We start from the raw sequence: 57,671 nt of genomic DNA, 5'->3' as shown, positions 1-57,671 counted from the left end.
CATATGCTTCGTCTACCAACCTCTCTTATCACTCAGAATCGTTAGTGTCCAAAATAGTCGTTATCAAGTTCATCTGAGGCACTTGCAGGCTCAGAATGGTGGTCCTGACCTTGTGCATCTCTCATTCAAGCGCCTTGATCATGGCATCTTCACCCCTTATCGAGACAAAATGCGCCTCAAGGATGAACTCGTCAGATCAGAATGCGAAGGCGTGGAATTGTTCCCTGTTTGATCCAGGGAACTTGATGCCGCTAAACACTACTGTTTGTGGGTGATTGATGAGACTGGTTTCCGTTTCTCATTTGGTTTTAACGAACGGTTGGTCACAGAAACAAGCATCAGAGGATCTGTTCAGCATCCCTGGCCCTCAGGAGAGCTGCCCGCCGATTGCCTTTCTGCGGAGCAGATGCAAGCACGGCTTACCATATACCTTTCTCAAAGGACGGATTTGTGAATATGAGAAGGTTCCCTTCTCTCACATCTGGTGCAGTCCCTTGATCCCCCTTTCTAGAGGCTGTTGCGAACTTTTGACGAAGAAGGCTCTGGTGCTGGGATCGGGACGCTGCCTCTTCTTGGAAGGTGGCGCAACAACCATGCTCCAGCTTGTCGGCACCAGGACGATGAGCACAGGCGTTGTGATCGCAACCTAGCAGTTGGCAGAAGAAAACCACTAAAGGAGCCGCTCCTTGCAAAGCGTTCCTTGATGCGGCTTCACCTCTCTCCTCTGAGAAGATGCGTGCGATCTGCTCCTTTTTCTGTTCGGAAATTTCCTATGAGGCAATGCGGTTTTGCCAAGCATCTTATGCTCACGAAGCTTCTCAGTCGGCAAAGACCGCCAGGTGCACTTGGTGCAGACGGGCAGGATCAGAAATGGTCGTGATCGCGGTGATCTTGCCTCCACTGATAGAAAGTTCGATAATGCCGCGCAGCCACCCGAATGGGGCCACAACGACGCCCACTGAGCCATTGACCAGCGCCGGTTGAGTTGCTTGGGCACGTCCCACAAACTGTTTGGCTACTGTCGCCGCACCACGAAGCTCTCCTGCTGTTCCCGCAGGCACGGACAGAGGATCGCGCCGGAGTACTACCTCAGGGGCGAGCACGGTGAGTAGCGCGTCGAGGTTGCCTTCGCGTGCAGCGGTGAGGAAAGCTTCGGCCACAGCTCGGTTGATGGCTAGATCAGCATCTGGTAGGGAGGCTTTGGCACGCACCCGGCGACGGGCACGACTAGCGAGCTGTCTGGTTGCAGCTACCTCGCGCTCCACAATCGGCGCAATCTCGTCGAAGGGCACGTCGAAGATGTCGTGCAAGACAAAGGCGAGGCGTTCGGCTGGAACAAGGGTATCGAGTACCACCAACAGCGCTAGGCCCACCGAAGTGGCCATCTCCATCTCTTGTCCCGGATCAACCACATGTTCACTGTCTGTCAAGGTATGTGGCACCAACGTTTCCAGGGACTCCTCGCGGCGCGCACGACGCGCGCGCAGCATATCCAGGCATACCCGCGCAATAACGGTCATCAACCATGCTCCCAGATTTGCAATGCTGCTTTTCTTCTCGTAACCGCTGAGGCGCAGCCAGGACTCCTGGACGGCATCTTCTACCTCGTCGAGGCGACCTAACAACCGGTAGGCTACTGCTCTGAGATGGGGGCGCTCAGCTTCGAAGCGCTGTGCTAATAAACTCTCTTCATTCATTGGTCACATTCCTTTAATTTGTTTCGTCGAGGTAATGACGAACAAAACCCGATCAAGGTGACAAGGTGATGTCGTCTTGATGAACCGCTGACTGGTCAACTCAGAGGCGCTCTGAGAGATGCTACGCGCCAGTGGATACATACAACAAACCATAAACACAAGTGAAAGGAACCATTTCCAATGAAAGTCGCCATTACTCATACCAAAATAAAGCCTGGCCAGCGCGCCGCCGTCGATGCGGCAGGCAAGCGCGTGCTGGAGGCGCTGGAACGAGAACGCCCACAAGGGTTTCTCTACGCTGTCTGCCCGCTTCCCGACGGGGAGACCTTTGTCACGCTTACGGCTACGGACGATGGAGTAGACAATCCGTTGCTGGCCTTTCCTGAATATCGAGAGTTCGCTGCGAACTTCAAGTCCTGGATTGCCGGACCTCCGACCTCCGAACATCTGACGGCGGACAAATCCTATCGATCTTTCTAATAGAAAGCGCGAAGCCGGTGACGTATGGATGGCAGTTTTCGACGGCGGTCAGTCTGCCGGAGAAGCCAAGCGGCTGGACGTACGTATTGGATTAGCATCGAATCGAAACGGCGACCACGGCCATCAAGGTTGCAGCTTACCAATTGGAAGAGCTTGCTCCTCAGATGCCCGCTGAAATGATTGCGCTGTTGGACCGAGGATATGACTCGGCCTGGTTGTGGAGCCAACCCTCGCAGTTGCCCATCGCGGGTCGATAAAAGCAACGGTTGCTTTTATCGACCCGCGATGGGCAACTACAGGCAAGCGCGGAGCTCCTCACAAACGAAGAGCAAAATTGTAGCCCAACGATGAGAGGTCGTAGTTTGCCCCCCATGGCGAGGGAGAAACTCGCGACGACACTGGTAAGCGGGTCTTGGTTTCGCTTCTGGCGCGATCTGAGTCTCAAAGATACCGTATGGTTGAACGGGTGCGTCCTGTGGGTCGAACGTCCTCACGCCGCTGATACCAAGCGTGATCCCAAGATCAGTTGGCTCGTCTAGATTAGCAAGCAGGAGGCGATTTTGTGCAGGTTGCCCTGTTTAACAATCAGGAATCAATCGAATTGGCATCACTGATTGCTATGGATGTCCTTTTTGGATCATGCTTATTCGTCGTAGTCTATAGGGCCCATACTGGGCATCCTTTGAAGAGCAAATTCATGAACGGAAAGAGAAAATCAATGAAATACCTTCTTTTGTTTTGTGCTAATGCCCAGCAACTAGCGGAATGGCAGGAGCTATCTGATGAAGCTCGTGCCCACAAGCGCGCACAGGCTAGTGAGTGGCTACATGATCATCGCTCTCAGATCCGAAAGAGCTATGGACTCCATCTCCCCCATACTATCACCAGCGTCCACGTTGGCTCAGGTGGTCAACCGCTGGTGACCGATGGCCCCTTCCTTGAAGGAACGGAAGTGATTGGAGGCATCGCTGAGATAGAGGTGGCAGACCTTGATGAGGCGTTGCATCTTGCCAAGGCATGGTCGGTTCAGGCACCAGGCTACAATGTGGTCGAGATCTGGCCGTTGGTAGAGGATCCACGCGTCCATGTCTGATATGCCAATCACCCAGCTTCCTCCAGCCTTCAATGGGGAAATTCAGGATACGCTCAGCGTGGTCTTCCGCGAAGAGGCAGGTAAAGTCCTGGGCACCCTTCTGCGTATTTTGGGGAACTTCGAGGTTGCCGAGGAGATCGTTCAGGATGCCTTGCTGGTTGCGCTGGAGCGGTGGCCCATTGAGGGAATTCCAACCCAACCGGGTGCCTGGTTGCTGACGGTTGCCCGTCGTCGCGCTATCGACCAACTCCGCCGTGATGCCCGCTATCGCGAGAAATTGGCAGCATTGGAGCACCCGGTGGTGCAAGAGCCAGACGATCGGCTCCGGCTGCTGTTCACCTGCTGTCATCCGGCGCTTTCACACGAGACCCAGGTAATCTTGATGCTGCGAGCAGTTTGTGGCTTTACAACCGCCGAAATTGCTCACGCTTTCCTGTCCTCGGAAGTGGCGGTGGCGCGGCGTTTGGTGCGGGCCAAGCAGAAGATTGTCCAGGCCGGTATCCCATATCATACTCCACGTGATGAGGATCTGGATGAACGGTTGAGTGAAGTGCTGGCAGCGCTCTACCTGATGTTTAATGAAGGCTATCTTACCAGCCGTGGAAACGACTCTGCTCGCCGTGATTTGGCGGAAGATGCAGCCTGGCTGGCAGCCTTGCTGACACGGCTCTATCCCCGGGAACCTGAACCTCTGGGGTTACTGGCACTGATGCGTTTGCATCTGGCGCGGGCAGACGCACGCTTTGATACCAGGGGGAAATTGATCCTACTTGCTGATCAGGATCGCTCACGCTGGGATCGAGGGATGATAGATGAGGCGGGAGCTATGATTGCACAAGCAGCGGCGTTGGGTCGTCTCGGTCCTTACCAGATCCAGGCGGCACTTGTGGCATGCCATGCGGAAGCCTTGTCGTGGGAGGCGACCGATTGGAGGCAGATTCTCTTGCTCTATGATCTGTTGATGCAGATGGCACCCTCGCCAGTCATTCGACTCAATCGAGCTGTGGCTTTGCGCTATGTGGCAGGAACAGAAGTGGCACTGGCCGAAGTAGAAACACTTACATCTGAACTGGAAGGCTATCATCTTTTTCATGCCATTCGGGGAAGCTTCTTATTGGAACTGGGGCAACGAGAGCAATCTCAGGCGGCTGAGTTGCGTGCCCTGGCGCTCACAGGAAACCGGGCAGAGCAATTTCTCCTGCACCAGCGTCTTCAGCAGAGAGACGGTATAGAGGAATTACAATCCCTCTAAATCTCATATACTTATTGTGCCAGTGAGAGATTGCCACGTGACATGGCGCACCTCGTCCGAGCCAGTGCCTAAGATGGGTGTCCGATTAAGAGAGGGGCTTCCCGTAATACATTCTGAGCTGCATTGTGATCACGATCTTGTGGGAATTGATTATAGGGACAGGTTGGGTATCGGTCGAGCTCCTCTACGCCACCGATGATGAACTCCAAATTATGCCATCCCCAGACATCTGTGACCCTGACGGTATCCATACCGTCAGGGTCACAGATGATTTCAATCATCCACAACTGGCACAATACTTACGGAAACCAGACTGTGGGAAACCAGACATCAGGAAACCAAACTGATGGAATATTCATTTTTTTCCCTTTCTCGTAATGAGAGACATTGTCGTGAAAATCACCACCTGTGACCTTCTAATATATACGTCGAACAGGCATGATCCGAAAAGGACATTCTTCAATCCGAATATTGCCGCAATGTGGCATATGAGACAACGCGATAGCATGCGAAGAGGAGATTTGTCTGATGAACGTTTTTGCTGTTTATCATCATACTCGATCTTATATGATACATTTGTTCGCATGAAGCAGATCATCACGGCCAAGCTCAAACTACTGACCGATCTCATTACAGAGAAGGAGGACTTTGCAGGATCGAGACACGTACAGCATCAACGTCCTGCTCGTCCTGGATGTTTTGCAGGCACCAGGTCGCCCCAGCATCAGTTATCGACTGCAGTACTTCCCGTGATTGCACGCCTTGGACAGCATTAAAAACTGGTCCGTTTGCCACAATGTCGAATGGTGCTGGGTTTGTACGGTGCTCATCCATCCAGCGTTTGAGCTTGCCAATATCCGCAGAGGTGAGTTGCCTTGGGATTCCAGATGCTGTGAGGGTGACAGGATAGACTCCATCGTATCTGGCGGCCCGCTCCATAGGCCCTTTTCTTGGCCAGATCCCGGCAACCCAGATCGGAATCCTGGGAGCTTGGACCGGTTTGGGGACAAATGTAATCTTTTGGACGTGATAGTACTCGCCACTATAGCTGAATGGCTGTCCACTCCATAGGCCCTCTAGAATAGCTAAACTTTCATCAAGCATTCCAGCTCGCTTCTTTATATCCAACTCTTCTCCAAAGGCATCAAATCCTCGATCAAAGACAGCACCGATGCCAACACCCAAGATAAAGCGCCCCTGGGAGAGATGATCCAATGTTACGGTTTCCCGAGCCATTTTCCAGGGCCGACGACGTGGGACAGCGGCCACTAACAGGCCAAGTTTGATCCGTTTGGTTCGCATGGCAATTGCAGCCAAGGCAATCCACGGATCACAGATCAGACCCGCTTCGGTACCTGAGTAGCTACCAAAGTGCAGGGTATCTGGAAGAAAGAACCCCTCCCATCCCGCCCCTTCCGCAGCGTGTGCCAGTTCAGCAAGCACTCGCGCATCGCTGTATTTCCCGATATTTGGAAGCACAAGACCATAGTGCATTGAAGGCTCCTTTACTTGACTGAATCTCCTAGAGGCTACTCTATTTCGTCGTTTGGGCCAGCAACGAAACTGTCAAGCGTTATCCATGCGCTGACAATGAGTTTTCTCCCTATTTTTCCTCTTGTGTAGCAACGATTCACTTGCAAATTGCAAGTGTGATTAGTCTACCACCGGAAATCAAAAAAACTTCTCGTATCTTGCTCTTTGTTTGGTATGAGATTCCTTTCATGCCAAACAAAGAACTACTTCATGGAGGGAACAAGAATAAATTTCACATAAACATCTGAGCTACCTCATATGGCACAAGAGAACAATACCAGCCTGTGGAGCCTCTTCTGCTGACATTTTCTTCCTCTTTAAGAATGTCCTTTTCAGATCATATCTGTTCGTCGAATGGATAAAGGCCAAAGCATAGGCATCCTTTAAAATGCACTTGCTCGAACGAAAGGAAAGAATCGATGAACTCTCTTTTTTGTTGGGCACTGATGTCCTGGTTCTGGCTAGAGAGAAGACACTCGTGCTTATGAGCACTCTCGTTAAAAAAGAAGGACGGAATATATGACACTCAAATATGGTCTCTTCCTCCCCCAAGGGTTTACCCATGAATTGGCTGGTTTCCAGGACCCGGTGCAAGCGTATGAAACCCTGATTTATCTGGCACAGACGGCTGATCAGTCTGGCTTTGACTCGATCTGGATCTCAGATCATTTTCTCACCGTTCCTCCCTCACAGAATATGGTCTTTGAGTGCTGGACCATGGCAGCGGCTCTGGCTCGCGATACCAAACGGATACGAATTGGTCAGATGGTCACCGGAAATAGTTACCGTAACCCCACCTTACAGGCCAAGATGGCCTCTACTCTTGATGTGATTTCCAATGGACGATTGACCTTTGGCATTGGGGCTGGCTGGTATGAGCCCGATTATCATGCCTATGGTTACCCATTTCTTGATGGCCCAGAGCGCCTTCGTCAATTGCAAGAAGCCTTGCAGGTCATTTTGGCTCTGTGGACCCAGGAGGAAGCTACCTTTGAAGGCAAGTATTACCAGATTCGGGGAGCTATCAATCAACCCAAAGGAGTGCAACAGCCCCATATCCCGATGATGATTGCCGGAGGCGGTGAGCAGGTGACGCTCAAGCTCGTGGCACGTTACGGCGATGCGTGTAATGTGAGTGGGGACCTTGACACCCTCAAGCGCAAGTTCGCTATCCTCAAGCAACACTGCGAATCTGTTGGACGTGACTACCAGAGCATTCATCGAACCGCACTTACACTCTGTATCATAGGAGAAACTGATGAGAAGGCCAGAGCACAGATCCCTGAATGGGCCGGGGCTGTGTATCCTGGTGATGTTGGGTCCTATGGGCTCATCGGGACGCCGGAGACAATTCGTCAGCGCCTGGCAGACTACGAGGAGGCAGGGGTACAGGGACTGGTAATCAGTTTCCTGGATACTACCCACCTGGATGCCATTCGCCAGTTTGCTCAAACCTTCATCAGCTAAAGGAGAGAGAAGGTTGAGTATAGCTGGTGTATGGGATACTCAACAGTATTATATGCCTGGCATGAAGTCGTCAACCGCAAGAGATAACACCATGATGGTAGAGCGAGCAAGGAGACAAGCAAAGAATGCTCTAGCTGGCTGGGAGCTGATGAAAGAGAAGGTAATTGCCTTCGTTTGAGCGTACACTGCATACAGTTTATCGAAGAACCATGGCTGTTTGAATCTTGTGACGATCTTAATTGGAGCGGAAATGAGAAAGCTTGTTGTTTCAGAATGGCTTGCACTCGATGGAGTCTTTGATTCCACAACGATGGATCAGTGGTTTTATCCGTTTGATAGTAAACAAAGGGCGGCATATATTCAAGAGGGAGTCCTGACGTCAGATATCTTTCTCTTTGGGCGTGTGACCTATGAGATGCTGGCGCCGTTTTGGTCGCAGGCAAAGAACAATGAAATGGGCATTGTAGAGAAGATGAACAGCATGGCGAAATATGTGGTATCTTCCAAGCCACTGAACATTCCCTGGGAAAATACCACACGGCTACAGGGAGACCTGGTGGAAGAGGTGTACAAACTCAAGCAGCAGCCAGGGCAGGATATTCGTATCGCAGGAAGCTCGATGCTGGTCAACTCGCTGCTCCCAAGTGATCTGATAGACGAGTATCGCTTGCTGGTGCATCCGATCCTCATGGGAAGTGGAAAGCGATTTTTCAGGGAAGAGAAGGAGAGCAGTCGACTCCACCTGGTTCACACCGAGACATTTAGCAAGGGCGTCGTGCTGCTTTGCTACCAACCTGAGAAGTAGAGGAAGAAATCCATCGAACGCACCAAAGAGAAGCCCCCAGAAAAAGGGAAAGGCTTCTCTTTGGTAGAAGCAAGGAGAAATTCGCCTCTCAGAAGCGAAGCAAACAGCTCTCCTTTTTGACAAACGCTTCTTTCTCAAGGGCGAAAGGAGCGGTAACCAGCCCTGCTGCTCACGAAAGCGAGGTATCTCCCAAGGATTCCAGCAAGATCCGGAGTCCATTCGCAAGCTGTTCGCCTGTAAGCGGGTCGAGGGGCTGTAGGATATGCTCCATGTTGGCGACATGCAAACCGAAAATCGCGTCCAAAACATCGCGTCCCTGTGGGGTGAGCTTGATGCGGACAGAGCGGCGATCACCTTGATCTCGTACTCGCTCGACCAAACCTTTGACCTCCATGCGGTCAATCCGATTGGTGATGGCTCCGGAGGTTACCAACGCTGCCTTGAGTAGAGAAGAAGCCGTCAATTCGTATGGGGCGCCTGCCCGGCGCAGTGTGGTGAGCACATCGAACTCAAATGGCTCCAGATCATGCTCAGCGAGAAACTTCTTTTGCTCTTTTTCCAGTACGCGAGCAATCCTCGCGATCCGACCCAGAACCTGCATCGGCCAGAGGTCAATATCAGGGCGTACGTGTTTCCATTGAACAATCACCTCATCAATCGCGTCAGACATTGAGCCCTCCTACAGCACTCATTTATTTTAACATTAAGATAGTTGACATTGAGATAATGATCTGTTATTCTCTTAATGTTGAGAGAATAACAGAACCTATGTTGCGTGTCAAACAAAGAAAGGCAAACTAACATGACATTCATTATCCCGCGTTTTGATGAAGCCTTAGTCGTGCGGGAAGCTGACGTAGAGGTCCTTGGCCTGACCCCATTGACTACCCGTCTGCTCGCCGATAGTGACAAGACGGGTGGAGCGCTCAGTATCATGCGTACAACGATGGGAGCAGGTATTGAGGGAGCCAGACCGCACACGCATCACCGGTCAGCGGAACTCTTCTACGTGCTGGATGGGCAGCTTCAACTGCTGGCCGGGGATGAGGTCGTCACTGCCAACAAAGGAGATCTGGTGGTGGTCCCCCCGATATGGCCCACGCGTTTGCGACTCCTCCTCATGACAGTGCAGATTTTCTGATCGTCCAAGCCCCGGGGCTTCCTCGTTTCGAATACTTCCGGCTCGTCGAACGCCTGAAAAATGGAGAGGCAACGATTTCAGAACTTTTAGCCTCTCAGGAACTCTACGACAACCACTTTCTGGATAGTCCTGCTTGGCGAGTTGCCCGGGAGTCTGCTCATCATCATGAGTAGATGATGGAGGTATTTATGAATCTGGTCCTGTGGATTGTACAGGGGCTCTTGGCTGCGTCCTGTATCATTTCTGGTGTGCTGAAAGCTTTTCCACCTCAAACAACCGTTTACCGACTCTTTCCTTGGGCTAGTCACGTCCCTGCCGCCTTGGTGCGCGTGATTGGTGCCAGTGAACTGTTGGCAGGGATTGGGCTGGTTCTGCCCTCGGCATTTTTGATTCTCCCGTGGTTGACGACCGCAGCCGCAGCAGGACTTGTGCTGCTCATGCTCAGTGCTGCCCTCTTTCACGCTTGGCGCCGAGAATTTTCGTCCATCGGTATCACGATTGTCCTACTAGTACTTGCCATGTTCATTGTGATTGGTCGGTGGGCATGGGCGTAAAACGTTCCAGTGCGTAGATGGTATCCTCCTATTCTTACCTTGGAGAAACCAGATGCACCTTTTCTTGATCCGCGTGAAAACTTTAGTGGCTAAGATGAAGAAGGGCATGTGGGGCCGCACATCATTACGGGGGCGGGAGGATCTCGCACCAACCCATTCTACAAAGAATCAGATTTGGCACGGAGGTTCGGGCTTTCATTCGTATGTTTTGTTCTCAATGTATTGCCCATTTTCAATGAGAGGATATTAAGTGCTGTTGAGTGACCAGTCTTTTATCGAAAAGGCTGACATTAGCATCTAAATCGGGAAAAGAATGGCTTTATATCAGCATAATATTGTTGAGATTCAAACAAGGCTCCAAGATGTCATTGGCAAAAAAAGCCTGGGATGTCGAGCGTGGAATGAGATCATTTGTCACAATGAATTTTGGCTCTCCCCTACCATCTCGATGCCGAGATGGTAGACCTTCTCATGGTGAATGGCATCTATTGGATATGTGGTGGGCAAATGGCGTTTAGAAAACGACAAGCGCGTTCTCGTCGCATCAAATGACGAGAAATCCAAATTCGAGAGAGAGATCAGTTGTCTTGAAGGGCTTGTGCTTCACTCATTGGAGGTGATGACACCGGCTCTTGATACCGTTCTCACCTTTGAACAGAAGTATACACTACGTATTTTTAGCATCTCTTTTGAAGAGACAGAGGACAATGGGATGGACAGTTGGAGGTTGTATACTCCAGATGAGGGGAACGTGATTGTTATTCATGCAGATGAGATATCTGCTGGTCTTTAGACCAAGTGGAGTACCACTGATGACAAGCGTTTCATAAGACGAAAATCCGCCTAGGCCCACGTCTATAGAATAGGAGCATGACTGGTAAAATGCTATTTGAAAGTGAGGAGGCTACAAGTGTACAGCAGAGCAATGCTTTCGGCTCTTGAGCCCGAACCTCCCGCGTCTAGTGATACAACCCTGCTGGAGAGTCACATGGACAGCTGGAGTGGAATATGTGTGGCTGTGCACCGCACACCACCTCAGTTCACAGACGTAGAAATAGTTAGTGCCTATGATCTGTTATGCTTGCATCTGGATTGCGCGACCTCTGTCTCTTATCACTCTGCGGGGCAGACTTCTACAGTCTATTCTCAGCCAGGCACTCTCTGTCTCCATGCAAAGCAGGAGAGCAGGCAGGTGCGCTGGGAGGCTGGCATTGTTACCACTATGCATCTCTACCTCTCTCCCGCGCTACTTACGCGCACTATCGTCGAGAATTCAGCGCTTGATCCGGCGCGCGTAGAACTCGTGGGGCGCCTCAATTTTCAGGACTCTCTGCTTCAGCATCTGCTCCTCGCGCTACGAGACGAGTTCCTGGCGGATGATCTCTTTGGGCAAGCTTATCAGGAAACCCTTAGCGCGACTCTGGCTCATCATCTCTTACGCCACTATGCCACACGGCCACTACACATGCCGACGACGCCAGGGAATTTATCGTGGCAACAGGTAAGCCGGGTGCGTGACTATATCTATGACCATATCGCCGAGGGGGTCTCATTGACAGGAATGGCAGCTACTCTAGGCTTTAGTATCTCCTACTTCACTCGCCTCTTTAAAGAAGCTACAGGCATCTCTCCCTACCAGTATGTCATTCAGTGTCGGCTGGAGCGTGCTCAACATCTGCTCCAGGACCCGCGCCTCACCGTCGCTGAGGTCGCTCAGCAGGTTGGTTTTACCGACCAGAGTCACCTGCATCGCCACTTGAAGCGCAGCCTGGGCTTGACACCGAGCGATATTCGTCGTGTCGAGCGAGAAGGGAAGAATATCCAAAAGATGTAGCGGAATATACAAGGCAACCCATTTCCAGAAACACATAATAGAGTAGGGAATGGTATGAGAGTGTAACACACGCTTTTCTCGTGCCGCCAGGCGAATAGTTTCCAGCGTAAAAGGAGATTGGTATGAAACCTGGTTCGTTACTCATTATTGGAGCCTGGTTGCTGCTTCTTGGAGGTGTCGTTGACCTTATCAATAATGCCGTTGGAAGCATTTTTGCTGTGTCATCCGGTGACGGCATGCCATCGTCCGCACAGATGTTTGTTGGGATGTTCACTGCGGTATTGATATTCTTAGGGCTTCCCGTCCTGGTTGCTTTGCAGAGGAAAAGGGCAAGAGTGTTAAGCCTGGTTGGAGTTGGCTTTCTCATGCTTACCTTGCTCGCAGGCCTCGTTCTACTGGTTCAAGTGCTTTCATTGGTGTCCACTCAACCTGTAACACCCAATGATGCGTCCTCAAGTCCACCTATAGGTATTCTCGTATGTGCGATTATCCTTACGATTGCGGGAACAATCGGTGGAATAGTAGAGGGCATCGCCGTGCTGCGGGCGCGTGTCCTTGTGGCTGGTATTGCCTGGTTATTCTTTGTGGGCGCGCTCTTGCAGCTAGTTGGATTCTTTCTTGAGGGTCTCCCCAGCACCCTTGTGTCTTCTGCCAATGCCGCCGCTTTTGATCTTGCTATCATCTGGAGTGCGTTCTATGTGATAAGGCCACGATCTACCATCGCCGAGAGCCTACAAGGGCAATCGCTTCCCCAGGGGAATTAGTCGTCCATCGAACGTCGTCTGCAACCAATGATGAGTGAAAATGCGCATGCAGTGTTGGCGCGAAGCGCAGGCATTCGAGCGACATCCCTGCATGCACAACTTCACTTTTCCCTTTTACAAAAGGATGGTGACACCTATGCCAATCGGACCCGATCCAGGCATACGAGCCGCTCAACAGGCTGCACATCGAGCTTCCATGAACGCGCAACAGGCTGCACATCGAGCTTCCATGAACGCGCAACAGGCCGCGCAGCAAAACATGTTCGCCCAACAGCAACGCTCACGCATGAATGTTGCCTATCCACAGCAACACTCAGGGATTGCAGGTTGTTTTCAAACACTGATCTTCCTCATCGTGCTGAGCGGCATTATTCTTGCAATCTTGTGGTTTATGACTCCTCTGTTCAAATAACCAATCGTGAACGACTGTGTTGGCTACCTGTGTGTAAATCATGGGATTATGATAGCGGAATCTCTATACTTATGCTGATAAGTAAGCAGCCAGCATGAAGCTGCCTACAGAGCAGAATTTGCCGATGGAGAACGAAAAGATACACATCTTCTCCATGATATTGCTTATTATGCGACTAGCGTAATTTATACAGGCCTCACTATCATAATCCTGCGATTGACATGCGTACTTTTCATGGGAAAACAGTACGTGGATACGACGTTCTCATAGGGGAAAAGCCTTTCTCTGCCTTTGAGGCTCTTTGTATATATTTTGCCGACACAGGAAAACCAAGACGAAATTACGAGGTGATTATGTCTCTGCATGGACAGCAGATTGGTCGTTATCGCATTGTGAGCCTCATAGGCAGTGGCGGAATGAGTGAGGTCTATTTGGCCGAAGATGCCCGCGTTGAGCAGCAGGTTGCTCTTAAGGTGGTCAGAGTTGAGATCGGCTCCTCTGCTGAGGATTGGATAGCCCAGGATGCGGCTCGCCTCTTTCAACGTGAAGCTCGGACGATCGCCCGGCTCGATCATCCTCATATCCTCCCACTCTTTGACTATGGAGAGCATCCCTGGGGCAACACGACCCTCCTATATTTAGTAATGCCCTATCGTCCCGAAGGGTCGTTGTCCGAGTGGTTGCGTCGTAATGAACAGGCCAACAAGCTCTTACCCCAGCAGGTTGTCCACTGGCTCTTGCAAGTTGCAGAGGCTTTACAACACGCCCATGATCATCAGGTTGTGCATCAGGATGTCAAGCTTTCTAACTTTCTGCTTCGCGAGCGCAAGGGTATGGCCCCTGACTTACTGCTCTCCGATTTTGGTATCGCTCGCCTGAGTTCGGCGACTTCCAGTGCCAGTCAATCGATTCGTGGCACTCCTGTGTCTATGGCCCCTGAGCAATGGCAGGGGCAGGCGGTTCCTGCGACCGATCAGTATGCGCTGGCCGTGATGGCCTATCACTTACTGGTGGGGCGCCCTCCATTTGTTGGGGCACCGGGACCACTGATGTATCAGCATCTCACGACTCCTCCCCCGCCGATTAGCAGCCTGGGCTCTCGTTTCTCAGCTCAGGTAGATGCGGTACTGATGCGTGCCCTGGCGAAACACCCCGAGGCACGCTTTTCCAGAATTACTGCCTTTGCGGAAGCCTTGCAGCAAGCTCTAATGACCCCAATGCCTGGCTTCCCTCATGTATCTTATAATCCCAACTTAGGATCACCCACACGGCAAGAGGCTTCTCCGTTATCTCCCACCGTGCTAGCAGTCAACTCGGGCAACACTCCAGCCCAAATCCCCGAATCACTCGGCCTCGCACAGTCTGAGCCGAGAATTGAAGCTGAAGAACCAACAGCACTCTCATCGAGAACTGGGTTATTAGACGAAAGGAACACGGCCCCGACAGCGGATGCCTTGCCCTCAACAATCGTAGAGCAAGCCAGGAGCGGGCCTTCGCCTTTAAAGGCAAAAGACACACCGATCAATCCTGCTCAGATCAGTGATTCCGTTTCAACTCGCTCTCTTCGTAAAATTATGGTCCGGTCCTTGCTGGTGGTGGTCTTGCTTACTGGAGGCATTATCGGCTTTTTCAGCGTAGTGATGGGGTATTTCCCTCCCTGGAGTACCGGTTCTTATTCCAGCAGTGGTTCTTATGACAGCGGTAGTTCTTATTCCGGCACTGGATGGTACGTTCAAGATGCTCACACCACGAAAGCCCTTTCTGGAGTAGCCTGGTCGGATTCGAAGTTTGTGGTCGTAGGCGCTGATGGCACGGCCCTTACCTCACCCGATGGAACCACCTGGACTGGTAGCGCCCTTCAAGCCTCTCTTTCCTCGCGCTTCCTTCTCAGTGTGGTCTGGTCTGGTTCGCAGTTTGTGGCCGTGGGAGGCGCACTTGGAAATGGTGATAAGGCTATTCTCCTTACCTCACCTGATGGGATCTCCTGGACGGCTCAGACTCTTCCGACCTCTGTTTCCTCGAGCGACCTTCTTGATGTGGCCTGGTCGGGTTCACACTTTGTGGTCGTAGGAGATAGTGGTACGGTCCTTATCTCGCCTTGATCTTTCTGGTGGCATGAGGCAGGGCAAAGCACCATATCCACCAGAGTATTTTTGCTAACATTGATCGCAATGGACTTAATCCGGGTTCGTTGTCCACTCAAGAATCTCAGTTTGTGGGAGAGAATGTCTATGTTTTCATGGAAACGACATTTGTCTTTGATGCAACCTCTTGAAAAGGAGGTACATTTCAGGCTCTCATCTAAGCACTCCAAATGTTCAGGCATATTCATCGGGCAACGACGGCCAGCGCGAGGTCGCCCAAGCAGGCCAGGACGCATATCCTTGAGGGGCGTCTTCCAGGACGGTGCCATGTAGCTCAGCTTCATCTGGCTCATGAAAGAACGCACGCCATTTCGTCAGTTCCTCTTCGCTCATTGCCCATGTCTGGTCCGGTGTTACTGCAAAGCGGTTTTGGATACGCTTTCGCTGCGTTTCTGGGTCAATGGGCAAGTAGATGATCTGGCTTTTCGCTCCTATCTGCCTGGCGAACCATCTCAGAGAGGACCGTTCGTTTTTGCTCCAAAATCCGAAATCCAGGACGACATTGGTATGAAGCTGAAGAGCGCGCAAAGCTATCCAGATCAGCCGACCTTCCAGGGCATCTCGTTCTGCCTGCTCATTTCTTCCAAATAGCGGAATCATCCACTCATCAAGGGTCAACCGCAAGGCCGAGGCTTCCACTTCTAATTGCCTGGCTTTTGTGGTTTTGCCAGCTCCTGGAAGTCCCACCAGGAGACACAATATTGCGGGTTCTTTCATACCTGCATTATGACACATTTTGACAGGTTTATAATCAATTCGTGGCTGGTTTGAGCCATAGCTTGGTTATCTCGCTCATGTTCCAGCAAGGGGATTACATTGGTCCGGCGATTATGCGGAACTCTGCTGTGGGATCGACTTGGCTCGCGCATCACCTGTTTCACGCTGCCGCTTGAGATAGCGCTTGATAGTGGCTAACGATACGCCAAACAGGATGACTATTTTCTTGCGTGATCGTCCTTGATCCATTGCACGCAGGATGCGCTGTCTCAAGTCGGGTACGGGGCCAGGTCTTGGTTTCCCAAGAACATCAGCCCCTCCCCGCCAAATGAAGTAGGGCGCCGGCGAGGTACTTGAAAGCCCTTTTCCGTTGCACCCTTCCCAAACGGTACGGGTGTATTTCTACGCATACCGCTCCCTATGAGTGTAGTGTGGATGGGTTTCACATACCCCAGGACAAGCCTCTATCTGAGTTCTGACAGACCCATTTATTCAACAGACACGCGTGGGACTAATCTGCTCATCAGGCGAATCGCCAGCAGAGCGATCCAAATGCCGCCGCCAATAATGCCAATCCGTTCAATGAGTCCTGTTGGCCCCCGTCTAACAATTTGGCGGTGAGGACGAAGGCGACATAAGAGGCGGCGACCAGCAGGCCAGTGGCAACCGAATACCAGGACCAGCTGCGCCTTTCGAGCTCTGCATCGCGCCGTGCCAGCACGAAGCAAGCCGCAATCAGCGAAGTGAACTGAAGCAGACCAAAGAGGATATGAATGGCTCCGTGAATGGTTAGCGCGCTCGACGCTCCTGGCGGGTAACCTAGCGCCGGGTCGGGAAGAATAGGTCCGATGACGATGAAGGTAAGGCCATAGATGCCGAGCAGGATGGGTCCCCAGGTGGAGCCACGTCCTGTACGTAGGAGCAGCCTCATCCCGATGGCAAAAGCGAGCAGGAGCGCACCGGTGACGATGTAGTTGGTACTTTGGATCCACCCACCATCCCCCAGTTCAAGGTTGCTGTCGGGGACTATCCAGGCGTTGTAGCCAGGGCGTATGGCCCCAAGGATGAGAATGACAACACTGTTGAGTAGTGGAGCAATGATACCGCAAGCCAGCAGCAGTCTCATCGCCGCTGACTGCTCTCCAGTACTTTGTGCTGAGGTTTCCATGTGTTTTTCCCTTTGCAGTAAGATCATATGGCTATTCTCTGAAAATAGTCATACATACTTTGTTCCCGTTTGAGGAACAGCAGGTTTGCTACCGAATATGGTATTCTGAGAGAAGATTACTGAGGAGGGCTCTCCCCGTCAAGCACGCACCAGGGAAACAGTTCTCTACTGAACACCTGGCCCTGATTGTTCGGCAAAGAAGGAGGTGAAATCCGTGAAACAGCATAAAACAGATCGTCGTTCCCAACGCACCTATCGCCTGGTGAGCTCTGCCTTTGCAGAACTCGTGGGAGAAAAACCCTATGATGAGATTCTGGTGCAGGATATTTTGGATCGGGCAAACATTGGACGTACCACCTTCTATACCCATTATTTCGATAAAGAGGATGTTCTCAACAGTATCATTGAGCTGGAGGTGGAGCGGCTCACTCGCCAACTCTCCCATGCAGTAGCAAGACGACGGATCCTGCCCAGTCTGGAACTGTTTGAGCATGTGTACCACTCTGAGAATCAGCAGTTTCGGGCGCCGATGCGAAGCCGTGCGGGCGAGTTCTTGTGGGAAGCTTTGCAGACGGCGCTCTGTCGAGCGATTGAACCGGCTCTTTACACCCTCTGCGCAGAAAAACGTTCGCCGCCGACCCCTCTGCCAGTGGTCTCTGAGTACCTGGCCGGAGCTTTGCTCACCTTGCTCAAATGGTGGGTCGCTGCTGATATGCCCTACCTACCAGAACAGATGGAAAGCATCTTCCAACAACTGGCGCTGCCTGGCGTGTGGACCATGCTCAAGAAAATGTGAGCAGAAATCGGCAAGCATGCCTGAGCCTCTCTTGCAAACAAACCTTTCCAAAAGTATGTTCATTATATTCTTCATCATTCCGTCCTCATAAAAATTGACTAGGAAGAACTGGATGCCCCCAGCAATTGAAGCTATTTGAGAGTGCATGAACACTCTTGAGTAGATTGAGAAAGACAGGATAAACAGAGATGGATAACAATCTTGTCGTCAGTACGTCGTCGGGCAGGTTCCGTGGCCATATTGAGGGCCGCGTCACCTCCTATCTTGGCATTCCATATGCCCAGCCCCCAGTCGGCGCGCTGCGCTTCCGTGCTCCTCAGCCCTTTCAGGCGACGCGCGGTGTGGTGGATGCATACCGCTTTGGCGCTGCAAGCATCCAGACGATTCCCCCTTTCGTCGCATGGATCTACCCACCTCAGGATCAGCAAAGCGAAGACTGCCTGACGCTGAACGTGTGGACGCCGCCATGGGATGGCACACTTCGGCCTGTCATCGTCTGGCTGCATGGAGGCGCCTTCCGTACAGGCGCCACGCGCATGCCGCTGATGAACGGTCGCGCATTAGCGGAGCACGGCGTCGTCGTGGTAACGGTGAACTATCGCCTCGGCACCTTCGGCCTACTTGCTCACCCAGACTTCGCGGACCCAGACAACGGGAGTTGGGCCAACTGGCAACTGCAGGACATGGGAGCAGCGCTTCATTGGGTGCGGCAGAACATCGCCGCCTTTGGAGGCGATCCCGCCCGGATGTGCCTCATGGGCCAGTCTGGCGGCGCCATGAGCGCGGCCATCCTTGCCCAAAACGCTGCGTATCGTTCGTGCTTCCAAATGGCCGTGTTGCTGAGTCCGCCCACGCTATCAGCGCCCGTCAGCATGACGCAAGAGGACGCAGCAGCCTACACGGAACTGCTTGCCAGCAGCCTCGCGACCACGCCACGCGGCTTGCGCAATGTGCCAGCCAGGACACTCCACGAGGCGGAATTGACGCTCAACCTCCAGCCACTGCCCGCACACTTCACGTCTGGGCAGGACTTTAAACTTGCGCCGTTGCTCGACAGCATCTTTTACTTATCCGACTGGACGCGCACCACGTGGCCTGCGGATATCGCTGTCATCATCACCTACACGCTGGACGAAGGGGCTTTCTTTTACAATCTCTATGACCAAGCCACACACACCAGGCTAACACCGCCAGTGCCTTCCACCAGGGATATGCTCGCAGCTATGGTTCTTCCGCTCGTAGGAGGCTCGCTTGATGCGGTAGCAGCGGTGATCAACGTCTACACCCGCGCCGCGGTTGCGGAAGGGCGCTCATCGGCTCCGGCAGACTTGTGGGTCGATATTGCCGGCGACCGGATGCTGCGCAACTATGGCACGCGCTATGCCACGACCATTGCGAAGAATGGGGCTTCGATTCGCTACGCCACCTATATGCATCAGGTCAAGGCACCTGGACGAGGTGTGCCACATTGTAGTGATATGCCCATGATCTTTGGTACTTATGGGCTGGATTACTATCGGGACAAGGTCGGCGCAGGCCCCGAGGAGGCGCGGCTTTCCCACGATATGATGAGTGCGCTCGTATCGTTTACCAGGGATACCATCCCCACCATCGCCTCAGGTCTGGAGTGGCCTGTATACCAACCAGGCGCCGCGACCTCAGTTCACTGGGGAACAGGAGACAGTTCGGACACGACAATTGGGCCAATCCCCAGGTTGGCCCAATTGGCAGTATGGGATGCGATCCTGGGCTATTAATCATCCTGGTTTTCTTCCATCTACGGGCGCATGTCGTGGCAGGGCAGCGCGCCCGCGAGAAACGTTTTGGTCAGCAAGTTGCTGATCTGTTCCGGGGGGCAACTCTTTGTTCTCCAAAACTTACCCAAGCATGGACAGGCCCTTTGCTTAGGATGAGCAAAGGCAGGGAATGAAAAGTCAGAAAACCGCCAGTGTTAGTCTGGTTTCTTGTGTAAAATACAGTCATCAACTTAAGTCGACGGCTATTAAAAACTTGAGCTTGATAAAAACGTTGTGATGGAAGAAGGAAAATAGAAAAAATGAGTTATACCAACGGCTTCACAAAAAAGGTTGTGCTTGTTACTGGTGGTGGAACGGGGATTGGCAGAGCCACTGCGCAGGTTTTTGCTCAGCAGGGGGCTCAGGTGGTCATTGCGGGCAGGCGTGTAAAAGAGGGTGAAGAAACCGTTCATCTGATTCGGGTGGCAGGCGGTAACGGGCGCTTTATTCAGGCTGATGTCACCAGCGAAGCCTCAGTCAAAGCACTCATGGATGCTGTTGTTAAGTCTTGTGGACATCTTGACATAGCATTTAATAATGCTGGAGCTGATGCTCAGTTTGGGCCCTTGTTTGAGGCAACCGAGCAGGACTTCGATGACACCATCAACAGCAATCTCAAGAGCATTTGGCTTTGCATGAAGCATGAGCTGCTGTACATGCTCAAGCAGGGACGTGGCTGCATTGTCAACAATGCTTCCACGGTTGGGCATGTAGGAATGGCAAACATGGCTCTTTACGTTGCGGCAAAGCACGGGTGATTGGATTGACCCAAACGGCGGCCCTGGAGTATGCCACCCAGGGCATCCGCGTGAACGCGGTTAGTCCGGGCTCTATCGAGACGCCGATGGGTGAGAGGGCTTTTGGCAGCATGGAGAGTTACCGGCAAGCACTAGCCCCAGCCCATCCTATGGGACGCATCGGGAATCCCCAGGAGGTTGCAGAGGCAGTCGCCTTCCTGTGCTCTGAGGGCGCATCGTTTATCACCGGCCAAGCCCTCGCGGTTGATGGTGGAAACCTCGCTCAGTAGCGTACCTGCACTATGCACAAAAGGGCAGCACCGGTCGAATAATGGCGGTGCTGCCCTTTTATGCTCTCCTCTAGAGACACTCTTATGGCACCATCTCAATGACATGCGATATGGAGCGTTATGGCATAGACAACGCTGCCCCACTGGTGACGTTTCTCCTACTGATGTGCCCTTTCCATTGCGCGTATTTTGCTTCTCTTTTTAGGAGAGGCGCAGAACCCACCGCTCTCGTTCATTGCAGGAGGAAAGGGGGTTACGTTGCCTTTCGCCTTCGTTTGTAAATTGTGGGTAAGAATCAGGGCTAAAGCCGGAGGGAGGATGTCAATCGGTAGGAGAAAATTTGAGATGATCCAGGTGAATATTGGTGCCTTCTCCCTTTGCAAGATCGTGTGGGGCAACCCTTTATGTACGTGAGGCAAGCTTATGACACAGAAGTACAGAAGTACTTTGCCCCGATAAGAATGTGTCTAAACTAGATTGAGAAGGGCCGAAAAGGAGTTAACCGCTTGAGAAAGAGCTGAATGGAAGCGATTTGGATGAATGCCTCACTGCTCTGGGGCAAGCCCTCATAATCGCGAGCCAACCGTCGGAAACGAATAAACCACCCAAAAGTGCGCTCGATCTTCCAGCGATGACGTTGGACCTGAAAGCCGCCTTTTGGCTTGGGCAAACGAACGGGTTCACCATTGATGAGCACCCAGGGATCTTTCTGGTCCGCTTGAGGCACGATTTCGGTTTCCCATCCCAAGGTGGCTTTGATCCAGTCAATGAGCGGGCCAGTGTAGGCACTATCAGCGAAGAGATGACACAGGCGAGGAAATCGATCTGTCAGTTCCTGCAAAAGCAAGGGTGCTCCCAGCCGATCCATCAGGCGAGCTGTATAGACCTTGACTGCTAAAAGAAGCCCCTGGGTATCAACCAGGATGTGCCGTTTGCATCCGTAGGTTTTTTTTCCCAGCATCAAAGCTACAGTCGATGCCTCGCACAGGGCTGGTTTTGATGGATTGGCGAAGAGCGATAGCTGCGCTTGGTTCGGGATCACGCCCCATGCGGGTGCGCACATCTCGACGCAAGCTGCTCATCGCCCGCTCCCAAGTGCCATCCAGGCTTCAGCGACGGAAATAATGGTACACTGTCTTCCCATTGGGCAGATCATGGGGCATTTGTCGCCACGAACAGCCGGTTCGCAGGACATAGAGAATGCCATTGATGATCTCTCGACGCTCAACTCGTTCTCGCGGACTCCACTGCGCTAGAGGAGGTAGCAATGGTTCTAAGCGGTCCCACTGCTCATCTGTCAGGTCGGAGGGGTAGGCTTTGTGCTTCTGGTGATCGCTCATCTGATCAGTTCCTTTCTTTGGCTCTCGCGGTCTCCTTTCTTTCAGTCTAGCACGACCTTGTTTAGTTCAGACACATTCTAAGAATCGAACGCATCCGTCAGGCTTTATGATAGAATAGAGGCATGGACGACAGTCATGAGGCTGCTTCATCGTCACACTCATATTGATATGTTTCTTCCCGGGGAGCGGTTAAAGATATGATATTCCAGGACCCTATGCAACTCTTCTGCAATAAGACATTTTTTGGCACTATCGACCAGTACTTCTATGAAACTCCCTGGGCCAGTGGGCGTCTCATTGTTCAAGATGAAGACCAGCATGACTTCTATATGAGGGTTACCTCTTTCCGTGATTGGGCAGAGTCCTCGCATGAGAGTCATACCAACCTCTCACGCGAGGAAAGTGATAAGCAATACTATCAGGAAATGGCCCGAAGAGGACTTTCAGAGGAAGATCTGGATCGCTGCGATGAAATGGATTGGACCATCGTCACGAGTGATGGTCAGGAACATGAAACCCGTTCCCTCTCTTTTTACGTTTATGGTTATATTCAATGGCGTTGGTAATACGAAGTACCTCGACAGGGCTACCGCAACAAGGTTGCTCGATGTTGCAAGCCCTGACCGCACCATAATACGTTGAAGCACTCTAGCTTTCTGGAAGACAAGCTGGTGTGAAGAGATAGAGCTTACCTCCAGGATCCAACCTGAGTAGTTACCCAGAGAAGCCTAAGAAGGCATTATATACTTGTGCTTATCGATCATTTCAATACATGACTTTTATTGAGAGGTCTTCAATGTTCAATCAATCACTCGTACTTGCTGAAATCAGCCCACCGACGAGAGAATTTAGCGTGGTTTTCATATCTCTCATGATGCTTTTGGTGGCTGGCGCATGTGTCTATGCCTATCGGGATATGAAGTCCTACCGACGACAAGAAAAACGTTGGACGTGGTATAAACGCCCTCTTGTTATTGGTGCATGCATGATTGCATCAATGGCCTTAGTAGCTACACTTATGCTTATTCAGGTAACCGATATCATTCACAATAATCCCTTCGTAACAACGCTCATATTTGCATTGCTTGTCGCATTCATATCCTTAGATCTGTATTTCATATTTACCGTCGCCGGTCAGAAAAAAGCAGAACAAACAGAGAGATAAGCTCCACATACAATCATATGTTTACTTGTGTGAATTATCCTTATGAGGGTCAAGTGAAGACCCTAAGTGCGCGAGCTATCGGCGTTCGCGTTTTCGCCGCGACACGCCGATAGCTCGCGCTGCATCCCGCGCAAAGAGCTCCGTCTCTTCCCTTTCGGGCAGGTTACAGTCTATCGGATGTGACCTATCCCCAATACTTTGCTCTCATCGAGGATGCAAGCCCTCTTTCCTGTCCTCTATGAGATGCTCGGAATGATCTCATTTGTCCCGCGCCCACTTGAGCATGGTCCACAAAACGTGCCAGACCTTACCCTTGATCCGGGATTTCAGATTGTGGCGAATGATTTCATGGATCTAGCACAGCGGCTAGGTCTGTAGGTGCCAGCCATGCGTATCGAGATAGCCAGGGATCTTGGGGCATCCGGTGAAGGCGGTGGGGTCTTGGCAGTACACCTTCATCCCTTCAAAAGTCGCTCCAAGTGTGGTGAAGCTGAATAGGATGACGTTACTCACCTTGCGAGGGAGAGCGCAATAGGTTTCATGGCGTTTCAAGCGATGGAAGATGGCGGGATAGGGAAGAGTCGATTTTCTCTCGAAGGGGAATCTGGAAGGTGTGCGAGCCCAGCTGACTAACGACCAGAAGATCGGATTGGACGAACTGATTCCACGCAGTGGAGGGCAGCATTTCAAGCCTCACGACAAACGCAAAACGACGACCCAATACCGGAAAACAGTGGGCGGGAGTTGATTCGAACTGGGAAGTTATCGGCGGTTAAGGAAGGCTTGCCCGTAATCTGGCGTGGAGACGAGGTTATTTCGTGGGGAGTAGTCAAAAAGAGAAGGAGAAGAACTGTCCTTTCGGCCAATGACAACCCTTCTCTGGTGAGGATAGACTCTTGAGAAACTCTGCATTTTTCAAGAGAGAAGGAATCCCATGAAGCGATTTACCGAAGATCAACTCCAGCACCTTTCGCACATGAAAACGGTCGTGATTGAGACCCGACTGTCTTCTCACGCTCGTTCCCATTCAACTCCTATTTGGGTGGTCGTCGAAGATGGTGATGTGTATATTCGTTCGTACCGTGGGCAGGCCGGACGTTGGTATCAAGAGATTACTGCCTTCCCTTCAGCGGTTTTACATCTGAATAGGGAACAACTAGCTATACGTGCCATTCGTGTCACAGATGAGGCGACCATTACGCGGGTGAGCCAGGCTCTGCTTCAGAAGTATCCCACCTCTTCCTCTTCCTATGCTGAATCCATGGTTCGGGATGAGGTCGTCGGAACAACTCTGCGTTTAGAACCAGCTTCACTCTCATGGGCGACCGATCCGGAAGAACGGAAGATCCCCTCGAAATCATTCTCACCAGAAGAGTGAGCGTTCCTCTTGGACGGAACGAAAACAGGCAAGCTGGCCATAGTGCGAGCTGATGGGTGCCCTCATATCGTTCCCGTGGCATTTGATCTGGATGGAGATACCATTATGCTCCAGGTGAAGCATACCTCGGCGAAAGCTCGCAATATGCAACGTGATCCGTGAGTCTGCCTGTGTGTGGACATCGAAACGCCTCCCCATGCATATATCCAGATCGAAGGAACAGTTGAGATGAGCGCGGATCTCTCCGCTTTGGTCTATTGGGGAAAGCGGATTGTGAGCAGATATGATGGACCAGAATGCGCCGAAACCTATGTGAAACGTCTAAGTCTTGCTGAGGAACGGGTGGTCTGGGTGACGCCAACAAACATCCTCTTCCGGTAAAAAAGCTGCTGAGAATCTCGCGTCCAGGCTCGGTGACCTGGAATTGTGTGCCTGTCAGAACCGGCAGGAAGTCAAAGCCGTATTGCTCAGACGACATGAGCAGTGGAAGCAGAAATTCAAGCTCACCGTAGTTGAGCCTTCCGTCCTGCTAGGTCTTTGGGCTTGCTCAGAGGCTTCAACGGACGCAGGTTAAAGCACGTTTTATGGCAGTGAAATACCTGTCTATAAAATGAGTAACTATCAAGAGAAAGCGCCTCTTTCAATATGTTCTGAAGCGAGGTAATGGTCTGTTCATAATGGGTGTTATGAGCCACGACGGCAGGCAGGCATTGACAAGTTGAGATGAGTCACTTCTCTCATCTCAACTTGTCAGTGTTTTGATTAGCGTCCCTTGCTACGCATCTCCCAGCGTCGCAATGGGTAATAGATCACCAATGCCGTAACGATTGCCAGTGGGAAGCCGATATCTGCATCTGCAAGCAGGTGAGACAGAGGACCTTCAAAGCCAATGACTGACGCTTGATTAATTCCTAAAGCAGCGACAGCCAGGCCCACGATCAAGGCAACCACAGCCGCGATTCCCAAAGGCAATTTCTTCGCATCCGCATAATCATTCAGAGGGTATTGGCCCTTGCGTAACAGATGCTCAATAATTACAATGGCACTCCAGGCCCCCAGCCAGTATGCCATGAGCAACAGGAAGCCCTGCAAGTTAAGGTTAAGGTTCGACTGGACCAGCAGGGCCACCGCGAGGTAGCACAGCGCACCAACAATCGTCAATACCCAACGCTTGACTCTGACTCCTACTGCCTGGATGGAGAGCGCAAAGCTATAGTCTGTCGGCACATTATTGGAGATGATGCTAATTGCTAGCAGCAAGATGACCATGCTTGCGATAGGACCATTACCAAGAACATCAACGATCAGCTTGCCAGTATCGGGAAGCGTCGCATTGGAAGCAAGTGAAGTAATGAGCAAGGTTCCTAAGATCTCAAGGACGACATTCGCGCCAAGAATGCCAATAAAAGAGTAGGAGAAAACCTTCTTACTCGATGTGTTTTCTGGTTGGTGGCGTGTATAGTCCGCTGCATACGATGCCCAGCCCACTGCATAACCGAAGACAGTACCACCAAAGGTCAGCACACTTGCGAACAAGGGTAATCCTGTCACTGTCGCGGGCAGATCGATACGATAATGGCCGAGACCGGCAAAGAATACGTAGCCGAACAAAAGAAACATGGGAATCCAGGCAAAGCGCTCGAAACTGTGGACGATGAAATACCCGAACGTACTGACGAGCACGGTCGCCACTACCAGAATAATAAGCCCTACCCAAAAAGGAATGGCGCCTCCACTCCAGGCTGTAAGCAGGCTGGCGCCAATAGCCGAGTTTACCGCGTTCCAGCCTATTCCAGTCAGAGCATTGAAGGGTGCTGGAAGCTTTGCCCCTTGAAAGCCAAAAGCAAAGCGAGAGAGTGGCATCTGAGCTAGCCCTGTTTTGGGTCCGAGTGTGCTTAGAAACGCGACCAACAGCGCAGCCAGTACATTAAAAATGACAATAATTGCGACCGACCCCCAGAAACCCAGGCCTGAATAGAAGCTCAATGCCCCGAGAGCCACGGTCGCTATGACCGAGTTTGCAGACCACCATAGCCACATCGTGTCGGCTAATTGTGTGTGATGACGCTCATCTGCGCCAATACGTTCAATACCTGTGACCTCAAAGCCAGTTGGCGTTTCAGGCTTTGTTGCCACTTCGGAAATATTTCCTGCCTCCATGATACGTGTTTGCTCCTTCATAATATCAGGATCGCTAGTAGTGAAAAAATGCTCAGTATATGATTACTGAACAGGAATAATGCTCCATGTATCAACATTTAGGACGCCTAAATCAGTAATTTTAAGCGATGGGACGATACTTAGGGCCAGGAACGACAAAAAGCCAAATGGATGCGCTATCTTCACGCCCATTTCAGAGACTGTTTGGTCAAGATATTCTAAATCGCGCGCTACTTCTTCTACTGGTTGAGGAGAAATAATGCCCCCAAGGGGAAGGGGAAGGGTCGCTATGATTTCTCCATTTGCTACTATCACCAGCCCCCCTGTAACCGCTCAATCTCGCGTACAGCCAGAGCCATATCACTGTCATGACTTCCCACAACCACGATGTTATGCGCATCATGTGCTACGGAGGATGCCATCGCGCCCTGGCGTAGCCCCAGACCATGAAGCAGACCAACGCCAACGCGCCCACGCCCATAGCGCTCTACGACCGCGACTTTAAGGAGGTCGCGCGCAGGGTCAGCTACGAGGCAACCATCTCTCGCTTCGACCTCCATAAGCCGATCTTCAGTCACGATCTGGTCTGGAACGAGCCCAATCACGTGCGCTTTTCCGTTATGACCGGGTAAGCGTAGGCGTTCAATATCGAAGTCACGCAAGCGAATAGTGTGTAAGATGGCATCAATACCCGTGCTCGGTAACGTAGGCGCTTCGAAGAGGGCTTTCCCATTTTCCGCTACCAGGCGACCATCGATATAGACGCGACGAGGATGAAAATCATGGAGATCAGGCACTAACAACATATCAGCCAGGTAGCCTGGGGCGATGGCGCCACGATCCTTAAAACCAAAATATTGTGCTGGATGCAGACTAGACATCTTAATGGCTTGAATTGGGTCGAGCCCCAGGCTGACAGAGCGCCGAATAATGTAATCAAGGTCCCCCTCTCGCAGCAGATCGCCAGGCGTGCGATCATCAGCGACAAAGCCGCAACGCTCAGGTGTATGCTCCATAATCACAGGGAGCAGATCTTCCAGGTTGCGGGTTGATCCCTCACGTATCCAGAGCCACATGCCCAGGCGTAGCTTCTCTAGCGCTTCAGCCGCGCTCAACGATTCGTGGTCTGATTCAACACCAGCCGCTGCGTAGCCGCACACATCGAGCCCGCGCAATTCGGGAGCATGTCCATCGACCGCTAATCCGCGCGCAGTCGAGCCAGCAGGTTGCCCAAGCTCTATTATCTCTAACAAGACCTGATCGCCGTCCAGCACACCCGGGAAATTCATGACCTCACCTACGGAAGCGATACGGGGATCACGTGCCAGAGGAGCCAGGTCACGAGCGGTCAGCGTTGCCCCCGCACTTTCGTATGGGCTGGCAGGGACACATGAAGGCAAGGTGTACATCAGTCGCACTGGAATGCCTTCGGTCGCTGCCATTAACCAGCGAATGCCCTCTATGCCTGAGACATTGGCGATCTCGTGAGGATCACTGATACAGGTTGTGGTACCATGTGCGGCCAGGGCGCGCGAACTCACCTGGAACCAGAAGCGAGTCCTCAACGTGTGTATGTGCTTCTATGAGCCCTGGCACAAGGTAATGACCACCGCAATCGATGATCTCCTGCCCATCATATGCCCCTTGCGGGCCAATACCTGCAATACGATCCCCTCGTATCGCGACATCAGCGAGGTAGATTTCGTGCGAGAAGACATTCACAACGCGAGCATTGCGCAACACCGTATCCGCTGCCTTGCGACCACGTGCTACGGCGATACAATCGCGCCGTTCCTCAATTGTCATAGGATGCACACTCTTTATACCATCAAACCAGCCATGCATCACATTTTCCTTTTGCATCTCTATACCCATTTTTCTTTATTTGCTCCACTGCTGCAAAGAAATGAACATTTCGCCGGTACCTATGGCTACGATCTTCTGCTGCAAACTTCCATCCATAGCAATCGGGGTAACGCCTAACTCCACAGGAGGGAGGGGCAACACCTGGGTCCCCACTATATGCCAACAACGTAGTATTCCACCCCCAAACGCGACGGCAAGCCAACTCGCGTCCTTTGCCCAGAACATACCCGCGATTTCACGTCCATTTCCTCTTAATTGAGCTAAACATTGCCTGCTACGAGGCTCCCATATATGTATCTCGGCTTTCTTTTTCCCGCTTGCTGTTGCGAGCAGCTTCCCATCGGGACTCCAGCGAATCTGGTGAATGTCATCGCTATGCTCGGTATAGCTACCAAGGTGTGCCTTAGACGCGGCAACCCAGAGATGCACTTGCCGATCATTGCCACCTGTCGCAAGAATCTGCCCGTCAGGAGACCAGGAGAGCGCAGTGACGCCACGTTTATTTGTGTGCCAGAATGCCTGTTGTACTCCTTTTGTATCCCAGAGGCGTACCATTTGATCCTTCCCCCCAGATGCGAGCAGAGCTACGTTCGGTGACCATTCCAGCGCGGTAATGGGGCCATCATGGCCCCACCAGGATGCATCAACGCGTGCCGCGAAGTTTGGGGAATGCGTCAGACTCCAAACACGCAGTGCCGCATCCTTGCCTGCTGTCGCAAGTAGTGAGCCGTCAGGAGACCAACTCAAGGCGGAGATCTCGCCTTGATAACCAGTCAGGGTTGCCAGGGGAGTCCCTATCCGCTGCTGAATTTTCCAGATCAGCACTGTCCGATCTAAACTGGCCGAAGCCAGGTGTTGACCATCTTGCGTCCAGCGCACAAGCGTGACAGATTCAGTATGACCTGGCAAGCGACTGAGAGGAGCAAGCTGCGTGGGAGGAAGCGAATTTTCCTGGTTTTCCTGAATCTTAACTTGCCTTGCCAGTGCTGGCATCTGGCGAGCCTGAAGGACATGCTCTGCACTATCATGCACAGCATGTGCCGATGGTGAAAGCTGAATGCCAGAAGGCATGTGCGCAGGTGATTGAATGGGTCCGCTAAGAGCCTGTTGCAATTCACGGGTAAAGACCAGGACAGTAGGATAACGTGCTAAAGGATCCTGATTGAGCCCGGTGGCAAGAATCCGCCCAATCGGGGCAGGGAAGCGGGTCAACATCTGTCGAATGCGATCATCTGATGGTGAGAGTGGATCACTCCTTATATCATCGTTGGGCAAATGGAGGTGTATGAGCTGAGTAGCGAGCATAGCCAGTGCATACTGATCTGAGGCCGGAAGTAATTGACCTTGTATGTGTTCTGGTGCCGTGTAGGGCGAGACCGAAGCCGGATACGTCCCTTCTGGCAAGAGACCGTGATAAAAATCACTTACCTGTATATAGTTGGAGTTGACAATGAGGCAGTCCTCAGGTTGTAATGAGCCGTGTACGAGATAACGCTCATGAGCATACTGAAGTGCCTGCGCGACCTGGGAGAGAAGCGTACTGATCGCCATGAGAGGGAGGCGTGTCTTCCTCTTGAGAAAGCGTGCCAGTGATCCGGCAGCCTCGTACCGCTCCACCAGATACACAGCCTGCTCTTGATGGAGCTGCCCTATATCCAAGATAGGATGGATATGGAGATGGCGGAGGGTTTGTAATGGCTCCAGGCTGCTAAGCAGGCCCGGCGTGGGATTTCTTATCACCTTGACCAACACCTGTTCACCGGGGATAGCAGATGTTGCCTGATACAGATCAGACGTCTTCTGGTGGTGCACCAAGCGTTGTACCTGCCAACGCCCAATGGCGGCTCTCTGCACAAGGAAGCCGCATTGAGGGGTCTGGCACATACGTCGATGTTCGGTCTGATCTATTGCCTGATGAGGCTCAATCGGATTAAGGCAGACATACATGGCTTGTCCTACAGATGAATAATTTTAGTTGCCCATACATTACAAGTGGCTCTCCATACCCATATGATCCCTATCTCTCATTGGGAGTGGCTTTCTGGTCATTTTGCTCACTAAAGATATCGACCAGCTTATGAGCCTCAAGAAGCATATTTTCATAGCTTGTCAGCCCCTTCTCCAATTGCACTAACAAGGCATCAAGTTGTTGCGATGAGGACTGGTCTTGCAGTGTGTTGCGTGTCTGCGTTACAGACTCACGTAGCGACCTGTTTCGTGTATAGAGCTGCTCCAGAGCCTCACTGAGGCGACGAAATTGAATATGCAGACGCTTGCTGAGGTGCAGAAGGCTGATGACCGCAGCCCCGGTTGGTAATGTACTTGGTATGTGCTCTCGCTTCTGGGGCAAACGCCCCTGGCTCAGCATCTCGATGTCGCCTGCCAGGAAGCGTGCCTCATTCTGCAAGATCCGATTCTGCTGGCTCATTTGCTCCCAGCGATGCATACGCTCGATCAAGAGATTCAAACTCTGAGCGACTGGCGCGAGTGGCCCTTGCGTCTGGGCACGTATCGAGAGATCGCCACGCGCTAGCGCCGCATGGACGGTTCGAAGATTTTCGATGCTTGTGCGTAATTCTTCATACTGAGTGGCCCGCGAAGTGGTTGAGAGCAATTCCTTCTGGCTATCGCGGAATGCCTGCTGCGATTGATTGAGCGCGACCCGTAAACGCTCATTCAAAAGCATATTATCCACAAGGGTCAGTCCCTGGCGGATAATAGGAAGCAAAAACAGGCCCGCACAAACAAGTACAACCTGAAATAAAGGGGCGCTCTGACGCAACTCGACCTCTAACACAAGCAAGGCACAGGTCAAGAGAGCGAGTATAGTGGGGGCCACCGCACGCAACACCGCACCAGTACGACTCAAGCGGGTAGAGGATGGTTCCTCGTTCATGAGCTGAGATGAATTCGCTCCACGAGCCAGGTTATTTAGATAGGTAAGCACAGCCCAACCAATCAATAGCCAGCTCAGAGGCCAGCCCACGTCTTGAAGAAAGCCTGTATGGTAGGTTCCCTGGAGCAAGAAATAGGCATAGAACGAATCTGTCACTGCCAGCAATGACACACCAGCCGAGAGAATCGCCAGTGTTGAATTGAATGACGTCGACCCAGAGGTGCCAAAGAGCAAGATTGCGGCCGCGATACAGAGTGAAAGATCGCCTAGGGGATAGGCCAGAGCCACTATTTTCGCTAGCGGCTCACCCGTCAAATTGGCAATGGTAGGACCAAGCAAGAAATACCAGGAAATCGCAAGTACCGAGACCACAGCAGTTGTGGCATCCAACACCAGGCGCAGACGCCCAACCCCGGTACCTCCACGCGGCAGGAGAAGCGCGACGCCGATCCAACTAAAGGGATAGACTGCCAGATAGAAGGGATCGTACGCAGCCGGGAAAGGGAATGCAGAAAGTGGCGTGGTCGCCTCATACCATGTCCAGATGACCTGGCCTATGGCATAGGTAGCAGAGGAAGCCCCAAGACAAAAAATCGCGATCCAGGCACGCTTCGCAAGAATGTCAACATCGCTAAGCGAGATACTTCGCAATTTCCAGAGAGCAATGCCACATACTCCTGTACAACCAATAGCTCCTATGAGGACAAGAATATCGGTAATGTCACGCAGAACGGCGTTTTCGAGCACATCGGATCGAGTTTGCAAAAAGAGTAGATATGCCAGATGGATCACGAAAAAAAGACCCATTCCACGCGTATAGTACGCAATGTAGCGTTGGGGGAATACCTGATGAGCATGGGAGTCTGGTCTAGGAGTCATTTCAGGCGCAGTAAATGTCGCGACAGATCCGTTGGATTGAGACAACGGTGATGAGAGAGATGCTGGTGCGTGCTTTCGCTCGTAGCTCATAGAATATAGTGAACCTCCATCTGTGGATAGGTTGAAAATAAACATGCCTTATTCACAGCAAGCAATGATATAGTTGTGTATATTCTTCTGTATCAGCCCTTTTCCCTGCCCCCCTCGCAAAGAAAAGAGCATGCGATCCTACACATGGGCATTGGGCGGTAAGAGTAGATAAGTTGCGAGAATCAAAAAAAGTGTAGGCGTGCAGAGGGCAACGCCAGCATAAATGATGCTGGTAAGAAGAGGTGAAACTACTCTAATTTTTTTATATTATAAATGTAGCGATACATTTATTTTCGACCAAATATGCCATGGTTGCAATTCGCCTGCGCAGAGATTTTTTGCGCTTTTCAGGTGGAATTGTGCTAGGAAAAAGGGCTGATATAATTCGGATGTTTGATGCTTTAAGAGCCAATGAATTAAGATCGAACTTCGACTAAATTAACATAGATATATGTACAATGTCAAGCTTATTTGAGTTTGAGGACTACAAAGTGTTAGCACTAACCCTTTAGTGCCCTGACCGCTTTTTTCAGCAAATAGAGAAAAATTTATCTATATTGATGAGTATAGTTGTATTTTTTATTAACAGTACTTGAGGCACCTAATCTGGCAGACGGGAACTGATGCATCGCTGAGTGCATGAAACGTTTCTGGACAGGAAAGCCGCTACTGCCTCTCAGTAATGGGAGTCAGCAAGTTACCTGGGTGAAAGAATCCCCTTGCTTGAGCACTGTTACTTCTACACACATATGCGATCTTGAGAAAGAATACAGAGGCGCTGCGCTGCAGGTGCCTCGTTTTTCCACACGCGAGAGATGACACATGTTCGGTGAAAACGTCGCATGTCTCGCTAAGCTGCAAGCACATCAGTTAGAAGGGAAGCGAAAGGCGTTTTCTCCTCTGGGGCTCAGGTCCAGATGGCCAGGATATGGTTCTCCTGTAGGCTCGCTGATCTGGCAGTACGATGGGAATGATCGGCGAGAAACGGGTTGCTTCAGAGACCACCGAATCCTTTTGGTCAGTTGGAGTCTCTTAGTATGAGGAACCGTTAATCGTTTCTCAAGAAGCAAGGAGAACCACTATGTTCTATGTAAAAAACGTCCCTTTGTTTGAGCGTATCCTGCGTGTCGTGCTGGGCATTGGCCTGACGGCAAGTGCCCTGTTTGTGTTCCTCCAGCCTGCGCATGGCACGGTTTCCGGGTGGCTTGCCCTGGCGTTGCTTGCCTCAGCCCTCTTCGTTGCAGCTACCGGTTTCATCGGATGGTGTCCTGCCTGCGCCCTGGTTGGGCGAAAGCTCAAGTCGAAGCAGCACGCACAATGAACCCATCGCCTGACTCGCAACTGATCAATGCTGCAACCAGTGGGGATCCCGAGGCGATCGAACAACTGCTGCTTTGTTATTATCCATCTGTGACCCGCTTTGCACGGAAATTCTGTGCGACATCCGAAGATGTAGAAGATGCTGTGCAAGAAACCCTCTGGATCGCTGCTCAACGGATTGGCACCTTGCGTGTCGCGTCGGCATTTGGGTCCTGGTTGTTCAAGGTAGTGCGCCATCAGTGCTTTCGGTTGCTCAAACTGTCCCGGCGAACAGACTCCACCAGCGCCATTCTACAGCTTGTCCCATCCAACGAGGACCCCGAACGCCAGATTGCACTGCGTCATGACCTAGCCTCGGCTATCGCGGCTCTGTCCCCGCTACATCGGCAAGTGTTTGTTCTGCGCGACCTCCAAGAGATCCCCGCATCGGAGGTCGCAGCACGGCTCGGTGTAACGGTGATGACCGTCAAGAGTCGCCTGCATCGCGCCCGGACCACATTGCGCCAGGCACTTGAGCAGTGGAAATAATCAGCAGGCTAGGCGCGAGAGGCCATTGAGAATCAGGGGCTGACTCAGACTTGCTCATAACAAAGCTCACGCGGAAGAACGTTTTATTTCGTGTCCCCGTTTCTCAATGGTCTCTTCTTTTGGCAAGCATGCGTTTTGTATGACTCACTGCCACGTCAGCGGGGCTGATACTGCTGCCGAACCTCCACACCTGTAGAACAGGTGTGGAGGTTCGGATAATTGCGATGTATGCTCCATCTTTGGCGAGGCAGGTGTTTATCTCGCTCCATCAATTTCCCAGCATTTTGCTTTTCAGTGCTTGAGCGCGTTCTGGAAACTGTTGTGCTTTGCCTAGTTGTCCCTTTGAAAGAAGCAGGCGCGATTTGATAAAAGAATGACACATGTTTCGTTCTCTGTTACTAGACACGCCGAGTTTCTTTCTGGAAGAACTGCTTGACGAGTTCTCTGACCTCTTTCTGGATAGATGTCAGAAGCTCTTGTTGTTCCGCTTTTGCCAGGTCAGCGAGAAGGTTTGGCTGGTGAAGAGCAAGCTGTTCCAGAACATCTGCGACCAGCAAATGAAAGAGTTGGCGACTCCGACTGGGCTCGTGGGGACCTCGATAGCCAATTTTCGAGATTGCACTCAGCAGGCGGTTTTCGGTCACCTGATACGATGCCTCCCACTTGAGCTGATCCAATTTGTCAGGACCGGGAGTAAATGGAGGAAGTGTCCACTTTTGTGCTTGATGGAAGCGCTTGTCTTCCGCAAACGCCGCGATCTTTCTTTTGAAAATGGGTCGGAGTGGCCCTTTAGAAGTAGAAAAAACAAGTGCTTTGACTGGTTTAATAACCACACCCTCAGCTTGGTTCTCTTGCTGCAAAGGCGGCAGGCCAAAGAGCGCTGGAATTGTGGAGGAGAACTCGATGGGGTAGTGTAGTGCTTCTTGATAGCTCCCAATCAAGAGTGGAGATACGGAAAGTACGCCGGCACTCTGTAGAAGCATGCGAGCTTGATCATAATCAAGATAAGAAGACTGTTGCAGATCTGAGATAGCGAGATCGAAGGCGCAAAATTCGATATCAGGCGTATAGTAAATCCCGGTTTGGATAGGCTGAAGTCCAGGTACGGGAGAAATTTCAGGATGGGGATACGCTCCCCCAAAAAGCTCGCCATAGATCGAGAGCGAGGTCAGTTGGGGATAGAGATGGCGAGCCAGGGAAAAAAGTTGGGAGATCTGAGGCTCCAGACGCTTAAGAACCCGCTGATATTCAAAGAAGTTCTCTCCCGATGCCAGGAGGTGTTTTCTGCTGGCCCCGGCAATGATTGAACCATTTGTCACTATACAGAAATGAGCTCCATGGATTTTTTCCATCACGACCCAACGCGTCTTTTCTAGGATGTGATGGTGCGCCTCATCCAGATGCCACTGATTGGTCGATTCGGCCATTTTCTCATACGGGACCCAGTGCATAAAAATCGTTCTCCAGGTGAATGTGTGGAGTTATGATAGCTCAAAGATAGAAGTATATCTATGATATAGATCACTGAGTTTCTATCGTCGTTTCTTCCTGCCTAGCTGGCATGAGCAAGGCATCCATGCCAAATATGCTCGGTATTTGATGCCTTATCGCTCCCTTTCCCAAACATTCCTGGCAGAGCTACCTTGCTCCTATCTAGCTCACCTCTCTCCATATCGCTCCTCCCTGCGGCTGCTGCTGGATGAAGGCGTAATTCGAGCTTAACACCACAATGTTCTACAGTAGTGCGCTCAATAGTAGAATATAGATGATTATTATTTAGTTTTATGAGTAAAATAAGAAAAGAAGCATGATACATGCTATTATCCGCCCGATTGGCACCAATTGGCATCTAAAAAAAGATATTCGAAAGACTGTAGCAATTTTAAAATACGCATTTTGTGAATGAAGAAAGGAACAAAGCTATGAAATCTCATATATCTTCTCCTAGAGAGCAATTAGAAATTTTTGAGCTCACCGAACACGAACTGGAACAGGTCGTGGGCGCCCAGGGATATAGCCAGAATCAGAACCATGGTCGCCATTATGATTATCAGCATGATTGGTCTTATGGTCATAAGCATGGTTGGGATCATGATCATCATCATCGCTGGGATTCTAAACGCGGCTGGTGTTATAGCAGCGGCTGGATCCGCTAGCGTCATCGCCACTAAATGAAGCAACACATGAAGGCAGATATCTTTAAAGATATCTGCTCTTCCTATTTTTTGCGCCACCCCTTAAAAGCACCATCCTATGCGAGACACTCCTGTTAGGCTTGAGTCGGGTTTGCTTTCCACTGGTGCTTGTGTCCTTTTTTATCCTCTCGCTCTGATGTCTTCTCGACCTCCTTCCTGGACATGGGACGGCCCGTTGCTCCCACGCGATGCTTTTGGGCATGTGGCGTAGACCTTTCTTGGGATGATGGAGCACCCTTTGATTCTGTGGGAGGCGTATCTGGTGAAAACCTCCCAGCAGAGGACATTCCTTGTGGAGGTGGAGCGACTCCTCCTTCACAGACATACAATGTCCTCTGTGCTTGTTGGATCATCTCTTCTCCTCGCAGTGGTACTTCTCTCTCGTGCGTGAGACTTCCTCACACACTTCACCATCGTCCCCTCTCATGACAGCGTTCATCTCTCGCATGTAAGTATCATTTGCTGCAGTGGCTGCTCGCCTGGATACTTTTTAGTGTACAAGATATCGGGCAAGAATGGAATGATAACGCATCCCAATAATTAGAGACTTTTTTGGCCCTTTTCCTGCAGGAAAAGTCTCGAACGTTCGGGATCTTCTGTCTCACTGTCTAGATGTTTCGAGGAGCCTCTCATGCAGCCGGAAGGGAGGTTCGAAGAAATGCGTGTGTCACATATGAGTGTGATACCACTCTCTGTAGCTGATACATGGTAAAGCAATTTGACAGCGAAAGCCATCCTGGTGCAAGGGCTGCGATGATTGGCCGAGGAACACGTGGCCATTGCCTGTGGAGGAGCGGGAAGACCAAACCTGAATAGGAACCAGGGAAGGCACGCTCTGCTGAAGCAGGAACTGGTGTTAGTGACGGCTCTGGGAAATTCCCCGGTAGGAACTGTGGGGATCTGTTAACATCTAGTTGATGCAACTTTTCGAGACAAGGAAGCGCACTCTTGACTTTGGTCATCCATTTTACAATGAGAGAGCATGTAGAATACCCCACTCATTTTGAATTGCTCAGCATGAACGAGCGTGACCAGCCAACACCGCGCCGTGACCTGTGCTCTTCTCAGCGCAGGAAAGCTGCAGTAGGTGTGACAGCTGTTCCCCTGGTCACAAACGTAGGAGGGAGCGCCATTCCATGGCTCAGTCGCAGGACAATCCGCATCAGGAAGAGCATGCGGGATCTCCTCAGGAGCACGAGACATTTGCTGATCGTTTTTTTGCGCTCGTCCACGAGAGTGCCGATCTCTTCTGGCTTCTGACTCCTGATGGCTCGATGCATGATGCCACTTCCAGTTGGCGCATTTTTACCGGTCAGCAGACGAGTCAGTCTCAGGGCAAAGGGTGGCTCGATGCTTTGCACCCGGCGGATCGGCCACAGATAGAACATCTGATCCGTCAGGCAGCCGCTAAGGAGGGAAGCCGGAACATGGTATGCCATCTTCGCCAAGCCGATCACGCCTACCACTTGATTCATCTCCATGTCTTTCCCGTGCGCCTGCGTGATGGAACCATCCATGAGGTCATTGCTTGTGGGAGGGATATCACGAAACAGGAGCAGGGCGGGCAGATGAGTGAAGCGAAGGTGCGGCTGGCTCTCAAAGCATCTGGCATAGGCGCGTGGGATTGGAATCTGATTACCGATCAGATTCATTTGACGGCTCAGGGCAAAGCCCTTTTGGGATGGTCGCCAACAACCCCTTCCACCTATACACGCTTCCTGGCGACGGTGCATCCAGAGGACCGTGAACCAGTCGAGCGGTTCCTGGCACATGTGATCACTGAACCGATGGATTATCGGATCGAGTACCGCATTCTCTGGCCTGACGGCAGCATCCATTGGCTTGCAGAGCAAGGACACTGTATCTCTGACTCGCAAGGGCATCCGACGCACATGCTTGGAGCCATCATCGAGACGACAAAGCTAAAGCAGGCAGAGGAAGCTTTACGCGAGAGCGAGTGGCGGTTTCGTCGATTGGTGGAGTCCAATATCATAGGGATCGCTATTACTTGCTTGGATGGGCGCATTTACGAGGCGAACGACGCCTTTCTTCGCCTGGTTGGCTACACGAGTGACGACTTGGTGGCAGGGCAGGTGCAGTGGACCACGATGACCCCACCGGAATACCAGGAGCGAGAAGCGCAGGCCATGGAGGAAGAACTGGCGACAGGGAGCTTCCAGCCGTTTGAAAAAGAGTATCTGAGGAAAGACGGTACACGGGTGCCGGTGCTGGTTGGAGGGACGATCTTTCGCCGGACAGGGACCTCGCCTCTGGCTATTGCGTTCATTGTCGATCTGACGGCCCACAAAGAAATCGAGCGACAAAAAGATCTCATGCTGGGCATGACCAGTCATGAACTGAAAACACCCTTGGCCGCGCTCAAAGGGACCATCCAATTGCTCAAGCGACGCGCGAACCGTTTGTTGCGATCAACTGATCCGTTGGCTCCAGAGATCGAGACCTTCCTCACTGACCTCTCCGAGCGTTTGGCAACCTCCGCCCGCCAGGTTGATGTGCAGACGCATTTAATCAATGACCTGCTCGATGTCTCTCGCATTACGGCGAAGACCTTGACGCTCGAACTGGAGCGTTGTGATCTGGTTTCCCTGGTGCGAGAAACAGTCGAGGGTCTGCGCGTGGTGGCTCCGGAACGCTCCCTCATGTTGGAGTTACCAGCGCATGTTGTTGCCAACGTGCTGGCTGATCAGACACGCATCAGCCAGGTGGTCATGAATTATGTGACCAATGCCCTACGCTACGCACCCGTCGATCAGCCTGTCCAGATCGGGCTGATGCTCCAGGAGAACCTGGCTCGTGTCTGGGTGCGAGACCGGGGACCAGGACTCTCGAAAGAGGCGCAGAAGGAGGTCTGGCAGTGCTTCCATCAGGTCAAGGGGGTGCCGGTGCAGAACGGTTCGGGGAAAGGGCTGGGTCTGGGCCTCTATATCTGCCAGAAGCTGATTGCTCAACACCAGGGTGAGGTTGGCGTGGAGAGCGCCCCTGGGGAGGGATCGACGTTCTGGTTTGCCTTACCTCTCACCACATGAGGGGATGTGAGAGGAAAACGCAACCTCTTTCAAGAGTGAGAGCCCTTGTTTCTGCTCGGACGTTTGGGAACTCGGTATGGGTTCAGACAATGGAACCCATTGTTCGACCATGCGAAGGTCTCCGTAAAATGGAATAAAAACGCATCCGAATAGTTCGAGACAATTTGGCCCTTTTCCTGCATGAAAGGCCTCAAACGTTCGGGATCTTGTGTCTCGCAGTCTCGATACTTTGGAGGAGCCTGTCATGCAGCCGGAAGGGAGATACGAAGGAATGCGTGTGGCGGATAACGGTTAGATTGTGAATACGCTACAAAGAAGATAAATGACGATGACACTGCTCAATGTGGAGAGAGCCAGACGGAGGAAATTAATGCGCAAAAGTTCGCGCATCCCATCCAAGGTTATCTTGCCCGCTTGTTTGTGGCGATTGTAGACGGGCGTTGCCAGCACCAGAGTTACCACAGTTACAGCTATATTGAGAACAAGAGCAACAATGAGCCAAACGAGAGAGAGCTGAGCTGGTCGAAAAATGAGGAGGAGAAGGTTGCTTAACACAGTTGCAAAGTATGGCAAGAGCAGTGGTAGTGGTAAGCGTCGCTCATATTCTTTCAGGTAGGCCGGGAATTCTGTGGCTCCAACAAACGCAAAAAGGGGATAGGCTTCCAGGTGGATATACGCCTGGATGCCGTTATTGAAAAAAGTGGTGAAGACAAAGACGAGAAAAAGGACCGTATATAAGATGTTCATGTTCCATCTCCTTTCGAGAAGAACTCGTGAAACCATTGCAGGAAAACGCCAATGCGTTGCGTTCCTGGTGAGTGTGAGAACGTCTATGTGCCATCCAGGATGAGCCAGACGTATCTAGCCAGTTCCACTGAAAAGAGCTTTGCTGTCTCAGGGGAACAACTGTCCTCATTGTACAAGGCACTCAAGGGACAAATTGTCCTGCAGACAACGATGAAGGATAGGGGAGCCCGATCTTTTCGAAAATGGCCTGATCCTCTTTCGAGATGGGAAGAAAGCCAATAATCTGAGGAAAGGTATAGTGGAAATAGCCCGTAGAAATGACGAGCGGGCGCAAGGATAGCGAGCATGAAGGGTCTTGCAGGCAAGGGACAGAGGTTTCCAGCCTAACATCTGCTGATGAGGTTGGTACCGCTTCAATGTACTTTTCCAGATGAACTTGTTGCCAGTATCGGGAAAATTCAGGGAGCTGCATAAACTGCATGACCACTTGCCGATACCAGGGTTCATAGGTGCTCAGAAGATTTGCCATTTTGAAACCGTGGATAGTCCACAAGGCCATCTGCTCCCAGGATGCATGGTTAATCATCAGATTAGGATAAAGCGGAAGTGTAGGATCGAACAGCAACTGGAGCATGTTGATTGAAGAGGCAGGAAATTCAGCCAATTGTTTGGGAGAGATATCATAAAGACGAAGGAGTGATTCGCTGAGGTAATGAATCCGCCAGTCTCGATTGATAATCATTGTGGGCATTGGTAAGACGCTTGCAACCTCAGTCGCCACGCGCAAGACATGCTCCAATTCTGCTCCTGTGAGATAGGATTCGACTGGAAACGTATGAGCAGCGAGAAGCAAACGATTTCGTTCCATCCGGGTGCATTGGAAATAGTCCGCGATTTCCATCACCACCTCTCGCCGAGGTGGGCGGGTAATATGGCCTTGCCGCATGCGTTTATAACTGCTGTAGACCATATCTTCGAACTCTGTGCGATGCCATTTGCGTGGCCCCCAGTCGTCCTCCCGTGCAACAAAAGGCAGCGTTTGATGCTGCTGTCCAATCTCATGTTGCCTCAGCAGTAGCAACTCTTCAATGACCCTGACAAACTCTACGCAATCAGGGTGGACCGTGATTGGAAGAGAAGGACGGATCTCCATGAAGCCTCCTGGACAATGTTCTCGATCAAAAAAACGGGCGATGTGATCAGGTAAGACGAAGACTGATCACCCTGTTCTAATCGCTGAGCGTAATTGTACCATATCTTACCGCGTTGGAAAGATTTCCTTGATGAGAGAACATACCATTTTCTCGAGCTAGCAACGAACAAATGACGCGATTTGGCATAGAATACAGCTCAAACTTTACTTGTCTCAGCTTGGAGGATCATCCGCAACTTTCGCACATTTTTAGGACGCGTTGAGGAAACGTTGCCGTAAGAGTTCAAAGTTGCCTCTCGGAGTGGCAATGATAGGAACGGGATTTTGTTTCACAATGCGTAACAACGTATCGTCACTGATAGGAATGGCGAGATGAACCAACAATCGAGATCCCTCCTGGGCATTGACTGCAATGGCAAAGAGTTTGAGCAGGACTATCAATCGCATGGTTTCTGCCGCGGAATCTTCTGACGTGCAGGTTGAGTTGGACTTCTTGGCCACTGCTTGGCAAATCATGAGGAGAACATTGATACCAGCTATGGATACCACTGCTGCTCTGGCTACATGAGGGCCAACTGCTATGTCATTGGTCGCTGTTGCCGTGATAAGAAGCTGACCCTTGATTGATGTGACCTGCTGAATTTGAAAGCCAGGAAATGAAAAGGGAATGTGGGACAAGATTATCACCTGAGAAGCTTTTCTAGACGATTGTATTGCTTCTTGTTATTTACGAATCTAGGTTGTAGATGGTGCACGAAAGTTGCTGATGATCCTTCAAAACGGGACAACAACATAGTGGTTTCTTACTACTCGCCCATGATTTCTTTCTTTCCCATCCTGTTACAGAAATGCGAGCGAGAAGGCCTCTGTGATGCCTCAAGAGGATGAATTGCCGTTCCTTTGAATGAAGGTGTAGGGGAAAGGAGCACCGCAGGAGCCCAACCAAAGAAATCCTGCATCTTTCCCGAGCATCTCATCTGCGTGAAAGCTGTTCGTTGCTCTCCTCTGCGTGGGGACGGGTTCCAAAGCCATACTGCAAACACGTGGCTGTCTGGCGTATCACGATGTCAAATCCAGCACGGACACAGGCCGCCACCAGAACCCCAGCCTCATAGTAGTTTTTCACAATCTCGAAGCTGCGCCCATCATGTAAGATGCGTGTCTCAATCTGACCTGATCTGCTGAGCGTATCGGGGGCTAAAGTGGGGCCGACCGCATCATCCACAAAGAAGATCTTGCCACCAGGACGCAGCCAGGTCCAGCAGGAATGCAAAAAGGTATCAAGCTGTTCACGCGGGACATGGGAAAGCCAGAAGCCGAAAAAGAGCGCATCGTAGACGCGCTCAGGCTGCCAGCTGAAGAGATCAGCCAGCACATAGGTCACGCGAGGACTGGCGACTTTGGCCTGATTGACTGTCAGCATTTCGGCAGAAGCATCGACAGAGGTAATGGTCGAGGCGCTACGCAGCAACTGCTGTGTCCAGATTCCCGTTCCTGCAGCCAGTTCGAGTACGTCTCCAGCGAGATGAAAGGCATGGAGCTGGGCAACCACTTCATCCCATTCAGCGAACCAGCGAGCATTGAGCTCTGGCCCTTGATCGTAGCGCCCCTGGCAGTTGATGATTTCATCGTATTTGCTGCCACAGGCTTGATAGTATCGCTTCATTTCTTCGAGCGTTTGAAGAGAAACAGCATCATTCATCATAACGGTTTTCCTTTCCTTGTCCACCGTGGTTTCCAGGACCCCGCCCAGATCAACAACAGCAGCCCAAATGGCTCTTCCCCGCACTCCTTTTAACCCCATGAGACCGCTCTCTGAAGGGGAACATTCCATATATCCATATCGGATATATCCGATATGGATATAATAAGCTTTTTCGGGTTGACTTGTCAAGGAATGCTCATGGTTTTTTCACCTTCTTCATTATTCTTTCTGAACTGGTTTCCATTTCCGATGCCCTCTCAATACGATGGAAATGGGAGGTGTATACCACCTCCCCATTGAAACAACGACGTCTGCAAAGCTCATGGCCTCTTCCCAATCTCTCTTCCCTTTTGTTCATCTGTCCTATGCGTTTGTAACGATTTTCCTAGTGGGAATACGGTTACTCTTTCTTGCTGTTATAGCATTTCGTGTAGGGTGGGGTCGATGCTTATTATTTATTTCCTAGAAGGTAGTGTTTCTGATGAAGTATACTCATTTGGGGCGCACTGGGCTGGAAGTCAGTCGTTTGTGCCTGGGCACCATGAACTTTGGGCCACAAACGAGCGAGGCCGATAGCTTTGCCATTATGGACCGTGCTCTGGAACATGGCATCAATTTCTTTGATACCGCCAATGTCTATGGCGGCCCTGACCACAGAGGGCACACCGAAGAGATTATTGGACGCTGGTTCGCTCAGGGTGGTGGACGTCGTGATAAGGTGGTATTGGCAACGAAAGTCTATGGGAATATGGGAAGCGACTGGCCGAATCATTCGCGCCTGTCGGCTTTGAATATTCGCAAAGCCTGTGAAGCCAGTCTGCGCCGCCTGCAAACAGATCATATCGATATTTATCAAATGCACCATGTCGCCCGCGAATCTCCGTGGGAAGAGATCTGGCAGGCGATGGAGCAATTGGTGCGCGAGGGCAAGGTGCTCTATATAGGCAGTAGCAATTTTGCGGGCTGGCACATCACCAGGGCCAACGAGATTGCACAGCGCCGCAATTTCCTCGGTTTGGTCTCCGAGCAGAGCCTCTACAATCTGAACGCTCGTAGTATTGAGCTTGAAGTTCTCCCCGCTTGTGAGGCGTACGGGTTAGGCCTCATCCCTTGGAGCCCTTTGGGTGGTGGCTTGCTCGGCGGTGTCTTACGCAAAACGGAGCAGGGACGTCGCGCCCAGCCTCAATTGCAGAAGGTTATCGAGAAACATCGGGCCAAACTGGAGGCGTATGAGCATTTCTGTGCCGAATTGGGAGAGGAACCTGCGAACGTCGCGCTGGCATGGTTGCTGACAAATCCGGTGGTGACCGCTCCTATCATTGGCCCAAGGACGATTGCACAACTTGATAGCACATTACGTGTGCTAGAGGTCTCGCTGACGGCTGAGAGTTTGAAGCAGCTTGATAGCATCTTCCCAGGTCCTGGAGGTGCTGCTCCAGAGGCGTATGCCTGGTAGTTATCATGTCTTCATCTTGCTGCATGAGCTTTAACAAGCTTATGTAGCAAGACGCTACCTGGTTTCGGGACCTTCTGGCGAAATCCCTTTTGCTGGCTACCCAACGATTGGCACAGCATTTGTGCCTGTCACTTATCAGTTGTTTCCAGCAGGCACTCAGCATATTGTCCTGGAAGAGGAGATTGGTCCCGTAGCTGTTCGGCTCTCAGGAGACTTATCCCCTCTCGATTTCTCTGGACAACGCTTCCTTCTCTGACCTTTCACGCAACTTTTGAGAATCGTGAAGCTATTGCAGAGGCATTGGGATTACGCGCCACTGATCTTCTGGAACAAGCCCCGATTCAAACTATTTCAACGGGTAACCCTTTTATCTATGTGCCTGTGCAGAGCCGGTCATTGGTGGATCACGTTGAGATAGATTGAGCAAAGTTATATGCATGTTTTCAAGGCATATCGCCTCTCAAATTATATATTTTTGCGCTGGAGAGCCAGGCTGATGAGCAAGGGGGTATGTCCGTTTTTGCACGCATGCTCAAACCATACCAATCCAGTATAGTCGAAGATGCTGCCACGGGGAGCGCGACAGGGCCACTTGGTGCTTACCTTGTCAAACATGAACTCCTGCCTTTCCAAGGTGAAGCCATGCTGGTTGTTGAACAAGGTACGAGAATGGGGCGTCAAAGCTTTCTGCATGTGCAGAGGCAACAGGGAGCATCTCTTCTCATCGAAGTTGGTGGAAGCACAGTCTCTGTCTACGAAGGCGTCTCTCATCTTCCGTGACGTTAGCCTCTGGCAGTGATGGTATCTGCCACAGGTCCACCTGACGATCTTACATTTCACGTACCATCACAGAAATTGTCGTAGCAATCTCACTGGGGGCGAATTCAAGAGATTTTTGAGTGAGAAGTTCGGCCTGTTCACAGCCAAAGTAGCCACACGCGTTGCCTGAGTTCCTGAGCGCTCAAAAGGAGAGCAGGTTCGAGAATATTGCGCTTGCCGTGGACCCACTTTGGCTCTATTTGGTTTAGCCAGGGACGCTTCGTAGGTAACCAGCATAGGATGATGCGCACGCCACTGTTGCCCTCGTAATGGACCGTCTGACAACTCCAGACTCCACTAGCTCGTCATTTTGCCAAAGGTCTGTGAACTCTGGTGCAACACGGCCTGCAATGCTTTACATTTGGCTTGGTCAAAGTGTGCTTGACGTGACCAACCCGCAATGGGTCGTCGAGAGCAACGTCTACAAGCTCAAACATGAAAATGCATGGGCTATGGTCGTGCCTCGTTCCCTTTGTTGCGTCAGCGTGTGCTATATGTTTTGTAGGTTGAAAGGAATGTCTCTCATGGGTAATGATCACCTTGCTGGAAGCAAGCGAGTAGCAAGAAATCGGCGCCAGACCCGTTGAATTCCAAAATTTGCATCATTCTCTCATGGTATATAATTAAGCGTCTATCTTTTGTGCGTAGTAAGAAAGGCCTCACGTTGAAGTACAGTATCTCTCTTCCCAATGGCTGGACGATGAACCTGGTCGATATCAAAGATCCGATAGAAGCCTATGAAGCCATGACCAACGTAGCGAAAGCCGCCGACGAAACAGGGTACGAGGCGGCCTGGCTGGTTGATCATTTTCATACGATCCCACAACCTTCTCAGGAAGTGACCTTTGAGTGTTGGATGTCGTTAGCAGCCCTGGCACGCGATACCAAGCGTATTCGCGTAGGCCAGATTGTGACGTGCAATAGCTATCGTAATCCGGCTCTGCTGGCGAAGATGGCAAGCACTCTCGATGTCTTGAGTCATGGTCGCCTGAACTTTGGTATTGGCGCGGGTTGGTATGAGCACGAATATAGGGCGTATGGCTATCCTTTTCCCGAGGCGCCTGAGCGCCTCCGCCAACTGCGCGAAGCCCTCCAGGTGATCCTGGCGATGTGGACACAGGAAGAAGCAACCTTTGAGGGAAAGTATTACCAGGTACGCGGCGCGATTAACCAGCCCAAAGGGGTGCAGACTCCGCACATTCCTATCCTGATCGGTGGAGGTGGCGAGAAGGTCACGTTGAAATTGGTCGCGCAGTATGGCGATGCCTGTAATGTGAGTGGCGATCTGAAGACTATTGAGCACAAATTGGCGGTGCTCAAGCAGCACTGTGAGAACGTCGGGCGCGACTATTCTAGTATTTATCGCACCACTGGCTCGTTCTGCTCCATTGCCGATACCGATGAAGAGGCATGGGCGCTAGTGCCAGAGCGCGTGAAGGCTGGACTCAGGGAAACCTCCCTGGTTGGTAGTCCCGAGACGATTCGTCAGCGCATCGCACAACTGGAAGTTCTGGGCATCGACGAGATTATTATGGACTTCCCCAGCGCGACTGACCTGACGGCGATCTATCGCTTTGCCAGTGAGTTCATTACCAACGAGAAATAGGTTGTGACTCTCTGGAGAAGCTTGCTGTTATGGTCAGTAGGACTGACCATAACAGCAAGCTTCTCCAGACCAGGATGCCTCAATCTTGCAAGTGAACATCCGCGCGTTATTGGCAGTGGCAGCAGCAAAGGACGAGGGCGCTCTCAATGCTGTGAATGTGGTCGCTTTTTCGGCGAAACGGAAGGGCGCCAGATCAGGCTCGGAGGTATATCAGGCACTCCTGATCGTGATGCACCTGGGAAGTATGAGGGCAGTGGAAGACATTACAGGCCACAAGTACAAGATGATTGATTATATGAGAAGACCTGTTAGCACAGGTCTTCTCATGCATGAGGACAAGTATCTCTCACCAGGGGCAAAACATAAGAGGATCTATCTCACGGGTCCCTGATCACAGCGTCCAAGCAACTCGCTTGCCAACCCCATCAGAGTGAGGTATTTCTTTTCTCAACAGAATCCCTTGAGCACAACATGGAGGTTGAAAATTGGATCAATTTCTTGCAGAACAGCTTATTCGCACCTATGTGGAGGGGTGGAAGGAATATGACCTCACCAAAATTCTGAGCACTCTCGATCCAGACTGTGTACTCATCGAATCCCAAGGCCAGACCTTTCGTGGCGCTCACAAGATCATCCGCGAGGTGGAAAAGCGAATTGCAAGCGAATATGGCCCCTGGAAGATTCACCGTTGGGACATCACTACGCTTACGGTAACCGGTTCGCTCTGTTTCCTTGAATGGATCTTCGAGAGCCAGCGGCGCTTTGAAGGTGCCTCCATCGTTCAATATAAGGAAGGGAAAATCAGTTCTGTTCGGGAATATCGCACCACTCAACCCCTCTGGGAGGCGAGCGAGGAGTGACTTACGCCGCCAGAAACGGCTTCAACGTTCCTCTCTCATCTGTTTTGTTCTGCCTGCCCCTTTTCTTTAGGACTGATTCTTCTACACATTTTACAAAGCGAATTTGCAATCAGGCTGAAAAAGCTGTCTGGGGAAAAAGCGCTAACAACGTTGCCTTTGCGCATCTCAGGCTTGTTCGACCGCTTCAGATGCTGCCACTCTTTCATCTCTGTTACATGTGTAGAAGAGTCAGTCATTCAGGCGTGGGGCGTCGAGTCATCATGGGGTATCTGACTCAGGGTGTGGATTAATTGTGGATATGTGCAGTGCCTCACTATGAGAGGCTGTGTCCCTCCATGCCTACTATGAGTCAAGGGATGTGAGTATCATGCGGACATTCGCGCCCGCATGATACTCACATCCCTTTTCCCTATACATGTCTGCGACATAAAGAGGCATTCGGGATGGCTGGCTCGTAGAGCTGCGGGAATGCTATACTATCTTATGCGGCTCCCGCGCTATTTCTCGTGGCATACTCTGAAAAGCATGTGTGAACGCCACCTGAACTGTGGCTAGCCGCGCCGCCATGTCTGAGTTTATGCAAGCTGATCGCTGTGAGGAAGCCCCCTCTCATCCCAGGCGGCTTTGCTCATACACATGAATAGCTTACCGGAAAGGTGATTGTATCGATGGCTTCTGAGCAATTCGCGCGCAAGAACATAGATTTTGTGGCTTATTCGGACCAGGGGGATCGAGGGGATGGGGTGCAGATCATGGTTCACAAGGGCCATGCTTATATTGGGCATATGTTTAGCAATGGTGTGACCGTGTTGGATGTTTCGGATCCTAAGCGCCCGCGCCCGGTCAATTTCATCGCGACCCCGCCCAATACGTGGTCGTTGCACCTTCAGGCCGCCGAAGACTTGCTGTTGGTGATTAACGCGGTCAATATTTATTCACCGAACATTCACATCGACAAAACCGATTATTATACGAAATCTTTTGCTGAGACGTTTGGCGGCCAAAGGGCTGATTTCGCGGCTGGCCTGCGTGTCTTCAATATCGCGGACCCTGCGCACCCACGCGAGATCGGTTTTATGCCAGTCAAGGGCTTCGGTTTGCACCGTATCTGGTATGTCGGGGGGCGCTATGCCTATGCCTCCGCTTCCCTGGCGGGCTATACCGACCATATCTTCATTGTAATTGACATGGCTGACCCCACGAGCCCGCAGGTCGTGGGCAAATGGTGGATTCCCGGTATGTGGCAGGCTGGCGGGGAAACTCCGACCTGGAGTGGCTGGCGCTATGCCCTGCATCACGCGATTGTGGCGGGCAATAGAGCCTATGGTTCTTGGCGCGATGGCGGCCTGACTGTGCTGGATGTCAGCGATCCCACATCCCCCCAATTGCTGGCACACCGTAACTGGAATCCTCCCTTTGGCGGTGGCACACATACCAGCCTGCCTCTGCTCGACCGCAACCTTGTGATTGTCGCCGATGAGGGGGTTGCAGACAACTGCGAGGATGGCGTGAAGCATACCTGGGTAGTCGATGTACGTGAGCCGACCAATCCGGTCACGATTTCAACCTTTCCCAATCCCGCCGAGGAGGATTACTGCGCCAAGGGAGGACACTTCGGCCCCCATAACCTGCATGAGAACCGTCCCGACAGCTTTCAAAGTTCCGAAGTGATTTTCGCCACCTACCAGAACGCCGGGATACGCGTCTACAGTGTCAAAGATCCCTTCCGGCCCGAAGAACTGGCCTATTTTGTGCCGCCCGCGCCTAAAAAGATGTACGATCCGCGCCCGCAGAGCGCCCAGGTTATTCAGTCCTGTGATGTCTTTGTGGACAAGCAGGGATTACTTTACGTTACCGATTACAATGCGGGCCTCTATATTCTTGAGTATAAAGGCTAGCATACAAGGGCGTGTTCGTAGGAAGCAGGGGAGCGTCTCCTGCTTCCTATATATTCCCCATCATACAGTGTTAAGGAATTACAAAAAACGAGCGAGAATGCCCCGGCTCTGACCCGCACTACCACGACCCAGACAACAAGCTGACCACCGAATATTATCCAGCCCGCGTACGCAACTCCATGATGAGTTTTTCCAGTATTGGTCGGGATACATAGTGCTGTGGTGAGCGGATCAGGCCCACAGGCAGCGTCAGCGAAAATTCTGAAAGCGAACGCAGCACGGTTCCCTCTGGGGCAGGTGTCACCGCTCTGGCAGGTACGATCGCAATACCAATGCCAGCCTGCACCCCTTGCTTGAGCGCATCGAAGCTGCTGATCTCCATGTATGGGCGTGTGGTGAGACCATGTTGGGTGAAAAAGTATTCAATGGTTTCCCGGTATGCGCAATACTGACCAGTGAGAAGGAGGCGTTGATTGCAAAGGTCTGCTGGCGTCACCTGCTGTACCTGCGCCAGTGGATGCGTGGTTGGAATGAGTAGCGCGATGGGTTCAAACAAGAGTGGCTCAAAGGTGAGCCCCAATTCAGCTGGGGGAGGAGAACAGAGGCCAATTTCTAACTGGCCCTTTGCTACACGCTGACAGATAAAGCGTGTGCCCGTCACTTCTAGCGCCACATGCATGTTCGGATACTCCTGGCAAAATTGAGCCAGTAAAGGCATGAGGCACCAACTTGCCACAGGCTCGATTGCCCCGATACGCAGGCTCCCCGTTTCACCAGCTGCGATCTCTCTCATGGTTTGTTCCAATGTGCGTGCCTGCTGGAGCAGAACATCGATCTGCTCGTAGAGAGCCTGTCCTGCTGTCGAAAGCTGAATTCGTTTGCCCTGGCGCACAAAGAGCTTGAAGCCCAGTTCAGTCTCCAAGTGCTGCATGTGCAGCGTAATGGTGGACGGGGCATAGGAGAGTGCCTCGGCGGCTCTGGTAAAGCTGCCCTCGCGCACGATGGTCTGAAAGGTTGCAAGATAGCGGAATTCCATCCAGCCTTCTTTCTTCAGCGAAAATGAAACAAAACGTCAGAAACTTTATATTGACACTATATCATAACTAACCTTATCCTTGGAAGAAAGGTTTTCTTTTTGTGAAGATCAAATGAAATTGGCAAGAGGTGTTATTCCCTGTTGGAAAGGAACGCGATTCAATGGTCAAGGCAGCAATCTCTAGTTCGATTACACCAGGCAACGTTCGCATAACGTATCTACCCGATGGATATATTCTCTTCAATACAGCAGCCGTATTCCCAACAATCACCGCGACAGACTGGCAGGTCTATCGAAATGAACTCGATGACAATGGCCAACTTGTCGGCAGCTTGGGTGCCTATCTGCTCCAGACTCCTGAGCAGACGATATTGGTTGATACTGGCCTGGGCCCCAGAACCTATGAGAGCAGCCGTTTCAAGTGCTATGGCGGCCAACTCCTTTCCCACCTTGAGCAGGCGGGCCTCAATCCTGCTGACATCGATATAGTCTTTATCACACACATGCACGCGGATCATGTGAACGGTGCCGTGCGTGAGGCCAATGGCGAGCTGGCCCTGATCTTCCCGAATGCACGCTATTTGATACGGAGCGCTGAGTGGCACCGCTTCGACAATCAGCCGGAGAGGAGAGCCAGCGTTGCTGACGCACTACATCTACTGGAGCATCGCATCGAGTTTGCAGAAGAGGGAGAGGATATCGTACCCGGAGTAACGGTTCTGGCTACGCCAGGGCATACGGCTGGTCACGCATCGCTGCTGGTAACAGCGGGCGAGGAACGCGTTATTATTCTCGGCGATATCTTCTATAGTGCTGTGCAGATTGAGCATCCTGAATGGACTAACTCTCTAGATAGCGATCCTGAGCAGGCGAAAATCACTCGCAGGCAGATGCTTCAGGAGCTTGCGCAGCCCTCGACTACTGGGGCCGCAAGCCATGTTGCCAATTCCGTCTTCATTCAAGTGGTAACCGCACACAGTGGCTTCCAGCTCTTAAAAAGATGAAAGGCCTGTCTAGGCAAACGTTATCACCATAGCCGGTAATCTCTCTCAGAGGAAAGAGCAAAATAGAGGAAAGAAAAAAGGAAATAAGATGCGGATCAAACGATTATTTTGGGCAGGACTAGCAGTGACACTAGGCGAGACAACGCTTCAGATAGATCCTTTCACTAGAGACTCTAACCTTACTGGTAAAGGAATAAGTTCGGAAGAACTCACCGATGCAATAGAACCAGGAACAGCCCAATATACTTTGATTACTCACCTGCATAGTGATCATTATCATCCTGAAACGATACGTCAATATATGCAAGCAAATGGGCAGGTAGTTTGTCATCAACCACAGGCACACGTGGTTGAACAAGATGGCTTCGCGAGCTTGCCAGTCCAGCAAGAAAATCCTATTCAGGTCTCTACATTTCGACTCACAGCAGTTCCTGCAGTTGACGGATTTGGAGATGATCAGGTTTCTTGGATTATTGAGGGTGATGGAAAACGTGTCATTCATTGTGGAGATACGCTCTGGCATGGATATTGGTGGCAAATCCAGCAGAGATATGGCCCTTTTGATCTCGCCTTTTTGCCTATCAATGGGGCATTGGTTTCGCGTCCGGATATTCTTCTCCAGCGACCGTATTACGCTTCAAGCGAAATTCCAGCCTCTCTGACGCCTGAGCAGGCTGTTGCGGCAGGGATAGCACTCAAAGCTAAAGCAGTTTGCCCTATTCACTATGGACTTGATACGGATATCTATCGGGAATATCCTCAAGCCGTAGAACTCTTTACTGCTACGGCACAAAGGCGTGAACTTTCTGTCCTTTGGTTACAACCAGGCGAAGAGGTTCATTGGGAACAGATAGAAGAGCGTAAAAAATGGGGTGGCGAAAGCATCAGTTTGGATGCCTGATTTATCTATTGGGGTTCGATAGCCAAGAACTTAATAGAGCCCCCTCATTGTAAAAGCGTAAATCGCCTCTCCCTCTCCCGTGAGATATGGGAAAGGGGAGAGGCGACCTACCTCCCATATTTACCATACGCCACAAACATTCAAGCATCTGGCGTCACAGTTGTGGCGTGATCTCATTGATAGCCTGATCCATTGTGACCACAGGTATCTTCTGGGTAGCCAGGATATCTAAGAGCGCATTGAATGAACGATTGCGGAGCCATGCTCTCTGATGGGACTTTGCCAGCCGTGGTTGGCATATTGTAATTGGAGAAGCAATACCCGGAATTCTTCATCATTCAATCTAGGGATGCAGTGGTGCTCTGATTGGAGAGGAGGGGACTTCTGAATGTTTGCCTCTGTAGAAAGTGCTTGCAAAAGAGAAATGTCTCAAGGTGGCTCGTTGCTCCTTCATCCCAGTCCTTTGTAGCCTGGGCTTCCAGATCCCAATTCACCTCCCAAATGTAACTGTGACCTGTGCTCGGTACATCATCATCACTCGTATTCACACTGTAAGCAATGACCTAGCATTTATCAATGCTCAGAGATACCGAAGATATTTCAGCGCTTTCAGGTATCCGCAAAGTATGTGCCCTGGATACGATATACAGATGCCCTTCCCGCGCTGCCAGTAGCTTATATATGATTTTTCCCTGATCAGCCCGCTTAGGGAGCAGCGATAGTGACCTCCCAGTTAGTTTCGAAAAAGGTAAAAGATGCATATGGGATTATTGGTTTAGATTGTCCTGAATGTGTCCGGTCACTGTCCTGGAAAACACGATGTTTCCCTTGTACACTTCCAGGTAAGATGTCGCAGTTGCCCGAATTAGTCGGGGGAACAGATGTTTGAGGGTTTATCGTGAAGCAATCATTACGAGTCATCAAGGTTTCGATTCCATCAGGTGTACAGGCCGTAGTAAGTGAATGGAACCTTGGCTCGATCATTCACAGATATTCTATAGAAAAAATCGGGTCCTTCTTCCTTGGCTTTTTTATGCTGCTCTTTTGGGGAGTCGGGCCTCTTGCTCTTATTCCTGCGGTTATAATCACGTCACCTCCAACTGACGCGAATGGATGGGCTATCGCTTTAGGTTTGTATGTTCTGCTTTTTATGCCAATAGGTTTACTCGTCTCCTTGGCGTCGCTTCGTCTCCTTGCTGCGGCGTTTTCCCTGCAAGGGAAACATCTCTATCAATGCAGCAAAGGCGTGGTGCTAGCCGGGAGAAAGCAGACCGAGGTATTCCTCTATGAGGAGATGGCTCTACGCTTCAGGGCTGTTGCTGTCTATCGCTATGGTGCCCATATGAAAGATAAATATAACATCACGATTGGACGGCGAGGAGATAAAAAGAAAATTTTGCTTGACGAGAGCAATCTTGGAAATGGCGTGACTGGCCTCTCTCTGTTTAAAGCAGAGCTTGCGCGCGAAATCATACAAGTACAACTCCCGCGTATTCAGGCCACGCTTCAGGCGGGAGAAACCGTCTGGTTTGAACTGCCCCTGGGAGCAATGATGGGTATAAATAACTATGAGATTATCCACAAGCGAGGAGAGAAGGAGAAACGAAAAGCCTGGCATGAGCTTTCATCGGCTATAGAGCAAAAAGGCTTTCTCAAATTGTACGCTGGTCGCCATAACTGGCTTGCGCTGGGCATTGGTTCTATCACAAACTATGACCTCTTTAAGCTCCTCATCGATCAGAAATTAAGCGAATATGGGAGCATATCTGTCCAGTAATCACCTCCGTATCAGTCAGGAGAACAATGGATAATCCAAATACTACTCCCACAAGGCAGCTTATTATAATCCTCACAATGGTCATCGCGGGAATGTATATACTGTATGCCAATCTATATGCGGACTGTTTTCGGCATAAAATATCCAATACAGCTTCATGGAGTCCGACTGTGTTTCGCGGTGAGACGATTGCCTTACGAGTAGATCCACATGTAACGACTGTGAATGATCTATGGGGAAGTAGGGCAATCATTTTGCATCTGGCTGGCCTGAAAGACGTTCAACTCGCCCCACCAAAACCCAGCAACTGGGGCGATACAATCTTTACCTCAAACAAACGGGATCGGCAGGCGCTCACGTTCAACCTAAGTTATACATTTCCCAGTTCTCTTGCTGGACCGGATCGCCAGATAGTGGATGGCACAATTACTGGGGATGTCTTCTATCCTGAACCATTTGGAGCGTTTGAATTTCAAGATAAGACCGTGCATATAAACATTCCTGTGCATGCGCATCTGATCCCATCAGATGAGGTTCCCTGGAAAGACATCAAAATTATACTCTATATCATAGCGTGTCTGGGTATGCTTGTGTTTGTTTTCACACCTGCCATACTCCTCAAATACGATAAACGTAATTTCTGGCCAACGGAACATAAGAAACGCTATGGTATGAGTAGGTGGCTCTTCTTGGTGGTACTGTATGGTGGAGGGCTATTGATTGCCCTGGTTACCTTCGCCGGTTATGGCTCAGCTTCCTGCTATGGTGAGATCTACACTCTAGCGGGCATATTAATTGTGCTTGCTTTGGTCGCAGTGATCGCTACTACCATCACGAAAAAAATACAGCTCCAAAAAACAGTTGACACGCTTGCAAGGCGCTCATCCATCTATCTGTTGTCTCGGGTCGAGAGCGAGTGACGGGTCTTAGATGAAAGGTAGAGGGGAGGTTGGGGTAAAGAGTGATCAATGGTACAGATGCCCCTGGGAGACTCGTTTCTCACCTGGTATGCTTCTTGTGAAAATTGGACATGTGCAAAACAGGGAGGGTTTATGGCACTTGTAGGGAAACAGTTTAGTCACTATCGTATTCTCCAATTAATCGGCAGAGGCGGTATGGGTGAGGTCTACGTTATTGAAGATGTCCGTGTCCAGCGGCAAGTCGCAGCCAAGTTCATTCGAATGGAGATGATCCAGTCGGACCAGGAAGCTGCAAGTGATGCCCTACGCCTCTTCTGGCGGGAAGCGACAGCTATTGCCCAGCTTGACCATCCCGCGATCCTGCCATTGTATGACCACGGCGAGGAAGCCATCGATGATGCTCACGTTGCGTATCTGGTTATGCCTTATCGTCCTGAAGGTTCCTTAACTGCCTGGCTCAGAAAACGGGCGCAAATGAGACAAACCTCACCATTGACGCTCAAGCAAATCGCGCATTTCATCCAGCAAGCTGGACAATCTCTACAATATGCGCACGATCATCAGGTCATGCACTTGGATGTCAAGCCCGCCAACTTCTTGATTCAGAGCAAGTCGGCAACCGACAACTACCCTCATCTGCTGCTCTGCGATTTTGGCATTGCGCGCTTAGCAAGCGCAACCTCGAATGCGAGCCAGCATGTACGTGGTACTCCCCTCTATATGGCCCCAGAACAATGGGCCAATCAGCCAGGCTTTGCCAGCGATCAGTATGCTCTTGCGATCATGGCCTACGAGCTGCTCACTGGCAGCCCCCCTTTTCAGGGATCTCCCCTGAATGTGATGTTTGCCCATCTTCAGGAGCAGCCTGCATCCGTTCGCGAACGCAATCCTCTGCTCCCATCAGCCGTTGACCTTGTTTTGCAACGTGCCCTGGCGAAAAAGCCGGAGGAACGCTTCCCCTCGATCACTGAGTTTGCCCAGGTTTTGCAGGAAGCCCTGCAGGAAGTGCGGAAAGAGAGCATGCTTCCCGCTCCCCCGACCCTCGACGCATCTTCGAAGTATGCTCCTGCGGTCAACAACTTAGCCGCATCCTCTGGTAACATGCAGCTTGCTCAATCCTTTCCTCTGGCATCAGTTGTTGTCCCTGTACAGGAGAAGGTCGCGCATTCTTCGAGCGTCTCTGCTGAGGTAGCTGGTGTCGCAACTCCTCGCTCCCTGATTATGTCTACGCAGCCTGTCAGTGCATCTCCGGGCTCAACTACATTTCCTCCATCAGCACCTGTGGGCCCCAACAAGCGACGCTCCTCCATTCTTGTTGGGGCCTTGCTTCTCCTGATCCTCGTCTCTATAGCTGGAAGCAGCTTTAGCTTATGGCGTGCAGCCACAGCGACTACTCAAGTCAATAGTGAGGCCACTATGAGTACCCAAGCCAATAGGCAGGCTACTGCAACCACTCAAGCCAATGAGAAGGCCACAGCGACTACCCAAGCCAACCCTGGCATAACGTGGCATGTCCAGACTTCTGACTCTGATGCTTACCTTCTAGATGTAGCGTGGTCCGGCTCGCAGTTTGTTGCGGTAGGGATTCATTCAATTCTCACATCATCTGATGGGCACACCTGGATAGCCCAGAAAGCGGGTGATACGCATGATGGCTCGGATGTAGCCTGGTTAGACGAGCAGTTTATCGCTGTGGGATGGAATGAGCAGGGTAGTACGATTATTACTTCGCCTGATGGACTAACCTGGACGACCCAGTACTCGGGCCCTCTGATGAACCTTTCGGGTGTCGCATGGTCCGGCTCGCAGTTTGTAGTTGTAGGAGACAGCGGTATGATTCTCACCTCCTCCGATGCCCACACCTGGACGACCCAAAGCTCAGATCTTCGGCAAAATCTTTTGGGTGTTGCGTGGTCCAGCTCGCAGTTTGTCGCCGTCGGGGCATCTGGCACGATTCTCACCTCACCCAATGGCCGCACCTGGACAGCCCAGAATTCGGGAACGTCAAAAGATCTTACTAGCGTGGCCTGGTTAAATTCGCAGTTTATCGCCCTGGGAAAGTCCGGTACAATCCTCACCTCACCCAATGGCCGCACCTGGACAGCCCAGAACTCAGGAACTTCGCAAGACCTTACCAACGTGGCGTGGTCCGGCTCGCAGTTTGTCGTCGTGGGGTGGTCTGAAAACTTGGGAGAGGTCGGAACAATCCTTACCTCATCCGACGATCGCACCTGGATAGCCCAGA

At 51.4% G+C, this 57,671-nt stretch carries 54 protein-coding genes and 3 pseudogenes (1 of these 57 only partly in view); 39 read left to right on the top strand and 18 right to left on the bottom strand.

Annotated features, from left to right (window positions below; translation table 11 throughout):
- Positions 1–527: 527 nt before the first annotated feature.
- Entirely contained in the window at positions 528–650 is a 123-nt protein-coding gene (locus K3T82_RS48940; protein WP_268886612.1) for a hypothetical protein, read from the top strand.
- Positions 651–818: 168 nt separating this feature from the next.
- On the opposite strand, the gene K3T82_RS01770 is transcribed toward K3T82_RS48940, so the two are convergent.
- The gene (locus tag K3T82_RS01770) at positions 819–1,697 is read right to left on the bottom strand and encodes a sigma-70 family RNA polymerase sigma factor (RefSeq protein ID WP_220191788.1); all 879 of its coding nucleotides are present in this window, start codon (positions 1,695–1,697) and stop codon (positions 819–821) included.
- A gap of 180 nt (positions 1,698–1,877) precedes the next feature.
- Between K3T82_RS01770 and K3T82_RS01765 the strand changes: the two genes are divergently transcribed.
- The 4 genes from K3T82_RS01765 (at position 1,878) to K3T82_RS01750 (ending at position 4,522) form a co-directional block, all read left to right on the top strand.
- Positions 1,878–2,177, top strand: a complete 300-nt coding sequence (locus K3T82_RS01765) for a hypothetical protein (RefSeq protein WP_220191787.1) — start codon at positions 1,878–1,880, stop codon at positions 2,175–2,177.
- 266 nt (positions 2,178–2,443) lie between these two features.
- A complete protein-coding gene (locus tag K3T82_RS01760; protein ID WP_220191786.1) occupies positions 2,444–2,716 on the top strand; it encodes a hypothetical protein in 273 nt (90 codons plus the stop codon).
- Between the two features lie 179 nt (positions 2,717–2,895).
- A complete protein-coding gene (locus K3T82_RS01755; protein ID WP_220191785.1) occupies positions 2,896–3,270 on the top strand; it encodes a YciI family protein in 375 nt (124 codons plus the stop codon).
- Positions 3,263–4,522, top strand: coding sequence for an RNA polymerase sigma factor (locus tag K3T82_RS01750; RefSeq protein ID WP_220191784.1), 1,260 nt, complete (start codon positions 3,263–3,265; stop codon positions 4,520–4,522). Before K3T82_RS01755 ends, K3T82_RS01750 begins: the two co-directional genes overlap by 8 nt.
- 630 nt (positions 4,523–5,152) lie before the next feature.
- Here K3T82_RS01750 and K3T82_RS01745 read toward each other — a convergent pair.
- Positions 5,153–6,016, bottom strand: a complete 864-nt coding sequence (locus K3T82_RS01745) for an LLM class flavin-dependent oxidoreductase (RefSeq protein ID WP_220191783.1) — start codon at positions 6,014–6,016, stop codon at positions 5,153–5,155.
- 558 nt (positions 6,017–6,574) lie between these two features.
- Between K3T82_RS01745 and K3T82_RS01740 the strand changes: the two genes are divergently transcribed.
- Both K3T82_RS01740 and K3T82_RS01735 read left to right on the top strand, forming a co-directional pair.
- A complete protein-coding gene (locus K3T82_RS01740; RefSeq protein ID WP_220191782.1) occupies positions 6,575–7,522 on the top strand; it encodes an LLM class F420-dependent oxidoreductase in 948 nt (315 codons plus the stop codon).
- 250 nt (positions 7,523–7,772) lie between these two features.
- Complete coding sequence (locus tag K3T82_RS01735; protein ID WP_220191781.1) at positions 7,773–8,327, top strand: dihydrofolate reductase family protein; 555 nt, start codon at positions 7,773–7,775, stop codon at positions 8,325–8,327.
- A 169-nt stretch (positions 8,328–8,496) separates the two neighbouring features.
- Here the strand turns inward: K3T82_RS01735 and K3T82_RS01730 are convergent, their stop codons facing one another.
- The gene (locus K3T82_RS01730) at positions 8,497–8,997 is read right to left on the bottom strand and encodes a MarR family winged helix-turn-helix transcriptional regulator (protein ID WP_220191780.1); all 501 of its coding nucleotides are present in this window, start codon (positions 8,995–8,997) and stop codon (positions 8,497–8,499) included.
- 132 nt (positions 8,998–9,129) lie between these two features.
- On the opposite strand from K3T82_RS01730, the gene K3T82_RS01725 reads away from it, so the two are divergent.
- The 7 genes from K3T82_RS01725 (at position 9,130) to K3T82_RS01695 (ending at position 15,134) form a co-directional block, all read left to right on the top strand.
- The gene (locus tag K3T82_RS01725) at positions 9,130–9,468 is read left to right on the top strand and encodes a cupin domain-containing protein (protein ID WP_220191779.1); all 339 of its coding nucleotides are present in this window, start codon (positions 9,130–9,132) and stop codon (positions 9,466–9,468) included.
- 188 nt (positions 9,469–9,656) lie between these two features.
- On the top strand, positions 9,657–10,022 hold the full coding sequence (locus tag K3T82_RS01720; protein ID WP_220191778.1) for a DoxX family protein: 366 nt from the start codon (positions 9,657–9,659) through the stop codon (positions 10,020–10,022).
- 478 nt (positions 10,023–10,500) lie between these two features.
- A complete protein-coding gene (locus K3T82_RS01715) occupies positions 10,501–10,815 on the top strand; it encodes a hypothetical protein (RefSeq protein WP_220191777.1) in 315 nt (104 codons plus the stop codon).
- Positions 10,816–11,010: 195 nt separating this feature from the next.
- Entirely contained in the window at positions 11,011–11,856 is an 846-nt protein-coding gene (locus K3T82_RS01710) for a helix-turn-helix domain-containing protein (protein WP_220191776.1), read from the top strand.
- Between the two features lie 122 nt (positions 11,857–11,978).
- Positions 11,979–12,620, top strand: a complete 642-nt coding sequence (locus K3T82_RS01705; RefSeq protein WP_220191775.1) for a hypothetical protein — start codon at positions 11,979–11,981, stop codon at positions 12,618–12,620.
- Positions 12,621–12,756: 136 nt separating this feature from the next.
- Complete coding sequence (locus tag K3T82_RS01700; protein ID WP_220191774.1) at positions 12,757–13,032, top strand: hypothetical protein; 276 nt, start codon at positions 12,757–12,759, stop codon at positions 13,030–13,032.
- 353 nt (positions 13,033–13,385) lie between these two features.
- Positions 13,386–15,134 (top strand): serine/threonine-protein kinase, encoded by a 1,749-nt coding sequence (locus tag K3T82_RS01695; protein WP_220191773.1) that lies wholly within the window; start codon positions 13,386–13,388, stop codon positions 15,132–15,134.
- A gap of 216 nt (positions 15,135–15,350) precedes the next feature.
- On the opposite strand, the gene K3T82_RS01690 is transcribed toward K3T82_RS01695, so the two are convergent.
- The 3 genes from K3T82_RS01690 to K3T82_RS01680 form a co-directional block, all read right to left on the bottom strand.
- Positions 15,351–15,893, bottom strand: coding sequence for a P-loop nucleotide/nucleoside kinase family protein (locus K3T82_RS01690; protein ID WP_236030938.1), 543 nt, complete (start codon positions 15,891–15,893; stop codon positions 15,351–15,353).
- 111 nt (positions 15,894–16,004) lie between these two features.
- Positions 16,005–16,166 (bottom strand): helix-turn-helix domain-containing protein, encoded by a 162-nt coding sequence (locus K3T82_RS01685; protein WP_268886611.1) that lies wholly within the window; start codon positions 16,164–16,166, stop codon positions 16,005–16,007.
- Between the two features lie 250 nt (positions 16,167–16,416).
- The gene (locus K3T82_RS01680) at positions 16,417–17,061 is read right to left on the bottom strand and encodes a DUF998 domain-containing protein (protein WP_220191770.1); all 645 of its coding nucleotides are present in this window, start codon (positions 17,059–17,061) and stop codon (positions 16,417–16,419) included.
- A gap of 214 nt (positions 17,062–17,275) precedes the next feature.
- On the opposite strand from K3T82_RS01680, the gene K3T82_RS01675 reads away from it, so the two are divergent.
- The 3 genes and pseudogenes from K3T82_RS01675 (at position 17,276) to K3T82_RS49765 (ending at position 20,680) form a co-directional block, all read left to right on the top strand.
- A complete protein-coding gene (locus K3T82_RS01675) occupies positions 17,276–17,857 on the top strand; it encodes a TetR/AcrR family transcriptional regulator (RefSeq protein WP_220191769.1) in 582 nt (193 codons plus the stop codon).
- A 188-nt stretch (positions 17,858–18,045) separates the two neighbouring features.
- The gene (locus tag K3T82_RS01670; protein ID WP_220191768.1) at positions 18,046–19,614 is read left to right on the top strand and encodes a carboxylesterase/lipase family protein; all 1,569 of its coding nucleotides are present in this window, start codon (positions 18,046–18,048) and stop codon (positions 19,612–19,614) included.
- 299 nt (positions 19,615–19,913) lie between these two features.
- Positions 19,914–20,680: pseudogene (locus K3T82_RS49765) on the top strand (glucose 1-dehydrogenase).
- 472 nt (positions 20,681–21,152) lie between these two features.
- Here K3T82_RS49765 and K3T82_RS01655 read toward each other — a convergent pair.
- Positions 21,153–22,020: pseudogene (locus tag K3T82_RS01655) on the bottom strand (IS5 family transposase).
- 197 nt (positions 22,021–22,217) lie between these two features.
- Between K3T82_RS01655 and K3T82_RS01650 the strand changes: the two are divergent.
- The 7 genes from K3T82_RS01650 to K3T82_RS01630 all read left to right on the top strand — a co-directional run bounded on the left by K3T82_RS01650 (position 22,218) and on the right by K3T82_RS01630 (position 24,944).
- Positions 22,218–22,586: a hypothetical protein gene (locus K3T82_RS01650; protein WP_220191765.1), complete on the top strand. Its 369-nt coding sequence runs from the start codon at positions 22,218–22,220 to the stop codon at positions 22,584–22,586.
- 230 nt (positions 22,587–22,816) lie between these two features.
- Positions 22,817–23,185, top strand: coding sequence for a hypothetical protein (locus tag K3T82_RS01645; protein WP_220191764.1), 369 nt, complete (start codon positions 22,817–22,819; stop codon positions 23,183–23,185).
- Between the two features lie 252 nt (positions 23,186–23,437).
- A complete protein-coding gene (locus K3T82_RS48935) occupies positions 23,438–23,563 on the top strand; it encodes a hypothetical protein (protein WP_268886610.1) in 126 nt (41 codons plus the stop codon).
- Between the two features lie 235 nt (positions 23,564–23,798).
- On the top strand, positions 23,799–23,933 hold the full coding sequence (locus K3T82_RS48930; protein ID WP_268886609.1) for a hypothetical protein: 135 nt from the start codon (positions 23,799–23,801) through the stop codon (positions 23,931–23,933).
- Positions 23,934–24,119: 186 nt separating this feature from the next.
- The gene (locus K3T82_RS01640) at positions 24,120–24,563 is read left to right on the top strand and encodes a DUF2255 family protein (protein WP_220191763.1); all 444 of its coding nucleotides are present in this window, start codon (positions 24,120–24,122) and stop codon (positions 24,561–24,563) included.
- A 9-nt stretch (positions 24,564–24,572) separates the two neighbouring features.
- Positions 24,573–24,725: a pyridoxamine 5'-phosphate oxidase family protein gene (locus tag K3T82_RS01635; RefSeq protein WP_220191762.1), complete on the top strand. Its 153-nt coding sequence runs from the start codon at positions 24,573–24,575 to the stop codon at positions 24,723–24,725.
- Positions 24,726–24,791: 66 nt separating this feature from the next.
- A complete protein-coding gene (locus K3T82_RS01630; protein ID WP_220191761.1) occupies positions 24,792–24,944 on the top strand; it encodes a hypothetical protein in 153 nt (50 codons plus the stop codon).
- Between the two features lie 381 nt (positions 24,945–25,325).
- Here K3T82_RS01630 and K3T82_RS01625 read toward each other — a convergent pair whose 3' ends face one another.
- The 5 genes and pseudogenes from K3T82_RS01625 to K3T82_RS01600 all read right to left on the bottom strand — a co-directional run bounded on the left by K3T82_RS01625 (position 25,326) and on the right by K3T82_RS01600 (position 32,454).
- A complete protein-coding gene (locus K3T82_RS01625) occupies positions 25,326–26,723 on the bottom strand; it encodes a purine-cytosine permease family protein (RefSeq protein WP_220191760.1) in 1,398 nt (465 codons plus the stop codon).
- Positions 26,724–26,786: 63 nt separating this feature from the next.
- Positions 26,787–28,264, bottom strand: a pseudogene (locus tag K3T82_RS01615) (adenine deaminase).
- A complete protein-coding gene (locus K3T82_RS01610; protein ID WP_220191757.1) occupies positions 28,215–28,568 on the bottom strand; it encodes a hypothetical protein in 354 nt (117 codons plus the stop codon). Before K3T82_RS01610 ends, K3T82_RS01615 begins: the two are co-directional and overlap by 50 nt.
- A 36-nt stretch (positions 28,569–28,604) precedes the next feature.
- Positions 28,605–30,536, bottom strand: a complete 1,932-nt coding sequence (locus tag K3T82_RS01605) for a WD40 repeat domain-containing serine/threonine-protein kinase (protein ID WP_220191756.1) — start codon at positions 30,534–30,536, stop codon at positions 28,605–28,607.
- A 70-nt stretch (positions 30,537–30,606) separates the two neighbouring features.
- Positions 30,607–32,454, bottom strand: a complete 1,848-nt coding sequence (locus K3T82_RS01600; protein WP_220191755.1) for an AAA family ATPase — start codon at positions 32,452–32,454, stop codon at positions 30,607–30,609.
- Positions 32,455–33,535: 1,081 nt separating this feature from the next.
- Between K3T82_RS01600 and K3T82_RS01595 the strand changes: the two genes are divergently transcribed.
- Positions 33,536–33,775 (top strand): YgaP family membrane protein, encoded by a 240-nt coding sequence (locus tag K3T82_RS01595; RefSeq protein ID WP_220191754.1) that lies wholly within the window; start codon positions 33,536–33,538, stop codon positions 33,773–33,775.
- Positions 33,772–34,302, top strand: a complete 531-nt coding sequence (locus tag K3T82_RS01590) for an RNA polymerase sigma factor (RefSeq protein ID WP_220191753.1) — start codon at positions 33,772–33,774, stop codon at positions 34,300–34,302. The genes K3T82_RS01595 and K3T82_RS01590 overlap by 4 nt, the downstream gene beginning before the upstream one ends.
- A gap of 398 nt (positions 34,303–34,700) precedes the next feature.
- Here the strand turns inward: K3T82_RS01590 and K3T82_RS01585 are convergent, their stop codons facing one another.
- Positions 34,701–35,753 (bottom strand): RNA ligase family protein, encoded by a 1,053-nt coding sequence (locus tag K3T82_RS01585; protein ID WP_220191752.1) that lies wholly within the window; start codon positions 35,751–35,753, stop codon positions 34,701–34,703.
- A 471-nt stretch (positions 35,754–36,224) separates the two neighbouring features.
- On the opposite strand from K3T82_RS01585, the gene K3T82_RS01580 reads away from it, so the two are divergent.
- The gene (locus K3T82_RS01580; protein ID WP_220191751.1) at positions 36,225–36,458 is read left to right on the top strand and encodes a hypothetical protein; all 234 of its coding nucleotides are present in this window, start codon (positions 36,225–36,227) and stop codon (positions 36,456–36,458) included.
- Positions 36,459–37,633: 1,175 nt separating this feature from the next.
- Positions 37,634–39,544: a PAS domain-containing sensor histidine kinase gene (locus K3T82_RS01575; protein WP_220191750.1), complete on the top strand. Its 1,911-nt coding sequence runs from the start codon at positions 37,634–37,636 to the stop codon at positions 39,542–39,544.
- A 291-nt stretch (positions 39,545–39,835) separates the two neighbouring features.
- Here K3T82_RS01575 and K3T82_RS01570 read toward each other — a convergent pair whose 3' ends face one another.
- From K3T82_RS01570 to K3T82_RS01555, 4 genes are all read right to left on the bottom strand, one after another.
- Positions 39,836–40,291, bottom strand: coding sequence for a hypothetical protein (locus tag K3T82_RS01570; RefSeq protein WP_220191749.1), 456 nt, complete (start codon positions 40,289–40,291; stop codon positions 39,836–39,838).
- Between the two features lie 181 nt (positions 40,292–40,472).
- Complete coding sequence (locus K3T82_RS01565; protein WP_220191748.1) at positions 40,473–41,444, bottom strand: hypothetical protein; 972 nt, start codon at positions 41,442–41,444, stop codon at positions 40,473–40,475.
- Positions 41,445–41,693: 249 nt separating this feature from the next.
- Positions 41,694–42,122, bottom strand: coding sequence for a hypothetical protein (locus tag K3T82_RS01560; RefSeq protein ID WP_220191747.1), 429 nt, complete (start codon positions 42,120–42,122; stop codon positions 41,694–41,696).
- Positions 42,123–42,417: 295 nt separating this feature from the next.
- A complete protein-coding gene (locus tag K3T82_RS01555; protein ID WP_220191746.1) occupies positions 42,418–43,248 on the bottom strand; it encodes a class I SAM-dependent methyltransferase in 831 nt (276 codons plus the stop codon).
- Positions 43,249–43,630: 382 nt separating this feature from the next.
- On the opposite strand from K3T82_RS01555, the gene K3T82_RS01550 reads away from it, so the two are divergent.
- The 6 genes from K3T82_RS01550 to K3T82_RS01525 all read left to right on the top strand — a co-directional run bounded on the left by K3T82_RS01550 (position 43,631) and on the right by K3T82_RS01525 (position 49,788).
- Positions 43,631–44,605 carry an aldo/keto reductase gene (locus tag K3T82_RS01550; RefSeq protein WP_220191745.1) on the top strand — a complete coding sequence of 325 codons (975 nt, stop codon included), beginning with the start codon at positions 43,631–43,633 and terminating at the stop codon, positions 44,603–44,605.
- Positions 44,606–45,055: 450 nt separating this feature from the next.
- A complete protein-coding gene (locus K3T82_RS01545; RefSeq protein WP_307811072.1) occupies positions 45,056–45,385 on the top strand; it encodes a PhzF family phenazine biosynthesis protein in 330 nt (109 codons plus the stop codon).
- 703 nt (positions 45,386–46,088) lie between these two features.
- Complete coding sequence (locus tag K3T82_RS01540) at positions 46,089–47,030, top strand: LLM class F420-dependent oxidoreductase (RefSeq protein WP_236030936.1); 942 nt, start codon at positions 46,089–46,091, stop codon at positions 47,028–47,030.
- A gap of 85 nt (positions 47,031–47,115) precedes the next feature.
- Positions 47,116–47,421, top strand: coding sequence for a hypothetical protein (locus tag K3T82_RS01535; RefSeq protein WP_220191743.1), 306 nt, complete (start codon positions 47,116–47,118; stop codon positions 47,419–47,421).
- Between the two features lie 94 nt (positions 47,422–47,515).
- Positions 47,516–47,890: a nuclear transport factor 2 family protein gene (locus tag K3T82_RS01530; protein WP_220191742.1), complete on the top strand. Its 375-nt coding sequence runs from the start codon at positions 47,516–47,518 to the stop codon at positions 47,888–47,890.
- Positions 47,891–48,549: 659 nt separating this feature from the next.
- Entirely contained in the window at positions 48,550–49,788 is a 1,239-nt protein-coding gene (locus K3T82_RS01525) for an LVIVD repeat-containing protein (RefSeq protein WP_420799281.1), read from the top strand.
- Between the two features lie 154 nt (positions 49,789–49,942).
- Here the strand turns inward: K3T82_RS01525 and K3T82_RS01520 are convergent, their stop codons facing one another.
- A complete protein-coding gene (locus K3T82_RS01520) occupies positions 49,943–50,824 on the bottom strand; it encodes a LysR family transcriptional regulator (RefSeq protein WP_220191740.1) in 882 nt (293 codons plus the stop codon).
- Positions 50,825–50,985: 161 nt separating this feature from the next.
- On the opposite strand from K3T82_RS01520, the gene K3T82_RS01515 reads away from it, so the two are divergent.
- The 5 genes from K3T82_RS01515 to K3T82_RS01495 all read left to right on the top strand — a co-directional run.
- Entirely contained in the window at positions 50,986–51,828 is an 843-nt protein-coding gene (locus K3T82_RS01515; RefSeq protein WP_220191739.1) for an MBL fold metallo-hydrolase, read from the top strand.
- Between the two features lie 88 nt (positions 51,829–51,916).
- Positions 51,917–52,729 (top strand): MBL fold metallo-hydrolase, encoded by an 813-nt coding sequence (locus K3T82_RS01510; RefSeq protein WP_220191738.1) that lies wholly within the window; start codon positions 51,917–51,919, stop codon positions 52,727–52,729.
- Positions 52,730–53,627: 898 nt separating this feature from the next.
- A complete protein-coding gene (locus K3T82_RS01505; RefSeq protein ID WP_220191737.1) occupies positions 53,628–54,506 on the top strand; it encodes a DUF6585 family protein in 879 nt (292 codons plus the stop codon).
- Between the two features lie 170 nt (positions 54,507–54,676).
- Positions 54,677–55,426, top strand: a complete 750-nt coding sequence (locus tag K3T82_RS01500) for a hypothetical protein (protein ID WP_220191736.1) — start codon at positions 54,677–54,679, stop codon at positions 55,424–55,426.
- A gap of 132 nt (positions 55,427–55,558) precedes the next feature.
- On the top strand, positions 55,559–57,671 hold the 5' portion of the coding sequence (locus tag K3T82_RS01495) for a protein kinase domain-containing protein (protein WP_220191735.1). Its footprint extends 95 nt past the window's final position; only the first 2,113 of its 2,208 coding nucleotides appear in the window; the start codon lies at positions 55,559–55,561; its stop codon lies off the right edge, out of view.

The organism is Ktedonospora formicarum (assembly GCF_016587355.1).
Taxonomy (GTDB): Bacteria; Chloroflexota; Ktedonobacteria; order Ktedonobacterales; family Ktedonobacteraceae; genus Ktedonobacter; species Ktedonobacter formicarum.
The sequence above is the reverse complement of the archived record's forward strand: the minus strand, read 5'-3'. Positions and strand labels throughout refer to the sequence as shown.

Excerpts from the sequence above, each read along its gene's own strand:
- K3T82_RS01565 (WP_220191748.1), bottom strand. The coding sequence starts at position 41,444 with ATGGAGATCCGTCCTTCTCTTCCAATCACGGTCCACCCTGATTGCGTA.
- K3T82_RS01745 (WP_220191783.1), bottom strand. The coding sequence starts at position 6,016 with ATGCACTATGGTCTTGTGCTTCCAAATATCGGGAAATACAGCGATGCG.
- K3T82_RS01670 (WP_220191768.1), top strand. The coding sequence starts at position 18,046 with ATGGATAACAATCTTGTCGTCAGTACGTCGTCGGGCAGGTTCCGTGGC.
- K3T82_RS01750 (WP_220191784.1), top strand. The coding sequence starts at position 3,263 with ATGTCTGATATGCCAATCACCCAGCTTCCTCCAGCCTTCAATGGGGAA.
- K3T82_RS01555 (WP_220191746.1), bottom strand. The coding sequence starts at position 43,248 with ATGGGGTTAAAAGGAGTGCGGGGAAGAGCCATTTGGGCTGCTGTTGTT.
- K3T82_RS01645 (WP_220191764.1), top strand. The coding sequence starts at position 22,817 with ATGTTCAATCAATCACTCGTACTTGCTGAAATCAGCCCACCGACGAGA.
- K3T82_RS01680 (WP_220191770.1), bottom strand. The coding sequence starts at position 17,061 with ATGGAAACCTCAGCACAAAGTACTGGAGAGCAGTCAGCGGCGATGAGA.
- K3T82_RS01770 (WP_220191788.1), bottom strand. The coding sequence starts at position 1,697 with ATGAATGAAGAGAGTTTATTAGCACAGCGCTTCGAAGCTGAGCGCCCC.
- K3T82_RS01695 (WP_220191773.1), top strand. The coding sequence starts at position 13,386 with ATGTCTCTGCATGGACAGCAGATTGGTCGTTATCGCATTGTGAGCCTC.
- K3T82_RS01765 (WP_220191787.1), top strand. The coding sequence starts at position 1,878 with ATGAAAGTCGCCATTACTCATACCAAAATAAAGCCTGGCCAGCGCGCC.
- K3T82_RS01585 (WP_220191752.1), bottom strand. The coding sequence starts at position 35,753 with ATGCACTGGGTCCCGTATGAGAAAATGGCCGAATCGACCAATCAGTGG.
- K3T82_RS01705 (WP_220191775.1), top strand. The coding sequence starts at position 11,979 with ATGAAACCTGGTTCGTTACTCATTATTGGAGCCTGGTTGCTGCTTCTT.
- K3T82_RS01715 (WP_220191777.1), top strand. The coding sequence starts at position 10,501 with ATGGCATCTATTGGATATGTGGTGGGCAAATGGCGTTTAGAAAACGAC.
- K3T82_RS01690 (WP_236030938.1), bottom strand. The coding sequence starts at position 15,893 with ATGAAAGAACCCGCAATATTGTGTCTCCTGGTGGGACTTCCAGGAGCT.
- K3T82_RS01570 (WP_220191749.1), bottom strand. The coding sequence starts at position 40,291 with ATGAACATCTTATATACGGTCCTTTTTCTCGTCTTTGTCTTCACCACT.
- K3T82_RS01625 (WP_220191760.1), bottom strand. The coding sequence starts at position 26,723 with ATGGAGGCAGGAAATATTTCCGAAGTGGCAACAAAGCCTGAAACGCCA.
- K3T82_RS01755 (WP_220191785.1), top strand. The coding sequence starts at position 2,896 with ATGAAATACCTTCTTTTGTTTTGTGCTAATGCCCAGCAACTAGCGGAA.
- K3T82_RS01515 (WP_220191739.1), top strand. The coding sequence starts at position 50,986 with ATGGTCAAGGCAGCAATCTCTAGTTCGATTACACCAGGCAACGTTCGC.
- K3T82_RS48935 (WP_268886610.1), top strand. The coding sequence starts at position 23,438 with ATGATCTCATTTGTCCCGCGCCCACTTGAGCATGGTCCACAAAACGTG.
- K3T82_RS01650 (WP_220191765.1), top strand. The coding sequence starts at position 22,218 with ATGATATTCCAGGACCCTATGCAACTCTTCTGCAATAAGACATTTTTT.
- K3T82_RS01600 (WP_220191755.1), bottom strand. The coding sequence starts at position 32,454 with ATGAGCTACGAGCGAAAGCACGCACCAGCATCTCTCTCATCACCGTTG.
- K3T82_RS01740 (WP_220191782.1), top strand. The coding sequence starts at position 6,575 with ATGACACTCAAATATGGTCTCTTCCTCCCCCAAGGGTTTACCCATGAA.
- K3T82_RS01730 (WP_220191780.1), bottom strand. The coding sequence starts at position 8,997 with ATGTCTGACGCGATTGATGAGGTGATTGTTCAATGGAAACACGTACGC.
- K3T82_RS01575 (WP_220191750.1), top strand. The coding sequence starts at position 37,634 with ATGGCTCAGTCGCAGGACAATCCGCATCAGGAAGAGCATGCGGGATCT.
- K3T82_RS01595 (WP_220191754.1), top strand. The coding sequence starts at position 33,536 with ATGTTCTATGTAAAAAACGTCCCTTTGTTTGAGCGTATCCTGCGTGTC.
- K3T82_RS01735 (WP_220191781.1), top strand. The coding sequence starts at position 7,773 with ATGAGAAAGCTTGTTGTTTCAGAATGGCTTGCACTCGATGGAGTCTTT.
- K3T82_RS01725 (WP_220191779.1), top strand. The coding sequence starts at position 9,130 with ATGACATTCATTATCCCGCGTTTTGATGAAGCCTTAGTCGTGCGGGAA.
- K3T82_RS01550 (WP_220191745.1), top strand. The coding sequence starts at position 43,631 with ATGAAGTATACTCATTTGGGGCGCACTGGGCTGGAAGTCAGTCGTTTG.
- K3T82_RS01580 (WP_220191751.1), top strand. The coding sequence starts at position 36,225 with ATGAAATCTCATATATCTTCTCCTAGAGAGCAATTAGAAATTTTTGAG.
- K3T82_RS01630 (WP_220191761.1), top strand. The coding sequence starts at position 24,792 with ATGAGCGCGGATCTCTCCGCTTTGGTCTATTGGGGAAAGCGGATTGTG.
- K3T82_RS01610 (WP_220191757.1), bottom strand. The coding sequence starts at position 28,568 with ATGCATGGCTGGTTTGATGGTATAAAGAGTGTGCATCCTATGACAATT.
- K3T82_RS01510 (WP_220191738.1), top strand. The coding sequence starts at position 51,917 with ATGCGGATCAAACGATTATTTTGGGCAGGACTAGCAGTGACACTAGGC.
- K3T82_RS01700 (WP_220191774.1), top strand. The coding sequence starts at position 12,757 with ATGCCAATCGGACCCGATCCAGGCATACGAGCCGCTCAACAGGCTGCA.
- K3T82_RS01590 (WP_220191753.1), top strand. The coding sequence starts at position 33,772 with ATGAACCCATCGCCTGACTCGCAACTGATCAATGCTGCAACCAGTGGG.
- K3T82_RS01710 (WP_220191776.1), top strand. The coding sequence starts at position 11,011 with ATGGACAGCTGGAGTGGAATATGTGTGGCTGTGCACCGCACACCACCT.
- K3T82_RS01640 (WP_220191763.1), top strand. The coding sequence starts at position 24,120 with ATGAAGCGATTTACCGAAGATCAACTCCAGCACCTTTCGCACATGAAA.
- K3T82_RS01605 (WP_220191756.1), bottom strand. The coding sequence starts at position 30,536 with ATGTATGTCTGCCTTAATCCGATTGAGCCTCATCAGGCAATAGATCAG.
- K3T82_RS01520 (WP_220191740.1), bottom strand. The coding sequence starts at position 50,824 with ATGGAATTCCGCTATCTTGCAACCTTTCAGACCATCGTGCGCGAGGGC.
- K3T82_RS01720 (WP_220191778.1), top strand. The coding sequence starts at position 9,657 with ATGAATCTGGTCCTGTGGATTGTACAGGGGCTCTTGGCTGCGTCCTGT.